The sequence below is a fragment of the Flammeovirga yaeyamensis genome, assembly GCF_018736045.1.
Taxonomy (GTDB): Bacteria; Bacteroidota; Bacteroidia; order Cytophagales; family Flammeovirgaceae; genus Flammeovirga; species Flammeovirga yaeyamensis.
Genome location: NZ_CP076133.1, coordinates 230686 through 288356, shown reverse-complemented (window position 1 = coordinate 288356; position 57671 = coordinate 230686). Strand labels below are relative to the sequence as shown.

33 protein-coding genes (1 of these 33 running past the window's edge) are annotated in these 57671 nt (G+C 37.6%); 26 read left to right on the top strand and 7 right to left on the bottom strand.

All coding sequences use genetic code 11. The features are described 5' to 3' along the window. From KMW28_RS21550 to KMW28_RS21495, 12 genes are all read left to right on the top strand, one after another. Positions 1–1010: the 3' portion of a nucleoside hydrolase-like domain-containing protein gene (locus KMW28_RS21550; RefSeq protein WP_169662301.1), read on the top strand. 31 nt of this gene lie to the left of the window's left edge; the window shows 1010 of its 1041 coding nt (coding positions 32–1041); its start codon lies beyond the left edge, outside the window; it ends in the stop codon at positions 1008–1010. A 20-nt stretch (positions 1011–1030) separates the two neighbouring features. Then, entirely contained in the window at positions 1031–2167 is a 1137-nt protein-coding gene (locus KMW28_RS21545; protein ID WP_169662302.1) for a glycoside hydrolase family 26 protein, read from the top strand. A 14-nt stretch (positions 2168–2181) separates the two neighbouring features. Then, on the top strand, positions 2182–4059 hold the full coding sequence (locus tag KMW28_RS21540) for a sodium:solute symporter family protein (RefSeq protein ID WP_169662303.1): 1878 nt from the start codon (positions 2182–2184) through the stop codon (positions 4057–4059). A gap of 46 nt (positions 4060–4105) precedes the next feature. After that, on the top strand, positions 4106–5305 hold the full coding sequence (locus KMW28_RS21535) for a glycoside hydrolase family 130 protein (RefSeq protein ID WP_317171197.1): 1200 nt from the start codon (positions 4106–4108) through the stop codon (positions 5303–5305). 124 nt (positions 5306–5429) lie between these two features. Then, entirely contained in the window at positions 5430–6638 is a 1209-nt protein-coding gene (locus tag KMW28_RS21530) for an AGE family epimerase/isomerase (protein WP_169662305.1), read from the top strand. 11 nt (positions 6639–6649) lie between these two features. Further along, positions 6650–7975 carry a glycoside hydrolase 5 family protein gene (locus tag KMW28_RS21525; protein WP_169662306.1) on the top strand — a complete coding sequence of 442 codons (1326 nt, stop codon included), beginning with the start codon at positions 6650–6652 and terminating at the stop codon, positions 7973–7975. Further along, positions 7975–9783: an arylsulfatase gene (locus tag KMW28_RS21520; RefSeq protein ID WP_169662307.1), complete on the top strand. Its 1809-nt coding sequence runs from the start codon at positions 7975–7977 to the stop codon at positions 9781–9783. Before KMW28_RS21525 ends, KMW28_RS21520 begins: the two co-directional genes overlap by 1 nt. Before the next feature lie 36 nt (positions 9784–9819). Next, the gene (locus KMW28_RS21515) at positions 9820–11517 is read left to right on the top strand and encodes a DUF4493 domain-containing protein (RefSeq protein WP_215585938.1); all 1698 of its coding nucleotides are present in this window, start codon (positions 9820–9822) and stop codon (positions 11515–11517) included. A gap of 8 nt (positions 11518–11525) precedes the next feature. Beyond that, complete coding sequence (locus tag KMW28_RS21510) at positions 11526–12155, top strand: DUF4493 domain-containing protein (RefSeq protein WP_169662309.1); 630 nt, start codon at positions 11526–11528, stop codon at positions 12153–12155. A gap of 114 nt (positions 12156–12269) precedes the next feature. After that, the gene (locus KMW28_RS21505; protein WP_169662310.1) at positions 12270–12884 is read left to right on the top strand and encodes a helix-turn-helix domain-containing protein; all 615 of its coding nucleotides are present in this window, start codon (positions 12270–12272) and stop codon (positions 12882–12884) included. Positions 12885–13069: 185 nt separating this feature from the next. After that, positions 13070–16156, top strand: coding sequence for a discoidin domain-containing protein (locus KMW28_RS21500; protein WP_215585936.1), 3087 nt, complete (start codon positions 13070–13072; stop codon positions 16154–16156). Between the two features lie 237 nt (positions 16157–16393). Beyond that, positions 16394–20455 (top strand): hybrid sensor histidine kinase/response regulator transcription factor, encoded by a 4062-nt coding sequence (locus KMW28_RS21495; RefSeq protein ID WP_169662312.1) that lies wholly within the window; start codon positions 16394–16396, stop codon positions 20453–20455. A 414-nt stretch (positions 20456–20869) separates the two neighbouring features. On the opposite strand, the gene KMW28_RS21490 is transcribed toward KMW28_RS21495, so the two are convergent. Together KMW28_RS21490 and KMW28_RS21485 are read right to left on the bottom strand one after the other, a co-directional pair. Further along, positions 20870–22423: a Kelch repeat-containing protein gene (locus KMW28_RS21490; protein WP_169662313.1), complete on the bottom strand. Its 1554-nt coding sequence runs from the start codon at positions 22421–22423 to the stop codon at positions 20870–20872. A 487-nt stretch (positions 22424–22910) separates the two neighbouring features. Further along, on the bottom strand, positions 22911–24452 hold the full coding sequence (locus KMW28_RS21485; protein ID WP_169662314.1) for an SDR family NAD(P)-dependent oxidoreductase: 1542 nt from the start codon (positions 24450–24452) through the stop codon (positions 22911–22913). 277 nt (positions 24453–24729) lie between these two features. On the opposite strand from KMW28_RS21485, the gene KMW28_RS21480 reads away from it, so the two are divergent. The 4 genes from KMW28_RS21480 to KMW28_RS21465 all read left to right on the top strand — a co-directional run bounded on the left by KMW28_RS21480 (position 24730) and on the right by KMW28_RS21465 (position 33790). Further along, positions 24730–25497 carry a TrmB family transcriptional regulator gene (locus KMW28_RS21480; RefSeq protein WP_169662315.1) on the top strand — a complete coding sequence of 256 codons (768 nt, stop codon included), beginning with the start codon at positions 24730–24732 and terminating at the stop codon, positions 25495–25497. Between the two features lie 196 nt (positions 25498–25693). Next, complete coding sequence (locus KMW28_RS21475; RefSeq protein WP_169662316.1) at positions 25694–32548, top strand: S8 family serine peptidase; 6855 nt, start codon at positions 25694–25696, stop codon at positions 32546–32548. Positions 32549–32874: 326 nt separating this feature from the next. Continuing rightward, on the top strand, positions 32875–33195 hold the full coding sequence (locus tag KMW28_RS21470) for a hypothetical protein (RefSeq protein WP_169662317.1): 321 nt from the start codon (positions 32875–32877) through the stop codon (positions 33193–33195). A gap of 148 nt (positions 33196–33343) precedes the next feature. Continuing rightward, the gene (locus KMW28_RS21465) at positions 33344–33790 is read left to right on the top strand and encodes a hypothetical protein (protein WP_169662318.1); all 447 of its coding nucleotides are present in this window, start codon (positions 33344–33346) and stop codon (positions 33788–33790) included. On the opposite strand, the gene cobC is transcribed toward KMW28_RS21465, so the two are convergent. Genes cobC through cobT form a run of 3 tightly spaced genes read right to left on the bottom strand, consistent with a single transcriptional unit; the run spans position 33780 to position 36069 of the window. Next, positions 33780–34307, bottom strand: coding sequence for an alpha-ribazole phosphatase (gene cobC, locus KMW28_RS21460; protein ID WP_169662319.1), 528 nt, complete (start codon positions 34305–34307; stop codon positions 33780–33782). The two genes, KMW28_RS21465 and cobC, sit on opposite strands and share 11 nt — an antisense overlap. Continuing rightward, entirely contained in the window at positions 34292–35062 is a 771-nt protein-coding gene (locus tag KMW28_RS21455; protein WP_205958113.1) for an adenosylcobinamide-GDP ribazoletransferase, read from the bottom strand. The genes cobC and KMW28_RS21455 overlap by 16 nt, the downstream gene beginning before the upstream one ends. Beyond that, the gene (gene cobT / locus KMW28_RS21450) at positions 35062–36069 is read right to left on the bottom strand and encodes a nicotinate-nucleotide--dimethylbenzimidazole phosphoribosyltransferase (protein WP_169662320.1); all 1008 of its coding nucleotides are present in this window, start codon (positions 36067–36069) and stop codon (positions 35062–35064) included. The genes KMW28_RS21455 and cobT overlap by 1 nt, the downstream gene beginning before the upstream one ends. Before the next feature lie 417 nt (positions 36070–36486). Between cobT and KMW28_RS21445 the strand changes: the two genes are divergently transcribed. The 10 genes from KMW28_RS21445 (at position 36487) to KMW28_RS21400 (ending at position 55377) form a co-directional block, all read left to right on the top strand. Next, positions 36487–38124, top strand: coding sequence for a sulfatase family protein (locus tag KMW28_RS21445; protein WP_169662321.1), 1638 nt, complete (start codon positions 36487–36489; stop codon positions 38122–38124). A 20-nt stretch (positions 38125–38144) separates the two neighbouring features. After that, positions 38145–39764, top strand: a complete 1620-nt coding sequence (locus KMW28_RS21440) for a glucoamylase family protein (RefSeq protein ID WP_169662322.1) — start codon at positions 38145–38147, stop codon at positions 39762–39764. Between the two features lie 11 nt (positions 39765–39775). Then, on the top strand, positions 39776–42028 hold the full coding sequence (locus tag KMW28_RS21435; RefSeq protein ID WP_169662323.1) for a glycoside hydrolase family 3 N-terminal domain-containing protein: 2253 nt from the start codon (positions 39776–39778) through the stop codon (positions 42026–42028). Between the two features lie 163 nt (positions 42029–42191). Then, a complete protein-coding gene (locus KMW28_RS21430; protein ID WP_169662324.1) occupies positions 42192–43547 on the top strand; it encodes a hypothetical protein in 1356 nt (451 codons plus the stop codon). Positions 43548–43557: 10 nt separating this feature from the next. Then, positions 43558–46665, top strand: coding sequence for a SusC/RagA family TonB-linked outer membrane protein (locus KMW28_RS21425; protein WP_169662325.1), 3108 nt, complete (start codon positions 43558–43560; stop codon positions 46663–46665). An 11-nt stretch (positions 46666–46676) separates the two neighbouring features. Next, positions 46677–48299, top strand: a complete 1623-nt coding sequence (locus KMW28_RS21420) for a RagB/SusD family nutrient uptake outer membrane protein (RefSeq protein WP_169662326.1) — start codon at positions 46677–46679, stop codon at positions 48297–48299. Between the two features lie 11 nt (positions 48300–48310). Then, positions 48311–49660 (top strand): hypothetical protein, encoded by a 1350-nt coding sequence (locus KMW28_RS21415; protein ID WP_169662327.1) that lies wholly within the window; start codon positions 48311–48313, stop codon positions 49658–49660. A 236-nt stretch (positions 49661–49896) separates the two neighbouring features. Next, on the top strand, positions 49897–51804 hold the full coding sequence (locus tag KMW28_RS21410) for a 7TM diverse intracellular signaling domain-containing protein (RefSeq protein ID WP_169662328.1): 1908 nt from the start codon (positions 49897–49899) through the stop codon (positions 51802–51804). After that, positions 51801–53807 carry a sulfatase family protein gene (locus KMW28_RS21405; protein WP_183363895.1) on the top strand — a complete coding sequence of 669 codons (2007 nt, stop codon included), beginning with the start codon at positions 51801–51803 and terminating at the stop codon, positions 53805–53807. The genes KMW28_RS21410 and KMW28_RS21405 overlap by 4 nt, the downstream gene beginning before the upstream one ends. A 7-nt stretch (positions 53808–53814) precedes the next feature. Further along, positions 53815–55377, top strand: a complete 1563-nt coding sequence (locus KMW28_RS21400; protein ID WP_169662330.1) for a sulfatase family protein — start codon at positions 53815–53817, stop codon at positions 55375–55377. 138 nt (positions 55378–55515) lie between these two features. Here KMW28_RS21400 and KMW28_RS21395 read toward each other — a convergent pair whose 3' ends face one another. Both KMW28_RS21395 and KMW28_RS21390 read right to left on the bottom strand, forming a co-directional pair. Next, the gene (locus KMW28_RS21395) at positions 55516–56058 is read right to left on the bottom strand and encodes a DUF1353 domain-containing protein (RefSeq protein WP_169662331.1); all 543 of its coding nucleotides are present in this window, start codon (positions 56056–56058) and stop codon (positions 55516–55518) included. Positions 56059–56295: 237 nt separating this feature from the next. Beyond that, positions 56296–57354 carry an NAD-dependent epimerase/dehydratase family protein gene (locus KMW28_RS21390; protein WP_169662332.1) on the bottom strand — a complete coding sequence of 353 codons (1059 nt, stop codon included), beginning with the start codon at positions 57352–57354 and terminating at the stop codon, positions 56296–56298. Between the last annotated feature and the right edge of the window lie 317 nt (positions 57355–57671).

Genomic DNA, 57671 nt, shown 5'->3' with positions numbered 1-57671 from the left:
TTTTATCCCTTTATGGAATGAGTGCTTGTTCCAAAGAGATTCAACAGCATCATGCTACTGGATTAGAGAGATCCAGACTGATGGTCATTACCGATATCAATACCACTCCATTTTTTGAGGCAGACGAACATGCCCTTATCTATTTGTTATGGCACTCTAATATTGTTAGAGTTGAATCAATAATTGCCAGTCAAAATGATGATGAGAGCAGAAATAGATTGGATGACATTCTAGATCAGTATTCCTCGGATTATGGAAATAACAATTATGGGTTTCAAACCAATGCTTATCCAACACCACAAGAATTATCGGGTAAAGTCATTAATAATCTTGATGAAGCAACGAATACTATTATTCGAACCGCAAGAAAAGAAGACGATCACCCTTTATACATCTTAGTGTTGGGCGACATGAAACTGATTAAAGAAGCTTTATTTCTTGCTCCAGATATCGAGCAGAAAATAAGGTTAATTACCATCGGTTCGGGAATTAAATCTCCAGACGAAGATGTTTGTGGAAACCTTAATTGGAATGGATGGGGCAGAACAGAAGTTTTCGAAAGATTTAAAAATCTATGGTGGATCGAAAACGATTGGGCCTATAAAGGGATCTCGGAAGGGAACCTGCCCAAACAAATGTTTAGCGAAGTGCAGCAGTTTGGTGCTTTAGGAAATTATCTTTCGAAAAGCACTCAACAGAAATTAGTACTCGACGAAGCATTACCCATTATGTACCTCTTAGATCCGAATATTCATCGAAATCATCCTGAGTTTGGTGGGTGGACAGGAAACTACATTAAACCTTTTCCTGTAGAAAGACCTCAATATTGGATCGATAGAGCAGAAACAAAGAAATGGAATTACAAAAAGCCATGTCAATCATGGGAGTTGGCCGACCAAGTATTATTGGAAAGGAAATCGGTGATCGTTTCCAGAAGAGAAGATATGTTCTCCTCTCTTCTGATGAATCTAGATCAGCTTTACAATAACACTTATGTGCCTTCAGAATAAATTTTTTAATAATTAAGACAATGAGAAAGAGATTAGTAGCAGCTTCTTTTCTTATAGGACTTCTCACACTAAACTTTGGAACAGCCGAAGATAAGGCAAAGACACCAAAGCTAAATGATAAGAAAGCAACGAAGGAGACGGTAGCATTATACGAGCAATTACATCAAGTGAGCGAAAGTGGAAAAACAATTTTTGGACATCAAGACGACTTGGCTTATGGGTATCATTGGTGGGGCAATGGATCGGATGTAAAGAATGTGACAGGAGATTACCCTGGCCTTTATGGTTGGGATATGGGACATATTGGAGAGGAAAAAAACTTAGATGGTGTTCCTTTCGAGGACATCAAAAGATATATCAAAGAGTCGTATTCGAGGGGAGGCATTACCACTTTGAGTTGGCACATGATCAACTTAAAAGAAAATAGCAGTTCTTGGGATACCACAAGAGTACTTCACGAAATGATGAAGGGAGGAAAGTACCGCCAAGACTTTATTAATAAGCTAGACTTGTTTGCCGAATTTGTTGATGACCTAGAATTAGAAGGTAAGAAAATTCCAGTATTATTTAGACCATGGCATGAGCACAATGGCTCATGGTTTTGGTGGGGAGGAAAGAATGTGGAGATCAAAGATTACAAGAAACTTTGGCAATTCACAGTGGAATATTTAAGAGATGAAAAAGGAATTCATAACATCATTTATGTGTATTCTACAGATGCCTTCGATTCTGAAGAAAGTTATTTAGAGCGTTATCCTGGCGACAAATATGTTGATGTTTTAGGATTTGATGATTACGGTGCCTACCGTGCTAACGCTACTCCAGAAAGAGAGCAATGGGTCATTAGAGAATTGGAAACGGTAGCCAAATTGGCCCAACAAAAGAATAAAATCTGTGCGTTTACAGAATCTGGTTTAGAAGCGGTTACAGACGATCAGTTTTTTACCACCAAGTTATTGGACAAGCTGAATCACAATGAATGGACGAAGAAAGCCGCTTATGTGATGCTTTGGAGAAACGCCAACTATCAAAAAGAGCAGAGAGATCATTTTTATGTGCCTTACAAAGGCCACTCTTCTGCCAAAGACTTTATCAAATTCAAAGAAGATCCGAGCATTCTCTTTGAGTCTGATTTGATGAATATGAAAGTGAATTAATTAACAAACTCATTATGCAACTAGAATTATTAGATCTGATCATTATTGGGCTTTACTTACTGTCTACAGTAGTGATCGGTATATATCTTAAAAAACAGGCCTCCAAAAACATGGAATCTTATTTCCTCGGAGGAAATTCTTTACCGTGGTACATGCTCGGGTTATCCAATGCTTCCGGAATGTTTGATATCTCCGGCACCATGTGGATGGTATATTTATGCTTTGTTTATGGTTTAAAAAGTGTTTGGATCCCTTGGCTTTGGCCGGTTTTTAACCAGGTGTTTTTAATGATCTATTTGTCGATTTGGCTAAGAAGATCGAATGTATTGACAGGTGCTGAATGGATTAGAACACGTTTCGGTGATGGAACAGGAGGAAAGTTATCGCATATGATTGTGGTCTTCTTCGCAATATTAAGTTGCCTTGGATTCTTATCTTACGGATTTATCGGTATCGGTAAATTCATAGAAATATTTATTCCTTGGTCGTATGTTGGTCAGTTCATGCCATTTGATTTAGCCCCAGAGCAAGTACCTTATGTTTACGGTATTTTATTTACAACAATTGCTACTTTCTACGTGGTAATGGGCGGTATGCTGTCGATAGTTTGGACAGACGTTTTACAATTCGGCATCATGACGGTTTCAGCCATTGTCATTGCCGGAATTGCCATGACACAAGTGGATTCCAATACCTTAATGGCTATGGTTCCAGAAGGATGGGATTCTCCATTGTTTAGTTACGATTTAGACATGGATTGGTCGGCTTACATTCCATCCGTAAACGATAAGATTGGAAACGACGGATTTACTCCATTCTCTATCTTTTTTATGATGATGTTGTTTAAAGGATTCTTCGCATCGATGGCAGGTCCAGCACCTAACTTTGATATGCAAAAAATCTTGTCGACAAAGTCACCTAAAGAAGCCGCAAAGATGAGTGGTTTTGTATCGGCAGTTATGTTCCTCCCAAGATATTTGATGATCGGTGGATTTACCATTCTTGCCGTGGTGTATTTCAGTGGAGATATCAACCAAGCAGGAACAGGATTTGATTTCGAAAATATCCTACCAATGGCAATCAAAGAGTTTGTTCCTTCAGGATTGATGGGATTGTTACTCGCAGGTCTATTAGCTGCTTTTATGTCGACATTCGCATCCACAGTAAATGCCGCTCCAGCCTACTTAGTAAATGATATTTATTTGAGATATATCAACCCTAAGGCAAGTGGAAAACTACAAATGAGAGCGAGTTATATTATTTCAGCAGCTGTTGTGGTCATCAGTACAATCATTGGTTTGTATGTAGAAAATATCAACTCCGTTCTACAGTGGATCGTATCAGCACTTTACGGTGGATACATCGCAGCCAACTTCTTAAAATGGCACTGGTGGAGATTTAATGGTCACGGTTTCTTCTGGGGAATGGCAGCAGGTATAGCAGCTTCTATGATCTTCCCATTAGTATTTAAGCAGACCTTGGAATTGTACTACTTCCCGTTATTGTTCTTGGTATCCTTAGTTGGTTGTGTAGCCGGAACATTATTAACGCCAGCAACAGAAGAGAAAACGTTGGTCAACTTCTATAAAACGGTAAAACCTTGGGGATTCTGGGGGCCTATCAAGAAGAAAGTAATGGCTACCGATCCCACTTTTGAAGGGAACAAGGACTTTAAAAAGGATATGTTTAACGTGGTAACGGGTATCGTATGGCAAGCCACCCTAACATTACTTCCATTATACATCGTGATCAAAGAAGAAATGGGCATACTATCGACAGCCGCTGTTTTGATCATCACCACTTTAATCTTGAAGAAAAACTGGTACGATAAATTACCGGAAGATCCGAAGAAGGTTCCAGAAAAAGTACAAGAGCCTGCATTAGCAGAATAATTAAAAAAACGACAAATCGTGCTTTGGCACAGTAAATAATATGGCAATGAATTTCAAAGAGAAAGTAATCCAACTCATCGAAAAACAAGAGGTTTTATTATCGAAAAAGAATGAAGCTTCATCAAAATATAACGGCATTTTTACCAAGTATCAAAACCCCATTTTAACGGCAGAACATACGCCGATTTATTGGCGATTTGATTTAAATGAAGAGAGCAATCCTCATTTGCAAGAACGCATTGGCATGAATGCAACATTCAATGCAGGGGCCATCAAATTTAATGGGAAATATGTATTGATGGTGAGAGTGGAAGGAGTAGATAGAAAGTCATTCTTCGCTGTGGCAGAAAGTGATAACGGCATCGATAATTTCAGATTCTGGGACAAACCTGTTCTAATGCCAGAGACAGATGAGGCAGATACCAACGTGTACGATATGCGTCTAACACAGCACGAAGATGGTTGGATTTATGGTATTTTCTGTACAGAAAGAAAAGATCCCAATGTACCTGAAGGAGATACCTCTTCGGCAGTAGCAGCGGCAGGTATCGTAAGAACAAAAGACCTTGTGAATTTCCAACGTTTACCCGATTTAATTTCTTACTCGGGACAACAAAGAAACGTAGTACTTCACCCCGAGTTTGTTGATGGTAAATATGCACTATACACAAGACCACAAGACGGCTTTATCGATACTGGTTCTGGTGGCGGTATCGCTTGGGGCTTGACGGATTCAATGGAAAATGCGGAAGTGAAAAAAGAAGTGGTGATTGAGCCTAAAATTTACCATACCATAAAAGAGGTGAAGAACGGTCAGGGGCCAGCTCCAATTAAGACATCGGAGGGTTGGTTGCACTTGGCACATGGCGTAAGAAACACTGCAGCTGGCTTACGCTATGTTCTTTACATGTTCATGACTTCTTTGGAAGATCCAACAAAAGTAACGCATCGTCCGGCAGGTCATTTTATAGCTCCGCTAGGTGATGAAAGAGTAGGTGATGTTTCTAATGTAGCATTTGCTAATGGCTGGATTGCAGACGACAATGGTGAGGTGAAAATTTACTATGCATCATCAGATACTAGAATGCATGTAGCGACCTCAACGATTGATCAGTTGGTAGATTATTGCAAGAACACTCCAGAAGATGGATATCGTTCAGTAACATCAGTTCAGACTATTCATGACATGGTAGAAAAGAATGAGAAGATGATGGAAGAGTTGGGGATGATTGTACCGAACAGGTAGACGGTGTAGAAGAGCTGAAACCAAAATCTAAGCAGACTTCAATCTGCTTAGATTTCTACTCCAACAACCCATGATTTCAATCATGGGATCACCAAAGTAAGGACAACTAAAAATACTACTCTATATGAACACAAAATCATTCGAAATATCACTAAAAAAAGAACTCCAAGAAGGCATCCTAGCGTATTGGATGGAGCATACTATCGATACCAAAAATGGAGGATTCTTCGGTCAAATCACCTACGATAATCAAGTGATTGAAAACGCCGATAAAGGAGCGATTATGCATGCAAGAATCTTATGGACGTTTGCTGCCGCTTACAATCAATTGAAAGACAAAAAGTACTTAGAGATATGTGACTACGCTTACGATTACATCGTCAATCATTTCTTGGATAAGGAGAAAGGGGGCGTATTTTGGATGGTGAATTATAGAGGAGAAGTGGTCGATAGCAAGAAGCAAGTCTACGCCAATGCTTTCGTTATCTATGCTTTTGCTGAATATGCAATGGCCAAAAGAACAGATGCTCCACTTCAATTGGCTATGGATATTTTTGATAAAATCGAAGAACATGCTTTTGATCAAAAACTGAATGGTTACTTCGAGGCGTATTCTAAAGATTGGGTGTTATTGGAGGATCTAAGATTAAGTGATAAAGACAAGAATGAAAAGAAAACGAATAATACTCACCTTCATATTTTAGAAGCCTATACAACACTTTACAAAGCGACGAAGAATGCAAGAGTTGGACATCAATTACATAATTTGATTACCCTTTTCTTGGATCAAATATTAGACACGGAGACCTATCATTTCAAACTGTTTTTTGATGAAAACTGGCAGTTGAAATCAGACGAAATAAGTTATGGTCATGATATCGAAGGAGCGTGGTTAATACAAGAAGCGGCAGAGGCTTTAGGTGATATCACTTTATTGGAAAGAGTAAAATTAGCGGCCAACAAAATTGCCGATGTGACAATAGCCGAAGGGATAGCAGAAGATGGAGCCATTGTGAACGAAGGAAATCCCGAAGGCATTACGGATACCGATAGACATTGGTGGCCACAGGTCGAAGCCATGGTTGGTTTCATCAATTCCTACGAAAATACGGGCGACGAAAAGTATTATGAAGTAGCTTTAAAGCTTTGGGAATATACTATGGAAAATATCGTCAATATTGCCCATGGAGAATGGTGGTGGAGAGTAGACGAAAACAATGTTCCTAATTTAGAAGAGGATAAAGTAGGTCCTTGGAAAGCCCCTTATCATAACGGTAGAGCCTGTTTAGAGGGGATCAGAAGATTTGAAAGATTAGCAAAAACAACAATATAGAAATGAATAGAATGAAATTACTTATAGGACTAGCGATACTCTTATTTTCTACTTCCTGTGTGAAATCGACTCAGGAACAAGTATCAAAAACGAACTTCGTTACTGTCGAATCCGACCGCTTGATGTTGGACGGATCACCCTATTACTTTATGGGAGCAAACTATTGGTACGGAATGAACATCGGTATGGAAAATGGCGACCGAAATCGTTTACTCAGAGAGTTGGATCAGATGAAAGCCATGGGAATTACCAACCTCAGAATTTTGGCTTCTTCTGAAGGAGACGAAAATCAGGAATTCCAAGTACATCCTACAATGCAAACAGCACCCGGCAAATACAACGAAGAGGTGTTTGTAGGTCTCGATTTCTTGTTGGATGAAATGAAGAAAAGAGACATGAAAGCCGTAATGGTTTTGAACAATTTCTGGACATGGTCGGGAGGTATGCCTCAGTATTTACAATGGGCAGGAAAAGGTGCCATTCCATATCCTCAGATTTCTAAAGAGTGGAATAAATTTACCGATTACTCCAAGCAATTTTACGCCAACGAAAAGGCTTCTAAAATGTTTGAAGATCATTTAAAAGTAGTCGTTGGAAGAACAAACAGTATTTCGGGATTAAAATATACAGAGGATCCAACCATCATGTCTTGGCAATTGACTAACGAACCAAGGGGATATTCAGAAGTATCGGAGTATCATCAATGGATTAAAAAGACGGCAGGGTTGATTAAATCGATGGATCCAAATCACTTGGTTTCTTTGGGATCGGAAGGTGATTCTCCCGGGCCGGATGCGGGCATCAATTTATTAAAAGACAATGCTTTTGATGATATCGATTATGTAACGATTCACATCTGGGCACAAAACTGGGGATGGTACAATCCTGCAAACGCAGCAGAAGAATTTGATAACACCGAGAAGAAAGTAGTAGAATACTTGACGAAACATGTAAACGATGCCAAAACGTTGGGTAAGCCGGCGGTATTGGAAGAGTTTGGTATTGCCAGAGATAACGACGATTACTCTCCAACAGCAACGACCCAATGGCGCGATAAATATTACGGCTTTGTCTTCGATCAAGTATACCAATTGGCCAAAGAAGGAGCACCAATTTATGGAATGAATTTCTGGGCTTATTCTGGTGAGGGAAGACCAAGAGCACCAAAAGAATTTTGGCAAAAAGGAGACGATTTCTTGGGAGATCCTCCTCACGAACCTCAGGGTTGGTATGGTGTCTACGATAAGGATAAAAGTACACAGCAAGTGATCCTTCAATATGCTCAAAAAATGCAAGGAATTTCTACAGAAGTGATGGCAGAAAATGTGGAAGAATAATGGAGAAATTCAATAAAATATACTCACTAAAAGGAAACGCACTTATTTGTGTTGTGTGTAGTCTTCTGTTTGCTTCTTGTACCGCTAAAGTGGTGCAAGAGCAAACACAAAGACCTCCGAACGTGATCGTTATTCTTACAGACGACCAGGGTTGGGGAGACTTTTCGCACACCGGAAATGAGTACCTTAAAACACCTCATTTCGATAAGATGACAGAGGAAGGTGCGGTATTGGATAAATTTTATGTGAGTCCTGTTTGCGCACCTACTCGTGCAAGTGTATTAACGGGTCGATATCACCTGAGAACAGGCGTTTCTTTTGTGACAAGAGGTAGAGAAAATATGAGATCGGAAGAGGTGACTATCGCAGAGGTTTTCAAGGAAGCCGGCTATGCCACGGGATGCTTTGGGAAATGGCACAATGGAGCACATTACCCCGAAAATCCTCAAGGACAAGGCTTCGATACTTTCCTCGGTTTTACATCAGGGCATTGGAGCAATTACTTTGATACGGAATTGGAATACAATGGAGAAATGAAACCAACAAAAGGCTTCATCACCGATGTATTGATGGACGAAACCATCCAATTTATTGATGCTCACAAAGACGAACCTTTCCTGGCATTTGTTCCTTTAAACGCTCCTCATACTCCTTATCAAGTGCCTGATAAATATTTTGATAAGTACAAGGATATTGATTTTGGGTACGATAAAAAACAAAATAAAAAAATTGCGACCATCTATGGTATGTGCGAGAACATCGACGACAACCTTGGTAAGTTGATGCAACACCTAAAAGATCAGGAGTTGGAAAAAAATACCATCGTGGTTTTCCTTTCGGATAATGGTCCACAAGGTGCTCGTTACAATGGTCCTTGGAGAGGTGGAAAAACATCGGTGCACGAAGGGGGAACTTTGGTGCCTTGTGCGATTCAGTGGAAGGGGCACATTCCTAACTCATCGAAAAGTAGTCTGACGGCTCATATCGATTTGATGCCGACATTAATGGGATTGGCAGGTATTGAAAAACCAGAAAACATACAGTTCGACGGTATGGATTTAAGTAACTACTTGATGGGTACATCAGATGATTTGGGCGAAAGGAATTTATACACCCACATGACTAACTTCGAGATTACTGCCGATCGAGGGGCAGTGCGACAAGGGGATTATCGATTCACTACAGAATATGGCGATGTTGGATTGTATAATTTGAAAGAGGATCCATCAGAAAAAAATAATCTCAAAGATCAGTTACCAGAAAAGACGCAAGAACTCAAAACAGCTTTTGAGAATTGGTACAAAGACGTAACGTCTGCTGGGTTTTCTGATTTGAAGATTCCGATGGGGTATACAGAAAGTCCGAGAGTAGTTTTGGCGGCTCACGAAAGTAATGGAAAAGGTGATTTGGCTTTTAAGGCGAACGTGAATGGTTGGGCACACGATTGGTATCAAGTAAAAGGGGAGGCAGAAGTGCAATGGCCCGTGCAAGTGATACAACCTTCGACATTTAATGTGAAGTTGAAATATGCAGGAATTGACATTATAGGCTCTGAAATGGAGTTTATAATAGGGGATAAAGTATTGTCTGCTACCATTCATCAAGATTTTATTCCGAAGGCATTGCCCACTCCAGACAGGGTAATGAGGGAGCAAGAAGCCAAGGAACAGACTTGGGGAATATTGGATTTAGGAAGCATCACTTTGCCATCGATCGATCAAACCACAGCCAGCTTGATCATCAAAAAGAAAGGAAAAGGGATTTTAGAAATAAAAGAAATAGAAACAAGAAAGGTGACAGCACAATAGTCACCTTCTAGTATAGGATTCACTACAATTATGACTATGAAATTAAACATGATTACTAACTTACTACTGTTACTTTTTTGTATAACAGGATGTTCTTCGAACGATTCTCCATTAGTGGAAGAAGAGGGAGGAAAGGGAAAATTGTCTTTGACTGTCAACATCAATCAGTCGGTGGATGAAGTGGCCAATGCCAGAAAATTATCGACAAATGATGTGAAAATTTCCATTGTAGATAGCGATGGTCAAACCGTAGAAGAATACGCTTCATCATCGAGTATTCCAGAGGAAATTGAATTGACATCTGGAGTGTATAAAGCAGTGGGTTCGAGTAATTCGACCAATCAATTTGGATTCGAAGACCCTCAATATGGAGGTACATCAGATGATTTTGCCATTGAGACTGCTCAACTTACTTCGACCACTTTGGAGTGTAAACTTCAGAATACGAAGGTGACGGTGGAGTATAGCGATTTAGTAAAAAATCAGTTTAGCGATTACTCATCTATTGTAAAATCTTCTTTTGGAGAATTGAGTTTTGAGAAAGAAGAAACGAGAGCAGCCTACTTTAGAGCGAGTGGGAATCTGACGGTAAAGTCGACCGTTGGAACAGGTGCTGCATTGCAGAATGTGGAGTTTGTGATTGAAAATATCCAACCTCAAACCCACTACAAAGTCACTGTAGATGTAGAAAGCGGTTCTGGAAAAATTGTCGTAACTGTCGATACTTCTTTAGTGGATGGTGGGGAGCATTCGATTATCGTGACTCCAATTCAAGGAGAGGCTCGACCGGATTACAATACGTCTATTGGTTTCTTTATCAAGGAAGGAAAATTATATGATTCTAATGGTATGGAATTCATTCCAAGAGGAGTCAACAATGCCCATTTCTGGTTTGATAGCGGCAATAGACATTATGCTTTCGATGCGCTTTCTCCAATCGCGGCTTATTATTCAAACTCTGTGAGAATGGTATGGCAAACCAACTATCAGTCGAATAGCTGGAGTGACATTGAGGAGGCGACGACCTTAAAACGTATGTTCGATGAAGCTTTACGTTTAGGTTTGGTGCCAATGATCGAATTGCATGATGTAACTGGTGATGAAAGCAAAGAAAACCTTCTAAAAATGGCCGAATTCTATGTTCGTCCAGATATCCTTTCAGTCATGAAAGAATACGAAAGTGTGCTTCTGATAAACATCGCCAACGAATGGAGTGGAAAGGATACGATTTATAGAGATGCTTACATAGAGGCCATCACTATGATGCGAAATGCAGGTTTAAAACATACGATCGTTATCGACGGAAGCGGATGGGGACAAGACATGACACCTATCTTCGATTATGGTCAGGAAATCTTAAATCACGACCCTCAGAAAAATATCTTATTCTCGGTGCACATGTACGAGAATTATAGAAACGAATCGACAATTACGACCAACTTAGAAAAGGCAGTCGATATGAAGTTACCTCTTATTGTGGGAGAATTTGGTTTCCAACATGGTGGAACGGCAGATAACCCGATTCAGATTCCATATACACATATTTTATCGGAATGCGAACGTTTAGGATTAGGTTGGTACGCTTGGTCTTGGAAAGGAAATTCGGGAGGTGTAGAATACCTCGATCTATCGACCGATTGGGAAGGAACCACTTTATCCGATTGGGGAAGTGGCATCGTGAACGATGTGAATGGTCTAAAAAATACAGCGAAAAAAGTATCAGTAATTAACTAATCAAGAGAATGAAACATTGGAATAGAAATATCATTGCAGCGTTGATCGGGTTATTGATTATTAGCTGTACGACATCAGAAGATGAGGCCGAAAAGGTAGCCACAGGACAGTTGGTTTTACATACTTCTTCTAACCAACGAACATCAGAAAGTGCGGACGATTATGGAGTTATAATAAAAAATACAGAAGGAGAAACAGTGCTTTCTTTTGAGAAATTATCTGATGCTCCAGAAAGTATATCATTAGCCGTAGGCGAGTATCAAGTACAGATTTTCAACCAAGAGGAAATGCCGTTCATCACTTTTGATGCTCCTTATTATTATGGAGAAAATGATTTTATCATTGAAAGTGGGAAGACCACAGACGTTAGCGTAACCTGCACTTTAAAACATATGCTACTCACCATAGTATTTGATGATAAAGTGAAAAATGATGCAAAGTCTTACGCTACAGAAATCCATACCGCCCACGATAAAGTAACGATCGATGCTTCTACAAGTAACAAAGTGTACGTAGAGCGATCTGCTATAGTCTTGGAAACGACCATCGAAGAAATGTATGGTACTATTTTAAGTAGTAAACAAGTACTTTCTGGCTTGGAAGAAAAGACAGAATATACCATAAATATCTCCTATTAGTTTGGAGAAACCCTGCTTGCCCTTCCTCCTTCACTCAGGAAGGGCATTACTAACATTTAAATAAAATGGATGTCTGTTTCAGATATCAAATTAGGTAAACTAAAAATCAAGAGTATGAAACGAAATCTACTAGCTATATCAAATCTACTATTTCGACCTACGAACTTATTTCTATTTTCCATGTTAGTACTATCGGTGCTTTTTGGAATGATGGAACTAAAAGTAATGGAAACCAGCGAAATAAATATCTATCAGTTAATCATTCTCCTGCTGATATTATGCTTAGGGGTAGCATCAAGGTATAAGTTTGAAATACCTGATAGACATAACGAAAATGTAACTGCTTTTGTCAAAAAGGAAAAAGTGGAAAAGGAAGTCATCATCCTTAAAAAAGTAGAAGAATTAATACAAGGGAGGCTATTTGATGCCCACCTAAGTGTAAGTGATATCGAAAAAGAGATTGGGGTAAGTCGACCCGTTTTACTGAACATTTTCAAAAACACAAAGGGAACAACGGTAGTCGATTACATTAAAAAGGAAAGAATACGAAAGGCCAAAGAATTATTGGAAACCACCACTTTAAACATCTCAGAAATTGCCTACAAAATAGGCTATTCTGATCCAAAATATTTTAGTAAATCCTTTCGAAAATCAAATAAAATGACCCCAACTCAATATCGAAAATTTCATAATAAACTAAACACAATTGGACAAGTATTGAACAGTTAGAGAATAACATTTCATTTCAGTTGATGATAGAGTCGCATAAATTATGTGGCTCTATTTTTTTAGGTGTACTTTTTTAAAAGTCTCCCATTTCATTAAAAAAATACACCTTTTGGGCGGTTGATCTGCAGAGTTTTGTTTCGAATTATTACTAATATTTTTTTACTATGATGTATGAGTCGAACAGGATGTATAGCATCCTAAAGGTGTTAACGCTAACACTTTTTCTTTGCGGGTCAAGTATCTCTTTGATACAAGCTCAAAACACTAATTCTGAAATTAGTTGCTCTTCTAATGATCACTGTCCTCCAGGATATGTATGCGAAGGATGGCCCACCTATAAATGTGTTCCAGATGGATCGGGTGGTGGAGAAAATCCTACTCCGGGTAATCCTATTGCCAATGCAGGTGCAAACCAAACAGTCATTGATACAGATGGAGACGGTGTAGAATCGATTACTTTGGATGGGAGTGGTAGTACAGCAGACGGTACAATTGTATCGTTTGTGTGGTCTGAGGACGGTATCGAATTAGGTACAGGAGAAACAATTACAGAAGATTTTGCAGTGGGAACACACAACATTGAACTTACTGTTACCGATGATCAAGGAGCAAAAGGAAGCACAACTGTACTTGTGATTGTTCAACCTTTTAATACCACCCAAATGAATAGAATTGGGGTGGGTGATCAGTCGGTTTTCTTATCGGGAGGAAATTTAGCATGGTACAATTTTGCCAATGACTTCGGTGAAAAAACCACTAATCTGGATTACTTCGAGCAAGCCATTTCTGATTTTGCCACTAGAGGCGGAAACTCGATGAGACTTTGGGTGCATATCAATGGAGCCAACAACCCTGAGTTAGATGCCAACGGCTACACTTCAGGACTTGAACCATCGATGATTCAAGATTTGAGAGATGTTTTGGATATTGCCTATGATCACAATGTGGTATTGAATCTATGTTTATGGTCGTTTGATATGTTGAACACAAGAGATTATCCCATCGAGGTATCTCAAAGAGCTAGAAAACTATTGGAAGAAGAAGAAAATATTGATGCTTACATCAACAATGCTTTGATACCGATGGTGAATGGTTTGAAAGACCACGAAGCATTATTATCGTGGGAGGTTTTCAATGAGCCCGAAGGAATGAGTAACGAATTTGGTTGGGACTTTACGGATCATGTTCCGATGTCTGTGATTCAGAGATTTGTCAATAGACTTTCGGGTGCTATCCATAGAGCAGATCCTGCTGCGTTGGTTACCAACGGTTCTTGGTCGTTTAAAGCAAATTCCGATATTTTCTCAGGAGTAGAAAAAAACTATTATTCAGATGCAGAACTGATCGCGGCAGGTGGAGATGCAGATGGTATTTTGGATTACTATCAGGTGCATTATTACAGTTGGGCTGGCACTACTTATTCTCCTTTTGTACATCCTGCTTCCCATTGGGAACTTGATAAACCTTTGGTGATCGGTGAGTTTTATGTGGAAAACCAACCCGGATCAATTGCCAAAGAAGATTTGTTTCCCATTTTATATAACAATGGATATGCAGGTGCTTGGGGATGGCAGTACAGAACGTACGACGACGGAGATAACACAGATGAAATGCATAGAGATGATATGCTTGATGGCATCAAAACGATTGATGGTTATCCTGAAATTGCTATTGATCCAGATAGAAACCATAGACCAACGCTAATTGGTGAAATCAATAATTTCAGAATCGATAAAAACTCAAACCCGTTAGTTAATTATGTTGATTTAAACACTGTATTTTCAGATCCAGAAGGCACCGCATTACAATTTTCTGTGGAAACTTCTCCTCAAAACGTAGTGATTCCATCAGTGATTAACGGCTTTTTATCTTTGGCATTTGCCGAGGAAGCCACGGGAGATGTGACGGTCAGCATTACAGCAACAGATTCGGGAACACCTGCGACTTCTAGATCGTATGATTTCATCGTCAGCGTCAAAGAACCGGGGACAGGAAATCTTGCTTTATATCAGTCAACTTCAGCATCTTCTGTAGAAGAAGGTCCAAATACTGCTGCTAGTGTAAATGATGGAGATCAATTAACAAGATGGTCGAGTTTGTACGTAGATCCAAGTTGGATTGCCATTGCCTTCGATCAGGAATATTCAGTGAATGAAGTGAGGCTATATTGGGAAGGATCTTACAGTTCTCAGTACGAAATTCAGGTATCGCAAGATGCTGTGTCTTGGAACACTGTATATACCAATAACGATGGCAGAGGTGGTGAAGATATTATCACTTTCCCTGCTGTCAACGCGAAACATATCAGAATGTATGGTAAACAAAGAGCCATTGAGTGGGGACATTCTATTTATGAGTTTGAGGTATACGGAGATGTACCAAAATCGATATCAGCCAATGCGGGAGAAGATCAATTTGTAAGCGATAGCGATGGAGACGGAGTGGAAACGATCACATTAGATGGTACCGCTTCCACAGATTCTGAACAAACTATTACTTCTTACGAGTGGAGTGAAAATGGAGTGTCTCTTGCTTCTGGAGCAACTGCAAATGTTCCTTTAGGTGTGGGAATTCATACGATTACATTAACGGTCACCAATAACCTTGGGGTGAGCAGTACAGATAATGTAAGGGTTATTGTTGATGATGGTAGTTTTGGACCTCAAATTTTTGAAGCCGAAAATGCTGCTTTAACTTCTGTTACAGTTGCTTCAGATGCTACAGCAAGTGAGGGTGCTTACGTGAATATGGAAGGAAATGGTACTATTTCTTGGACATTTAATGCGGTATCTGCTGGAACACAAACCATAAAAATTGGCTATTTATTACCTTATGGAAGTAAGGATCAGTATGTAAGTCTGAACGGAAATTCTCTTGGCAGTATTCCTTTTGATGGCCCAATAAATACATGGTTAGAAAAATCGCTGACCGTTGATCTTGTGGAGGGGAATAACACGCTAACGATCACAAAGCATTGGGGATATATGTACTTTGATTACTTAAGCACGGGTGGTGTATCAAATACTAGAGTGGTATCCATTGAACCGAGTGAAACTCTAGCCGAAGTTGTCCTTTATCCCAACCCGGCAACCACAGCATTTACTGTGAAATCGGATCACTTCCAATCGCTAACAATCTATGATATGAAGGGTGTTGCTTTAATCAGTTCAAACCAAAAAAATATAGATATATCAGAATTAGGTTCAGGTATTTATTTAGTGAAAGTTTACACTCTTAATGGCGTGAAAAATTTACGACTAAGAGTGAGATAAATTCCAACTTTACTTTTGAATGCGGGGCGAAGGTCTCGCATTCTTTTTCTAATAATTGATGCCCCCTAAAAAGAAGTGGACTATAGTGTAGATTTTCTTGATTAGAAAATGAAGAAAATCATTGAAAACCTTTCATTTGCCCTAAATAAGTGATTTTTCGTCTTCTTATTGATAGGATAATTTTGTATTTTGCAAGTATTATTTTGTATGAAATAAATAAGACGAACACTACGATTTATGGCTAAATTTTTCAAGTATATACTAACTTATCTGTTCTTGTTATGTTCAATTTTAGCCTATTGTACTCCAAATAAATTACCTAATTTTTCGGGTTCTGTGACCAATATACTTCAAGACAAAGAAGGATACATGTGGTTTGCAACTTGGGATGGTTTATACAAGTACGATGGGTATGAATTAACGGTATTTGGTGAAAGAAATTATCAACCATTATTGGACAAAAAGATCTCTGCTATTATGGAACATTCCAATGGCAAGATATGGATTGGTACTGATAATAATGGCATTTTTATTTACGATAAGAAGACAGATTCCTTTCAACATTTAACTCAAGATTCTGAGTCTGCAAGAACGTTAAACATCAAGCGTATTACTTCTTTTGATGAAGATAATTTAGGTAATATTTGGATTGGTACACAAGGGAATGGTTTAGCCTACTACAACATCAACGAGAAATTATTCAAAGCTTATACCCAAAGAGATTTTGGTGACTTATTCGATATTCAGGTTTTCCAAGACTTGGTTGTTTCTGTGCATTACGATAAAAATGGATTCGTTTGGTTTGGTACGATGCAAGGGTTGGCTTGTATGGATATTAAAACCGAAGAAATTTCATTGCTGGAAGGAACGGATTATAAAGGAGTGTATTCCATTTTTCAGACGGAAGAAAATGAAATTTGGTGTTCAAATAAACAAGGAATTTTCACCACTCGTTTTGAAAATACAGAATTGAAAGGAGAGTTTGTCACTCATCTGATCAACAATAAAAAGTCATCTTTAACTCCATCCCCTTCTAAGAAAAATACGCTGTGGTTTATGACATCAAATGATGTATTTACCATAGATTTGAAAGAGAAGAAATTAAAGAAGTCCAAAGAATTTGATGCTAAAAGTGGCTTCTCTACGATCTTTGAAGATAGAAGTGGAGTACTTTGGGTAGGGACTCACTTTGGAGTATATACCTTAGATTTGTACAAAAAACCAATTCGACCTTTACTCAATAAAGAGATTGATCCAGTTGTCACCATTGAAGAACATAATGGTGTTGTTTGGGCAGGGACCATCAACGGAAAACTGTTTTATGAGGCATCAGAAAACGAAGATGGTACAGGTGTTTATGTTCAACACCCACACCGTTTCGAGCAAATCTCACAAATCAGATATTTCGATAATAACGTTTGGGTAAGTACTGTCGGAAAAGGCATTTATATTTTAGATGAAAAAACAGCACGCATAAAGAAGGAATACCAATTGTCAGATAAGATTATCAACCCTTATGTGATGTCGATGGTGAAGAGTAATTACGACGATACTTTTTGGATTGGCTGCTGGGATGCTGGTTTAGCCTATTTTGATGCTTCTAAAGATAAGTTTGTTTCTTTAAATTCTGGAAAAGTAAGGGAGTTGTTTAATGTACCTATTGTCAAGATTTTTCCAGTGGCCAAAGGGGAAATTTGGTTAGGAACAAGAGGAGAAGGCTTGTGGAAAATAAATTATACTGAGGATTATAAAGTAACCAATGTATCACAATTTAATGTAAAAACACCTACTATGAACACTTCTCTTATAGCTGATATAGTAGAGAAGGATCATCAGACATTATTGGTGGCTACAGAAAATGGTTTATTTGAATTTCTGAGAGATCGAGATCATTTTTCTCAAAAGAATATACCGAATAGATTACTAAAAGCAACCATCAGTAGTTTAGAGAAATCTGCTGATAATACAATTTGGGGGACCACCTTAACCTATGCTTTTCAGTGGAATGATAAAGGCTTCTTCAGTTTCAGTACAGAAGATGGTTTAGCCAATGAACGCTTTTACAATAACTCCAAGAAAATCACCTCAAAAGGAAATATTCTCTTTGGAGGAGAAAAAGGGATCGATATTTTAAACATTGAGAATTTCAGTTTATCACCTTATGATGTTTTTCCAATAATCTCTATGTTCTATTTAAATGGAGAACACATTCATCCAGGAGAAAAAGTGGATACGAACATCTTATTAGATGATGTGATTCAAAATAAAGCAAAACTACAATTGAATCACGATCAAAACTCTTTCTCTTTTTATTTGGCTACTTTGAATTACACAAAGGGAGATAAGAAGAATTTTAAGTATAAACTTCAAGGAGTTGATCAGGATTGGAAGGAAACAACGGGTGAAAATCATGTAGTAAGGTATAATGGTTTGATGCCCGGAAAATATACCTTCCAAGTGAAAGCTTCGAATGTAGATGGGAAATGGAGTGATCAAGTAAAATCTATCGATATCACGATTACTCCAATTTGGTATAAATCGATTTATGCCTATGTGGTTTATGCTATTCTTTTATTGGCTATTATACTCTTTGTAATGGTGTGGTGGAGACGTAGGGTACACAAAGCCAACGAAGAAAAATATGAACACCTTAAAATGAGAGATGAAAGGATTGAGTATGAACGTAAAGTCAATTTCTTCACTAATTTATCTCACGAATTAAGAACTCCGCTTACCCTAGTTTTAGGACCAATCGAGCAAATTGCCAAAAACAATAAAGTGCAAACCGAATTGCAAGAACCTTTAGGAATTGCCTTTAGAAATGCTCAACGTTTACTCCGTTTAACCGATCAGCTGATGTTTTTAACCAAGAGTCAGCACGGACAAATGCGTTTAAATATCAAGCAAGAAGAATCAAATTTACTGATTAAGGACGCTACTGATGCTTTTAAACATGTAGCGAAAAAGCGTAATGTAAATTATTCTATCAATTATTCAGAACAACTTCAACCTTCTGTATTTATTGATAAAGTGATGTTTGAAGCGGTCTTGTATAACATTCTATCCAATGCCTTTAAATACAATGTAGAGAATGGAGGTGTTTGGGTAACGACATCTACAGTTTCTTTTGAGGAAATTCAAGCCAAGTTTGTGGGGTACAAGGGCAATCAACCTGATAAATATGCGAGACAATATTTAAGAATCGAAGTGAAAGATTCTGGTATTGGTATCAAGAAGGAAGATTTGGAAAGTATTTTTGATCGTTTTTATCAGGTGAAAACGAAAAACGATGCTGGTTCTGGTATTGGTTTGGCTTTCGCTAAATCAATTATTGAGGTGATGAAAGGAATTATTTATGTAGAAAGTGAAGTATCACTTGGTTCTAAATTTACACTTTTGATTCCATCGGATGAAGACTTCTACTCATTAGAGGAAAAAGAGAACGAATCGGCTGAATTGGTATCAAAGTTATTGTATTCGAATACTGAAAAACTACAGTTTGATTCACCTGATGAGAAAAAGGTAGAGGCCGAAAAAGTCGAAAAAGAAGAATTGATTTTGATCGTTGAAAAATCAAAAGAAATACAAGAATATATAGGTAGTATTCTAGAGAAAGAGTACAAAATCATGTTTGCTGAAAACGGATTGGAGGCGTATGAGAAGGTCTTAAAATACTATCCGTCTTTGGTTATTTCTGAAATCTATTTAGAGGGAATGGATGGGCTTCAACTTACAGAAAAAATTAAGTTGGGAGAGAAGACCAAACATACACCTGTGATCTTACTTTCTTCAAATCCGGATACGCAAGAGCGAATAAAAGCCTTAGAATCGGGATCAGATTCTTTTATTGCCAAACCGTTCTCGCCGAAACATATGGATGTAAGGGTGCATCAGTTGCTGAAGGCTAGATCAAATATTATGGTGCTGGATACGAAGGAAACTAAGAAGAAGAAAGCGGCTCCTAAGAAAGTAGAAATTTCTTTTGAAGATCAGGTGAGAATCATCATTGAGAAAAACCTATCAGAGGTAGAATTTTCGATACCAGAATTGGCGAAGGAGTTGGACATGAGTAATATTCAACTTTATCGAAAAATGAAAACCGAGACCGGAATGCCTCCGGTGGAATTTGTGAGAAATATTCGTCTGCAGAAAGCATTGGACCTTTTGAAAACTTCTGATCTGAACATCTCTGAAATTGCTTATGAGGTGGGATTTAATGATCCTCAGTATTTTAGGAAGTCGTTTAAGAAGCAGTTTGGGCAGACGCCGACGCAGTATAGGAAGCCGATTAAAAACTAATAATCCTATTTATATGCCCAGGACTCAAGTCCTAGGCTGGTGATAATTATATTAGTCAACACTAAAGTGTTAACTAATTGGGTGCAAGACGGAATGAACGTATGGATTCCACGTCTAAATTCGTAAAGACTTTAGTCATTGCGGATAAAATTATCACCAGCCCAGGGTTTCAACCCTGCTGGGTCTTAGTTCAATACAATACGGAATGAATGTATGATTCCACAACTAAACCTGCAATGTCTTTAGTTTTTTAGATCTGATTTGAGAACACTTTTCTAAACTCACAGATTATAATGTGGAATCTTGAATGAATTAATCTCTATATACAAAGAAAGGATTAAGTTTTAACCTAATCCTTTCTTTATATATCTAATAGTATAAATCACGTAAGTAATTGATAATCTAGTAACTTTCTTATTTAAAATTTGATACTTCTACCCAATTCTTTCCACCATCCGAGGACTTCCAAACATCATTTAATTTACCATAACCATTATCCCCGCCAATAACATAAATTTCGTTATCCAACACTAAACTGCTGTGGTCAGTTCTTTTAGTAAATGTAGCTGATGACGTCACCTCTACCCAACTCTTTCCACCATCCGAGGACTTCCAAACATCATTTAAGCGATTGTAATTTTCATCAGACCCTCCAATTACATAAATATCATCACCTAACACTACACAGCTGTGACCAGATCTTTTAGTAAATGGAGCCGAGGACGTTGCCTCTACCCAACTCTTTCCGCCATCTGAAGACTTCCAAACATCATTTAAACGATTGTAATTTTCATAATACCCACCGATCACATAGATATCATCACCTAACACCACGCTGTTGTGACTAGACCTTTCAGTAAATGGAGCTGATGAAGTTACCTCTACCCAACTCTTTCCGTCATCTGAAGACTTCCAAACATCATTTAAACGTGTTCCATCATACCCACCGATTACATAAATTTCGTTATTCAATACTAAGCTGCTTTGGTCAGCTCTTTTAGTAAATGGAGCTGATGACGTCACCTCTACCCAACTCTTTCCACCATCCGAGGACTTCCAAACATCATTTAAACGTCCTTCACTAGCCCCACCAATAACATAGATATCATTACCTAACACCACGTTGCTGTGAGTATACCTTTCAGTAAATGGAGCTGATGAAGTTACCTCTACCCAACTCTTTCCACCATCCGAGGACTTCCAAACATCATTTAAACGATTTCCATCAGTCCCTCCAATCACATAAATTTCATTATCAAACACTACACTGCTGTGATATGCTCTTTTAGAAAATAATTTTTCCACTTTGTATTTCAATGAATATTGAGTGTTATTATATTCTATAATTATTTCACTGTTTTGAAGAGAGTCATAATCTGTGGAGGATGTTAATTCCGTAACAACTTTAGTCCCTTCCAATAATTCTATTTCAGCTTCTAACCCAATGGTTTCATACTCCTTAAAATATAAAGTAACTATATCATCTTCAGTATTTATTTCAGAAAAAACGGTATCGGTACCATTTACCAAATAAAAATCTTTTACAAGGCTCACTACAGGAATTCTCGTAAAGTTAGTACTTATCGTATAAGGATATTCATCTCCATTATACCCAACTTTGAACTCTAATTCAGGTTGAGAAAAGTCTGTGGTTTCATCCAATGTACTGATAACAGATACGCTACTATCAGCTAATTCAACAACCACTTTATATCCTATAGAATCTAATGATTTAATTTCTAAGTCGATATTTTTTGTGTCATTGTCAACAGCACCTGTAAATATTTCATTCTTTGTTGTGTCATCAACGAATTCATTTACTACATAAAAAGCAGTGATAAAGTCCTCAATTTCTGTATCTTCAGTTTCTGTGTCTTCAGTTTGAGGAGGATCTACCTCGCTTTCTGAACAGCCAAAATAAATGAAGGCAAATGATACAAAGAGGAGTAAAAAATTGATTTTTTTCATTTTATTGAAAATTTGTTTTAATAATTAGTTTTTAATACCAGCTAAAAAAGTCCTTTTATTGAAAGCTTTTGGAAAGCGTGCAAGTTACTTTTTTTTACAGAAAACCAAAAGATGTGAATTTAGAATTACGAAAAAAATAGCTCTTGACAGAATTTCCGATTATAAAGTTTACCTTATTTTGAGAAATATAATCTCTGTTTGATATTATCAAGTGTAAAATTGATTAGCAAAATAAGCCTTTACTTGTCCAAAATTTTTATTAGCTAACATTTCACTAATTGGGTGCAAAACGAAATGAACGTATGGATTCCACGTCTAAATTCGTAAAGACTTTAGTCTTTGCGGATATAATTATCACTAGCCCAGGGTTTCAACCCTGGGTATTAGATCAATTCAAGGTACGCACATAAAAAAATCCCCAACCCAAAACACAAGTTTCAGATTGGGGACCATCCAACAATCAATCGGCATTACCAATCAATCGGCATTACCAATCAATCGGCATATAATCTTTCAAGAATTTACCCGACCAATGTTTTCCTGTATTAATACCATCGATCAGCGGATCAAGCACTCTTGCCGCACCATCGACGATATCCAAAGGAGGTTGGAAATCGTGTAATTCTTCTTTTTTCTGTGATAAGTGTACCGGGTCTTCATCAGTTACCCAACCCGTATCCACAGCATTCATGAAAATACCTTTTTTAGCCAAAGAACCTGCAGATGTGTGCGTCATCATGTTCAAGGCCGCTTTCGCCATATTGGTGTGAGGGTGACGGTCTTCTTTATGGAAACGGTGGAATTTACCCTCCATCGCCGACACGTTGATGATGTGTTTCTTACCAGTGTAATCCTTTTCCATCAATTTAGAAAGACGGTTACACAAGACGAAAGGAGCGATAGAGTTGACCAATTGTACTTCGACCATTTCTGGTGTTTCGATCTCCCCTAAACGAAGTCTCCATGAGTTGGTTTTTCTTAGATCGACTTGTTGTAAATCGGCATCTAGTTTACCTACAGGGAATACCTCTTTCGTAGCGATACTGTTATCGAAGCTATAAGGAATTTGCGAAAGTTGAGCCGATGCTCTTAAGCCGATACCCGCTTCAGAAGTACTCCATTTTACAGGAAGACGACCATTTTTAGCACTTTCACTTGTTTGTGATAATTCCGAAAGTTCCGTTAGACAGTAGATATGATCTTTCAATACGCTTTGAGCTGAAGCTGATAATGCTTCGAACGGTTGCTCTTCTCCGGCCATCAAATGCTCGTAGAAACCAGCAGGTCTCCTTACCGTTTGAGCGGCATTGTTGATCAGAATATCCAAGCGATCGTATTGTTGCTCGATAAAGTTACAGAAGATTTCAACTGATGGGATATGACGTAAATCCAATCCATGAATCTTTAAGCGATGACCCCATTCTTTGAAATCAGGCTCCTTAGAGAAACGTTCTGCCGAATCCACAGGGAAACGAGTCGTAGCCACTACTGTAGCACCTGCTCTCAAAAGAATTAAAGTGATATGGTATCCGATTTTTAATCGAGAGCCCGTCACTACTGCTACCTGACCTGTAAGGTCGGCACTTTGGAAACGTTTTGCATAGTTGTAATCACCACACTTTGGACACATTTGATCGTAGAAATGATGTAGTTTTGTGTACTCAGTTTTACAAACGTAGCAGTTTCTAGGAGAAGTTAATTCAGGAGTATCTGGAATTTCCATGTTCTCCAAAATTCGAGGAGCCACAAAAACACTTGCTTCACGAGCACTACGAATACCAGTAGATTTTCTAGCGTGTTTGTTTCTCTCTTGCTCCTTTCTTTTGGCAGCTTTCTTTATATCTTTTTTACGCTTACCAAACTCTTCACGGTTAGGTCTACTTAATTGACCTGCCGCTTTAATTAGGGCAACACGTTTTTCTTCACTCAAGTCATACAGTTGTACTGCATCAGCGGATAGTGTCTGCAATATTTTGATGCATTCATCAATCTGTTGCTCACTTAACGGCTGTTTGTCCTCTTCTGTCATATCGTTCTACTAAAATTGAAGCCGAAAGATACTGCCTTATTTTTTAATATGAGTGGAAATTTTAGTTAATGTTTAAAAGTAGTCTTTTAAAAAAATGAATCATTCATAATTTTCAAAAATGATGTGTCAATTCAATAAATTATTATTAAAGCGCAGTAAAACAGTGTTTTATGTGTTGGTTGATTGAATTTGCAATGATAAAAATTGTGTGCATTGTTAAATTAATCAAAAGAAAATTTGCATACTTTTCTACTTAGTACTACTTTTGGTAGTAGTTATGGACGAATTACTAATCAACATAGGTTTCTCTCAACAAGAATTAAAGATCTATAAGCTCTTATTAGAGAAAGGAGAATTATCGGTAACCGATATTTCAAGGCTTACATCAATACCAACTTCTAAGTTGTATGCATTTATGGATACGCTTACTGATAAAGGCTTTTGTAGATTAGTAAAAGATCGTCCTAAAATTTACGCGCTCAACTCTCCGAATTCAGCGTTCAATAGAGTAAGAGACGAATACATTCAAAAAGAAAAAGCATTACAAAAATTAAGTAACGAACTAGAAGAAAAATTTTTACAAACTAAGTCAAATACTACTTCAGTCTTTCGAACTATTACCAATCCAAAAGAAATTCTGGAAGAGTATTACCGCTTATTCCGAATGGCGAAAAAAATAGGTGTAGGCTTTTCAAAAGCCCCTTATACTGTCAACATCGAAGAGCTTGAAAATGTAAATCCATCCGAGGAGGAATCCATTAATAATGGCGTAGAATTTAAAGGGATTTATGAACTTCCGAAAGGAGAAAATGAAACCAATATTAAGCGATTGGCTAATTATTTTAAATCAAAAGGAGAAGATGTGAAAATGATCGAATCCTTGCCTTTTAAAATGCTTATGGTAGATTTTCAATATGTTCTAATTCTTTTACATGGAGGTAACGGATTATCATTAAACATGGCACTTACAGTAGACGATAAGGATTTTGCAACATCTATGTACGATTTGTTTCAGCTATATTGGGAGAAGGCAGACTACATTTAAACTATTCTCTAATGCTAATTGTGTGCTAGTATTACAGACATCATTTCTTCATCTCAACTAAGACTAATCTCTTAAACTACTTGACTCTATAATGCTTACTATTATATAAGGACTAGCTTATAATGGCGACTTATTGTCAAAATTATAACACGTTTTATTTGACTTTTTTGCAACCAATTCATCTTGATTATTAAAAATGAAACATCTTTTTACGCGAACTACACGCTGGTGGAGTTTGACGGCACTTTTGTGTTTTCTAACTTTCCAAACTTCACTTTATGCGCAAGACAAACAAGAATTTACCAAAGGGGTAATTCGTATTAAAATCAAACCAAGTGATGTTCAATTCTTAGAACAACAAGTCGCTAAGATCACCGAAAATGAACTTCCGTTAAATTCAACAGGTTTCAGAAACTTCGATCAGTTAAATGATAAGTTTCAGGCAAAAAGAATTAATAGAGTTTTCCGTGATGCGGGTAAATTCGAAGCAAGACACCGTGCCTATGGTTTCCATCAGTGGTACGAAATCGAGACTGATTCTTTAAACGAAGTACAAGAATTAGTCGCAGCATATTCAGCATTGGATATGGTGGAATTTGCTGAACCAAGAAGTACACATAACATCTTGGCTGAAGCGTTGAACCCACCAAACGATCCTTTTTTCAGAAACCAATGGCACTATGATAACTTCGGTCAAGATTACGGTACTCCAGGAGCAGATATTAATTTATTGAAAGCTTGGGAGATCGAAACAGGTAAGCCGGATGTTGTTGTTGGTGTAATTGACGGTGGTATCGATGTGAACCACCCCGATCTAAAAAATAGATTATGGATCAATACAGGAGAGATCCCCGGTAACGGTATAGACGACGATGGTAACGGTTATGTAGACGATTACTATGGTTGGAATTATGCGGATAATATGCCGACAATCATTCCTCACGAACACGGTACACACGTAGCAGGTACAATTGCAGCAGAAAATAATAACGGTATCGGAGTATCTGGTGTAGCTGGTGGATCCAAGCCAGAAGATGGTGTTAGAATGATGTCACTTCAAGTATTCTCTGATTATTTAGGAGCACCTACTTATGGAGGTTTCGAAGAAGCATTTATCTATGCAGCCGATATGGGTGCGGTAATTACCAACAACTCTTGGGGTTCTGGCGGAGAATCGGAATTACAAAAAGCAACCATTCGTTACTTCGTAGAAAACGGTGGTAAAGACAAAGAAGGTAATTACACAGGTCCTGTACAAGGTGGTGTAGTCATTTTTGCAGCAGGTAACTATGGTGCAATTACGAATGTATATACTCGTCCTGCTACATCTTATCCATCGAATATGGAAGAAGTAGTTAGTGTTGCTAACACTGATAACAACGATAAAAAAGCGATCTCATCTTATTGGAATGAGACCATTGATATTGCAGCTCCAGGTTCGAACATTTACTCTACTTTTCCTGATGGTAGATACGAGGCGATTTCAGGTACTTCAATGGCGGCACCTCACGTAGCAGGTGTAGCAGCATTGATTGCCTCTAACAATGCTTACAATATTACAGCAGATCAAGTAAAAGATCGTTTGATTAACCATTCGAAGAATATAGATCACCTTAACCCTACTTTTGTAGGTAAAATTGGTAAGGGTCGTTTAGATGCCTATGCTTCGTTAGTGAAGGATGAGGGAGCATTACCTCCTGTAGTTTCAGATTGGGGTTTCCAATATGTTTATTCAACATCTACAAGAATAGGATGGAGTTTTGTAAAAGATGATTTTGGCTTAACTATTAAAAAGTATGAGATTTTATTAGCTCAAGGTACTTTTGAGGATAATGAAGCTTTTGAAAATGCAGCTGAAAAGATTTCTTACCATGCGATTACAGGCAACTCATTTGCTAATTATGAAATCGATCATCTTTCTCCGGTTAGCACTTATTCTATAGCCATAAAAGCAGTAGATAATTTTGGAAATAAATCGCCTTTATCTGAAGTATTTGAAATTTCAACTCAAGCTACTCCATTACTATCTTGGGTTTCTGATGAAGAACCACATTTGACTTACGATGTGACATCAGCTGAACTTCCAAAAACTAATATAGCTATTGTAAATAATGGTTCCGTACCTAGTAGAATTGTCTTTACTATTAATGACTTTGAGCATAATACAGTAGAATCAAATCCAGTAGGTAGAACAGCAGCAGCAAGTGTAGATACTAATCTTCCGTTCTCTACTTCAGAAGAATATGCTAAAATTCCTTTTTCTGAAATTCCTGATGAAGGAACTACTCCAGATCTAGAAGAAGTAATTACAATTTTATCGGATTCAAAAAAAATAGATTCTGTCTATCACGATGAACAAGAAGTTCCTACGTTTATGGTAGGTCACTCTGGTGCAGCAATGGAATATGCTAATAAGTTCGTAGCAGAAAGAGATATGGAAATTGGAATGGTAAGTGCCGTTCTTTCCAACGAGATGTACTTGAGTGTTCCATTTACAGTGGCAATGTATATTGGAGGAGAAGACCAACCATTTGGTCAACCTGTTGCAACAAGTAGCTTATATGTATCAGATCAACAAAGAGGTGGCTGGGTAAGTACTTCTTTCTGGCCAAAGACAGTAAAGGCAGGTGAGACTTTTTGGATTGCAATTGGTGCACCTCAAGGTATTTTCTATCCATTAGGGGCAGATGAAGCATCATATAGTGATAGAGGAATATCATATGCAAGAAAAGGGACACATGGTTATTATACAGATTATGCTGCTGCACATGGCTCTTTGTTTAAGATTAGAGCTTATGAGATCCAAAAGAAAAATGACTTAGTCTCATTCAGTGATAGATATGCTGATATCGAAAATGGTGAAATAGCTTCAACAGATGTTACTCTTAAGAAAGGAGATTGGAAAAACGGTACATATAAGCTTCAAATTTTGGGGCAACATGAGAACCCAATGCAATATCCTTTAGCAAAAAATATTTATGTAACTGTAACAGGTAATACTGCTGAACTTACTTGTGATGTTGAAGAATTAGCATTCGGAACGTTATTCGAAAATCAATCGGAGAACACTAAATTCATAATTAAAAATGAAGGTAAAGCAGAATTAGAAAATATTCAGCTTTCAGTAACAGAAGATGACTTTTTCGAAGTTTCTCCTTCGGAAATTGCTGAATTAAAACCGGGTGCCCAAGTAGAAATAACCGTTAGTGCGAAGGGTTCTGATCAAGTTATTGATGTTCAATCAGAATTATCAATTACAGGTTTAGCAGAAACAATTCCTTTATCAGTAAATCATATAATTGGACCAAAAGTGGAATCTGATCAGCCAACTGTTAGCTGGATAGATGATGATGCAGTTACAATTGGAGAAACGGCTACAGCAGAATTCACACTAACAAATAACGGTGATCAAGCAACAGAATTTGTTTTTGATGCTATTGAAAATGATGGTTACACAAGTTTTGTAAGCGACATTACTCCATCGAGAGCAACACTTGATATTGGAGAATCAGTAACATTACAAGTATCAGTTGATACTGAAGGTGAGATTGCTTATTCAGATAAGAAATCGGTTACTCTATATGCTACTCACGATGGTGGTAAAACAGCTGTAAAATTCGAAGTAGAACTACATGGTGATGTAATCGCTGAGTATGATGCGGATGTAGATTTTGGTAGTGTTATATATAAGGAAGGTATTACTTTATCAAAAACAGTTACAATTTCTAATAAAGGTAATGTTAAAGGAACATTTGCTTTAGGAGAACTTCCTGCAGGTTTTACAGTGAGTGGATATATTCCTTCATCAGTAAGCCCGAATGGGAAAGTAAATCTTAACATCAAAGCTGAATTTGCTGCAATTGGTGAATTAATGGGAGTATTGCCATTTACGATGAATGATGAAACATTCGAAATCAATTTATCTGCATCGGCACTTCCATCTCCAACAGTGGATGTAAATACAACAGAATTTATTACATCGAATACAATTGCTTACGGAGAGGATGGAGAATCAACATCATTCACGATCAATAACGAATCGGAAGATCTTGATTTACATTATAGCTTAAGTACTCCGAAATGGATGACACAGGCAGGTGATGAGTTTTTTGATTACGATGGTACGGACAATGGCTTTGGCTATGAGTACAAAATGTATGACGAACTTATTTGGGAAGATATTTCTGAAGTAGGTAAAGACGTTTCTTACGAAATGTTCTATCCTGAGTTTGTGTATGCTTACGAATTCGAAAATTTCGAATTCCCATTCTATGGTCAGTATTACGATCGTTTCCAAATGTCGATTGCAGCCTTAATTAGCTTCAACCCTGAAACTGAGGCATACGATTTTACTTATACTCCATATCCAGCTTATAACATTGCTACAGGTAGCATTTATAATGGTCTTGACTTAGGAATTATCTCGGCATTCTGGATGAAAATGGTTCCTTCAAGTTTAGAAGGTAGTGGTATTTTTATGTACGAAAAAGAGGATAGATTAATCATTCAGTTTGAGAAAAACGTAGCTGCAGGTGCAGGTTCGCTTGGTAATGAAACAATAACATCTATTCAAATTGTATTGCATAAAAATGGCGATATCGATATGGCTTACAAGACGTTACCAAATGTATTTGTTTACCAAAATATCGGTATGAAGAATATCGAAGGAGATTATGCTTTCCAATACATGGAAACAAATGCAGATTTCAGAAAGGAACTTTTAGGAAAAACTTTAAGAATTAAAGCACCTAAAATCATTACTGTTCCAGCAAAATCTTCTGAAGTTGTCAATTTACAGTATGTAGGAAATAACACTCCTGTAGGTGAACATAACGGTGAAGTGATTGTACACAATAACGATGCTTCTAACCCAAGAATCACGACGGATGTTACTTTAACCATTACTGGTGAAGCTGATTTATCTATCGAAGAAAGCGATTTAGAATTCACTCAATTGGTTTATTTGGAAGATACAGCTTTTGAAGAAACAAAAACATTTGTAGTGAAAAACGAAGGTAGTTTACCTGTAAATGTGACTGCTTCTCTAATGAATGATGAATCCTTCCATTTTGATATTGATACGTTACTAGGAGCATTCGATGCCTTAACTTTAGAAGTATCTTATGCAGCTCTAACAAACGAAGAAGTAAGCGATGTCTTAATTCTAGATTTTGATAATGGAGATCAATTGGAACTTCCATTAAAAGGCAATGCTGTACTACCTGCTGTACTTGATTACGATTTAGGTACTTCAATGAGAGTAGATACATTGGACCTTTTAGTAAATGAAGGACAAGAAACGGTTCACGAATTTGTAGTTTCTAATAACGGTGATGAGCAAGTATTGGATTATGCATTAACTCTTGGTATTGCGAAATACGGTTGGGGTGTAGAAAAATCAATGCGAACAAAAGCAACATCAGAAACTCAATTCCCAGAAGAAGCAACATTGATTGATCACAATACTGTTGAATCATTCAAAATGTTGAATACTTATGAGTTTGCTCCTTCTGTAGCATCGAACAATATGCGTACAACACATGTTGAAAAGCATGCATTTACAGATTCAATTTCATACGATTTCCCAACAGAATCGCCAATGAGTTATTTAGGATCTACAGATTTTGATGTTCACTATGCCGCTAAATTTGAAGTAAATAATACACAAGGATTTACTTTAACTCATATCAGTAATTACTTTGTGAAACAGTCGGAATCGGCATGGACTTTTGAGATCTTAAAAGGAGATACACCGACTTCTCAAGAAGTTATCGCAACTCAAATGTACTATCCTAGTTCTTTAACTGGAGAGATGGAAAACATCACTTTAGATGAACCAATTTTCTTCGAAGATGGAGAAACATTTGTTATTCGAGTAATGGCTCCAGAAGATGTAGAATTCCGTATTCCAGTTGACTACAATGTACCTTCAACTATCGGTAAATACTTTGTTACGCTAGATGGTGGTAAGAATTGGGAAGTGATGTCATCGAGCACATTCTTCTATTACACTTACGCAATTAAGCTAAGAGCAATGGATGCTTACGGACAAGAGTGGGTAGATATTTCACCAAGAAACGGTGCCTTAGAAAGTGGTGCTTCTGCAGATGTAGAAATCACTACAGCAATGAACAGATTCGAGACTGGATCTTACGAAGGTTACTTATACATTGGTCATAATCAACCACTAGTAGAGACAGTGAAAGTACCAACATTTATTAAGTACAATGCTGCTCCAATGTTCGTTGGAAATACAGCTTTGGAAGTGAATGAAGGAGATAGCATCACTTGGAGCCTACCAATGTTTGATAAAGAAGCAGACTCATTATTCTTAGCATCATCAGAAAATGCAGATGATTTCGATTTCGAAATGAGTAATGATACTTTATATGTAACTATGGTACCTTCTTACACTATGAGTGGTGAGTACTTCCCATCATTCGAGATTGAAGATACTTTAGGAGCCAAAAGAGTAATTGATTTTGCTGTGGAAGTAAAAGACGTAAAAGTCGCTCCAATTGTTGTAAAAGATTTTGAAGAACTACAGTTAAATCCTCAAGCTGAGACAACCATTTCTCTTGAAGAATATTTCGAAACACTAGATGGTGAAGAAATGGTTTACTACGTGAAGAATAGCGATCAGTATGCTGCAGCTTGGGTAAATAGCACAGATCTTACTGTTCTAGCTTCTAGTGTAGGGGATACAGAATTAATAATTGTTGCTGAGAACGAATCAGGATTAACAGTAGAAAGTAATCTAAAAGTATCTGTTGTAGGTGCTCCACTTTCTATTGATATGAATGAGCTAGTTGGAAACATTTATCCTAACCCTACAAAAGGTAAAGTATTCGTACAGCTTCCAGCAACATTCAGTACAGAAGCTACAGTAGTAGAAGTTCATAACTTGATCGGACAATTAATGTTCTCTAAAGTGATTAGAGATGCAGGAAATGTAGTTGAGGTAGATCTTTCTGATATGCCTAAAGGATTCTACATGATCAAGCTAAATAACGGAAATGCTCAAGTTTCTGGAAAAGTTTTAAAAGACTAATATAACTCTCCTCTAACTATTTGATATTCATCTTTAATGCATGGTTTAATGGAATATTTTCCATTAGGCCATGCCAATTGAAATAAGACCGACAAATTGAGTATCAAATAATTAGGTTGGAATGATGAATTGTAAAAAGTACTTCTGTCATGGAAGTGCTTTTTTTATTTGAATCCAATTCATGAACTATTTATTTAATAACCTAATGAATATTTTATGAACTACACTGTTTAATTTTAATCATTTCTTAATTGGTAGAATAGAGTTTTCAACTACTTTTTACGCTTTTTTGTATCGAACGAGTACATTATCAATGATCAGTATTTATGAAACCAACAACTTTATCAGAAAGAGGGTATTTAACAAATAATAGAGTAAGACAAAAAACAGAGATAAATTATAAGTTTGTATTAGTATTGGCTAAAATAGTACAGTTATTACTCATCATTGGGTTTATTATTGGTACTTTAGGGATACTAGTTGCTTGCACTTATTTTACAGTTAATCTATTTGGTTTTCAAGAATTTTATTATTTGAAAGGTATCTATATTTCATTATTAAAATACTATGCAATTACTGGAGTCATATTACCAACTTTACTCATTGTTATTGCATTTTTAACCATCCGAATAATTGATACTCAATAGAAAGATAAGCAATACATATCATAGGTCTAGTCGTTGAAAAGTAAGATTTTTAAGGAAATATGTAGGGAATTTATCACTGATTTTCCCTTATAAAAATGAATAAACAAGGTGTTTATTTATAAACTCATTCTCTTTAAAAATCAAACTGATGAAAAATCTATTGTTCTTCACTCTAATTTTGTTCGGCATTTTATCATCATGTAACAAAAAAGAATCATGCAAAGACCCCAATGCTTTAAACTCCGAAATAACAGGTGGAGATAACAGTATCTGCCGTTATACGAATGTGATCTTTTATGCCGGAAGTAATAGAGTAGGTGGAAATGGGGATATCCTAGATAAAATAGAAGTATATAGAATCTTTATTGATCAAGAGGAGTTGGTCGGGACGATCTCCGATTTAAAAGAATTTACTGATGCACCAATTGGTTGTGCGAATTCTTTAAACTCTATTCGTTACGAGTTGAATACTTCAACAGATATTCGATTTACCACAAAATATTATTATAAAAATGCGACTGCAGAAAATGGTGGTACACATATTTTCAAGGCAGCTTCCGATCAAGAATGTATCGTTCAGAATCTTACTTTGTAGAAGCAAAACTGAATACTTGTCCATAGTCGACCTTTACATCAAAGATGTTTTCTAGTGGTATATTTTGATAAATATGATGAAAAATTCTTACCACAGAAGCGTGGGCGATAATGACTACATTAGCATGAGGTAGCTTGATAAGTTCTTTGTGAACATCAAATACTCTTTGATATACCTGATGTAGGGATTCTCCGTTGGGAGGAGCCTGATAGACAAAATCGTTCCCCCATGTATCCATAGCATCACGAGGAATATCATCCCATGCCATCATTTCCCAATCTCCAAAATTACATTCCATTAAACGGGGATCTGTGGTAAAATTATCCGTTAGAAATGTAGAAAGTTGGGTACATCTTGATAGAGGAGAGGAGATCAAGAAATCGATAGTAGTAGGAAGTTGTGCTTTGATACGTTCAAAGGCAACTTCCTTTTCTTCTTTTAAAGCTACATCGGTCTGACCATAACAAATACCTTTTTCAACATCGACAGCGGTATGTCGAACTAAATAAACTTCCATAGGACAATTAAGCTAGCATAAATCACAATCTCCGTCATTTGCTGAGTTGCACCCAAGCAATCGCCAGTGTAACCACCAATTTTTCTTCTGAAATACCAACCTAAATATAAAGCAAAAGCAATACTGGGGAAGAGAATTAGAAATACCAACTGATCTCTAAAGAAGACCAATGGCCATAAACCGAAGATTAAACCAGGAATAAACTGTCCAATCGCAAATTTTGTATTGGCAATCGGTTTGGATTTACTGATATCCAAATCTTGTACATAAGGAAGTAAGTCTACCATTGTAGAAGCTAAAAATCGACTTAAACTGTGACCTAATATCAAGGAACAATAGAATTGATAATCGCCTTCTAGGTAAATGGATTTCAGGAAAAAGAACTTTAGAGCAAGCGAAAGTATGACTGCTACGGTGCCATAAGTACCAATTCTGCTATCCTTCATAATCGTCAGAATCTTTTCTGGCGTATAGCCTCCGCCAAAGGCATCGAAGGTATCGGCTAAACCATCCTCATGAAAAGCACCCGTAATAAATATGCTAGACAGCATAGAGATGAGAATAGCAATCTCTACAGAAAACACCTGTTTGCTTATATAGAAAAACAAACAAGTAATCGCTCCTAATAGAATACCGATAAACGGAAAATACTTCCTCGAATCCTGAAGGTATTCGGCTTTATAAGGTACCCATTTTGGAATAGGTACCCTAGTGAAAAACTGAAGTGCGGTGAAGAATAAATATATCTCTCTCATTATTCCTTATCACTTACGTTTGCCGATTCGAAACTTGCCATTTCATTCATAAAGTTGACTGCACTTTGGATAATAGGGAAAGCCATTGCTGCTCCCGTTCCTTCGCCCAAACGCATTCCTAATTGTAAAAGAGGATGTGCTTCTAATTTTTGAAGCAATAATCTATGCCCTTTTTCATCAGATACATGACTGAAAATAGCATTCTTCTGAATTTCAGGATTCATGGCTTTGGCAATAGCATAGGCAGCTGTTACAATAAAGCCATCCACAAGAATCATCTTACCTTTTGATGCTGCTTCTAGCATTGTAGTCGCAATCATGGCAATTTCAAACCCACCAAAAGCACTTAATATTTGCTCAGGGCTAGTTGCTCCCTGATGTTTTTCCAATACTTTTTCCAACACATCGTACTTCCTTTTGAAGCCCTCAGGATCTACACCTGTCCCTTTACCAATACATTCGTCTAAGCGAAGCTGATACAGTGCACTCATAATTAATGTAGCTGATGAAGTATTACCGATACCCATCTCACCAAAACCAACAATGTCAACATCCTTAAGGTCGTCTCTTTCCAACAAAGCTTTTGCCTTATCAAAACAATCGGATATTTGATCAGCGTTTAAAGCATTTCCTCTCAAACTACTTTCCGTTCCTTTACCAATTTTCATATCGATAAGATCTGGGTGAGGTTCGAAATCAAAATTCACTCCTGCATCGACCACCTTTAAGTTGAGATCATGTTGTCTAGAGAAAACGTTAATTGCCGCTCCTCCATTTAAGAAATTATACACCATTTGAAACGTTACTTCCTGCGGATAGGCACTCACACCTTCCTTCGCTAATCCGTGGTCGCCAGCGAAGACGATAATCGTAGGGTTCTTTAAACTCGGGGAAGTGGTTTCTTGTACCATACAGATTTGCTTGGCTAAATTCTCAAGTTCACCCAGGGCACCAATTGGTTTTGTCTTTTGATCGATTTTTTGTTGAATTTCTTGAAGTAAGTTCATTTTTAGTCGGATTATGATATAAAAAATGATGTATAAATAAGGAGAAGCAAATTAAGGTTTATTTTGAGGATATACATTATCAAGCATCAATTCTTCGAAAAGATTTTTGATGACAAGAATAGATTATTCTATGCTTTTTGAGATATTTTCCTTGTTTTTCTATTCTTGTTATTATTGTGATCATGATGTTTGCATTGATTTACTAAATAACTGATAAAGAGTTGTTATTAATGTGATCATTGTGTGCGCTAATGTTGTTAAAATTGCCTTAAGGTTGCGTTTATTTGCAATTATTCTTCATTTTTTTTGTTGTTTTCTTTTTTTTAAAAATACTTTTGAAGTGTAGCAAAGACGCTACGGGATTAATGAACAAAAACTCTATAAATATTTTCGCATTTTTCTAACGATTAAATTGAAATGAGATTTTTTTTACAAATACTACTTATCAGCATAGCAGCAAACGTATTTGCTCAGAAATCAGATAGACCTAATATTATATATATCATGTCTGATGATCATGCATTGCAAGCCATTAGTGCTTACGGTCATCCAGTATCTGATATTGCACCTACACCTAACATTGATCGTATCGCCAAAGAAGGAATCAAGTTCGATCAAAGTTTTGTGACCAACTCTTTATGTGGTCCATCTAGAGCGACAATGTTAACTGGTAAATATTCGCATAAGAATGGATTCAAAACCAATTCAGATCAATTTGATGCTGGACAGCAAACTTGGATCAGTATTCTTCAAAAGCAAGGGTATACAACAGGTGTAATTGGTAAGTGGCACTTAAAAAGTACTCCTCAAGGATTTGATCATTGGAATATCTTAAATGATCAAGGAGAGTATTTCAACCCTGACTTCATTTCTGGAGAAGATACTACTTATGTAGAAGGTTATACTACAGACCTTATTACAGATTACTCTTTAGAGTGGATGGAAGAACAAAAAAATGCAGACAAACCATTTGCATTATTGATTCACCACAAAGCACCTCATAGAAACTGGATGCCACCAATTCGTTACGCTAACGAATTTGATAATGTCGAGTTCCCAGTTCCCGACAACTACTTTGATGACTACGAAGGTCGTCAGGCAGCAGCGGAACAAGAAATGAACATCTATAAAGATGCACAAGAAGGTCACGATTTGAAAATGTCGGTAGCTGTAGGATCAGACGAATGGAGAAAAGATATATGGCCTCATCTATTTAATAGGTTAACTGATGTTCAGAAAGAGGCTTGGTACAAGGCTTACCGTGAGAAAAACGATAAAATGAACGCAGCAAACATGAACGACAAGGAAATGGCGCTGTGGAAATACCAAAGATATTTACAAGATTACTGTGCGACTGTAAAGGCGGTAGACGAAAACGTTGGCCGTGTGTTAGATTATTTAGAAGAGAACGGCTTAGCTGAAAACACCATTATTGTTTATACTTCAGACCAAGGTTTCTACTTAGGAGAACACGGTTGGTTCGACAAAAGATTCATGTACGAAGAGTCTTTCAAAACACCACTTGTGATGCGTTATCCTAAAGAAATTAAAGCAGGAAAGACGACTCAAGCCATGGTGCAAAACATCGACTATGGTCCAACATTCTTGGATTATGCAGGTGTAGAAGTTCCAAAAGATATGCAAGGTACGTCGTTAAGAGAAATAGCAAAGAAAGGAAAAACACCAAAAGACTGGAGAAAATCAGTGTACTACCATTATTATGAATACCCTGGTTTCCATAAAGTAAAAAGACAATATGGAGTAAGAACAGACGATTATAAATTAATCCACTTCTACAACAACATCGATACATATGAATTCTACGACTTGAAAAAAGATCCATCAGAAATGAACAACTTGATTGACGATCCGAAGTATCAAGACAAAATCGAAGAATTAAGAGTTGAATTGGCTCGTTTAATGAAAGAAGCAGATGAGCCTCCGTACGAAGAATGGAAAGATACAGATTACAGAAAACAAGCTCGCAAGCGTAAAATGAGGGAAAAGAAGCTTCGCGAACAACAATTGAAAAAACAACAGTTACAAAATAAATAAAACACATAAGCGCATTACTAATGAGTTTACTAACTAACATATTTTTATTATCATCCTTAATTACTTCTCTCTTTGTCCCTCCAACGGACAAGGAGAAGAAGTTAAAGGAGGAAGAGGCACGTTTTCAGGAAGACGTGAGAATCTTCGACGAAACACATGAAGCATCGTTTAGATATTTCTGGGAATGGGCACACCCTGTATCGGGGTTAACGCCTCGTAGATCTCTAGAAAACAAACGATTTGATATTGGTATTGGAGCATCAGGTTTTGGTATTCAAGCGATTATTGTGGGTGCTCACAGAGGTTGGGTATCTAGAGAAGAAGTAGTCGATCATTTATTGAAAGTGACCTACTTCTTGGATCAAAAAGCCGTGAAATACCATGGTGTATTTCCTCACTTGATTCACGGTAAAACAGGTCAATTAATTAAGTTTGGCGGTCAGGATGGAGCAGACATCCAAGAAACGTCCAACTTAATGATGGGACTGCTTGTGGCTAGAGCTTATTTTGATGGTGATAACCACAAAGAAGTACAGCTAAGAAAAAGCATCACCGAACTTTGGGAGGCAGTTGATTATACTGTTCACGAATACCAAAACGGTTTGTGGTGGAATCATTCTGAAACTCAAAAAGAAAATAATGGCTTAAAGCTATTAATGAAAGGGTACACAGAATCGATGACGAGTTATGCTTTGGCATTGGGGCACCCAAAACATCCCATCAAAAAGAAATCTTACCAAGCTTATGTGAACGGTAAAAACTTTGTGAACGGTAGGAAATATTATGGTTATACTTTAGATGTAGGTAAACCAAAAGGTGGTCCGTTATACTTAGCACAAACGCCATTTGTAACAATGGACCCTCGCGATATGGAAGATCAGTACACTTTTTACTGGAAAAGAAGTATTGCACATTCTTTAATTAACTGGACGTACTGTTTCAAACATGCACCAAAAGAGTATCAATATTCTAAAGGCGATTGGGGTTTAACGGCTTCTCAGATTCCAACAGGCTATAACAACATGGCTGGACCGAACAAAGATAAAGGGGTAATTGCTCCATCAGGTGCATTGGGTGTATTCCCTTACGTTCCTTACCAATCGTTCATGGCTTTAAGAAACTTCTACGAAAACCATAAAGAAGGACTTTGGGATAAGTATGGATTTAAAGACGCTTACTCTATCAAAGATAATTGGTATTCGGATCGTTACTTGGGTCTTGATCAAGGTCGTACGGTCATTATGATGGAAAACTACAGAAGTGGATTATTCTGGGAATTATCAAAGAAAATCCCAGAGCTTCAGGTAGCCAAAAAGAAAATGGGAATTTCTTCACCTAAGTTCAAAACAGGCTTCCCATTAGCAGTAAAAGAGAATATCTCTCAGAGAGTTCAACTTATCAGACATCCCGAATTAAAAGCTTATCATGTAGATTATTACTTAGCTAAAGACGCAGATGTAAGCTTTGAATTTAGACATATAAATGGTGATGTGACTACTTTAAATTCACCTAAATTTAAATCAGAGGGGATGCATCAATTGGTGTTCGAAAAGAAGGATTTTCTTTCTGGAACCAAAGGTAAATTAATCATGACAATCAACGGTAAAACTTCAGAGGAACTACCGGTACAACTATTCTAAAACTTAACGCGATGAAAAAGATACTATTAACTATACTTTCACTTTGTTTGAGTCAGGTGATGTGGGCTCAAGACTACACGAAAGATGTTGAAAAACTTCTAAAGAAAATGACTCTTGAGGAGAAAGTGGGGCAAATGACTCAGTTTACTTCTTCGAGTGATGTCACAGGACCTACACTAAGAGGGAATGTGGAGAAAGACGTAAAGGCAGGTCACGTTGGATCATTATTCAATGCTGTATCTGCAGATTACACTCGTAAACTTCAGAAAATGGCTGTGGAAGAAACTCGTTTGGGTATTCCATTATTATTTGGCTACGATGTAATCCACGGTTTCAAAACTATCTTCCCAATTCCATTAGGAGAAGCAAGTTCTTTCGACTTGGAATTGATGCAAGATGCAGCTAGAGTAGCCGCAGAAGAAGCATCAGCAGCAGGTATTCACTGGACATTCGCTCCAATGGTCGATGTATCTAGAGACCCGCGTTGGGGTAGAGTAATGGAAGGTGCCGGAGAAGATACCTACTACAACAGTGAGGTAGCAAAAGCAAGAGTGAAAGGTTTCCAAGGAGACGATTTAGCTGCAACAAACACAGTATTGGCTTGTGCAAAGCACTTCTTAGCTTACGGTGCACCTCAAGGTGGTCGTGATTATCACACAGTAGACATGTCTTTACAAACGTTACACGATGTATATCTTCCTCCTTTTAAAGCATGTGTGGATGCAGGTGTAGAAACATTCATGACTTCTTTCAACGAAATTAACGGTACGCCAAGTACAGCTAATCCTTACCTTTTCAAAGATATCTTAAGAGATCAGTGGGATTTTGAAGGAGTAGTTGTAACGGATTACACGGCGATTAACGAATTGATTCCTCACGGTATCGCAGGCGATCTGCCAACAGCTGGTCAGTTAGCTTTAAATGCTGGTATCGATATGGATATGGAAGGTGATGTTTTCTTGAGCACATTAGTACAGTCGGTAAAAGACGGTAAAGTATCTGAAAAAGACATTGATCATGCGGTTAGAAGAATCTTGTTAGTAAAATTCAAACTAGGACTATTTGATGATCCTTATAGATACTGTGATGCCGAAAGAGAAAAATCGGTGACTCTTTCTCAAGACTTCAAAAACAGAGCAAGAAAAGCAGCACAACGTTCGATTGTTTTATTGAAAAATGAGAATCAAATACTACCTCTAACATTAAACAATACAAAGAAAATTGCTTTGATTGGTCCATTGGCTAAGAGCAAGAAAGATGTATTGGGTGGTTGGAAGGCAAAAGGATCACCAAAACAAGCGAAGTCGTTATTCGAAGGAATGAAGGCTGCTACAAAAGATAAAGCGGAATTACTTTATGCTAAAGGCTGTAAAATGAGTGGTGCGGATACAACAGGTTTTGCAGAAGCATTAGAAGTAGCACAGCAATCGGATGTAGTTGTTCTAGCGATCGGCGAACCAAGAACGATTTCTGGTGAAGCGAAAAGTAGATCGGATATCAATATCCCTGGTGTTCAAACAGAATTGTTGGCACACTTAAAGCAAGCAGGGAAGCCTATCGTAGTTGTTTTGATGAACGGTAGACCGTTAACTCTAGAAAGAGAAGACGAATTAGCAGATGCATTATTAGAGACTTGGCACTTAGGAACTATGGCCGGTCCAGCTATTGCAGACGTAATTTTTGGTAAATACAATCCATCGGGTAAACTACCAATGTCGTTCCCAAGAAATGTTGGTCAAATTCCAATTTTCTATAACGCAAAGAACACAGGTAGACCATTCGATCCAGAAAAACCATCAGGTTATAAATCAAATTATTTGGACGTGCCGAATACACCTCTTTACGCATTTGGTTACGGATTAAGCTACACTGAGTTTGCCTATGGCGACATCAAATTATCTGCGGAAACAATGGAAGATCAACCAATAACGGCTTCTATTGAAGTAACCAATACAGGTGATTATGATGGTGAAGAAGTCGTTCAATTGTACATCCAAGATTTGATCGGAAAATCAACAAGACCTTTAAAAGAAATGAAAGGTTTTGAGAAGATCTTCTTGAAAAAAGGAGAAACAAAAACAGTTACTTTCACTATCGCAAAAGAAGCCTTGACGTACCATAGATGGGACATGAGTGAAGGTGTTGAAGCAGGGGACTTCAACGTGTATATCGGAACAAGTTCTGATAACGTAAAACAAGCATCATTTAAACTGACAAAAGACTTTGAGGCGAGTAAGCAGTACAACCCGATTAAGTCGAAGTAATTATAAAAACATTAGTGTAAGGCTTTTGCCTGATCAGCAAAGGCCTTACTACTACCTATCTAAACTTTGTAAATCAATTAAAAAGAGATTTGATAAATGAACTTATCCGGAAAGAGATCTTATCAATCTAACTCGAATTTTCTCACAACTATTAAGAATTGAAATGATGAAGAATTACTTTATTCAACTTTTATCAATCTGCCTTTTGTTTTCTTGCACGCAAGAAGATAGCGGCTTGTATGTCGGTCCTCCAAAGGATTTGAGATATGCAGGTGTTGCAGATTATGAGAGTGGAGATTATTATACTACATATCAACCTTCGGTATTTACTGGAGGAGAAGAGGCTACATTTGGCCTTACATCGGTGACCTCTCAATCGGGTGAAAATATAGCATTAGAGAACAACTTTTCTATCAGTTCTCAAACAGGGATAATTACGTTTTTGGAATACAATAACTTACTGCCAGGAGATTATACATTTGATGTAAACGTCAAGAACTCTATGGGTGAAGTTAACTTCCCAAATATCTTGACATTTACTGCACATCAAGCAGCACCAAAGAACATGATTTATGTTCCTCATATTTATTCAGTTTTTGGTAATGAATTAGATTTTAACTCTGAAATTCCAAGAACAAAAGGTGGCGGACCTTATACTTTTACTTTACACAACCACCAGGATATTTTTAGTATTGATGAAACGTTAGGTACTGTACAACTTTCTCAAGAATACCCTATCGGTGATGAGGAAACAGAGGTATTTAGCTTAGATATTTCAATCCAAAATGCTAAAGGTGATTTACTGAAGGAAGAGGCAATGTTCGTTGAGCTTCTAGGTAAAAATGTAGGGAAACTACTTTTCCATGGCATCTCTTTCCAAGGAACTGAAGACAGCTATGGCTTAGAAAATATGGTGACTGAACCTCATTATGGAACGGTAACTAAAGAATTACTAGGTCAGGAATATACCACTGAAATTACTGAAGAAGTGAGTGGACCAGTGTTCGCAAGTAATATGTGGAGACGTGCATGGGCAGGGATTCCTTTCCAAGTGAGAAACGAAAACGGTGTAATTAACGACGATATCTTTATTGGCTATTGGTCGTGGGAAGAAGAATCTAGAAACTTCTTGATTACAGATACGATCGATTTAACAGATTTCGAAAAGTCGGCTTATGTAAGTACTACAGGGATGTGGAGATACAACGGTGGAGCCATGAACGATAACCAACATTTGATGGTGGCCGTGATTGATGCAGATGAACTAGATCTTGCTTCTCCAACTACATCGAATTGGGAAATTCTAGACAACGATATTTCTGATAGATTCTACCAATATCCATCGGGAATTATCGAAGAAGCAGAATTGAAAGCTAACGGAACAGTTCAAGTTGAAATTCCAGCAGCTTACTTAGGTAAAAAGATTAAAGTGGCGCTTGTGGCTGATTTCTTAAATCCAGAAATCGGAGCATTGGCAAGAAGATTTTATGTACACCAACTTCAAGTAAGAGCGCAATAAGATAAACGACATGAAAAGAATTATAAAATTAACTTTCTCTATCTTACTATCTGTTTTATTGAGTGTACCACAATTGGGTATGGCTCAAGATAAGTTCGTTAAAGTAAGCGGTAAGGTAGTCGATGAAGATGGCTTGCCTGTTCCAGGTGCGAGTATTCGCGTAGAAGGAACTAAGCACGGTACAGCCTCTGATTTTGATGGTAACTATTCGATTAGAGCCAAAGTAAATGCGGTTTTGATGGTGACATATATTGGTTTTCAAAACCAAAGAATTCAGGTTTTAGGAAGAAAACAAATTGATATCGCCTTAGAACCTGATGTGCAAACATTGGACGAAATGGTCGTGATTGGTTATGGTAAACAAGATGCAAAAGAAGTATCGGGTTCCATACAATCGGTGGTGATGAGTGAGGAGATCAACTCCATGCCTGCGGCAAGTTTCGACCAAATGATGCAAGGTAGAATGGCCGGTGTGCAAGTATCTTCAGGAGAAGGTGGACCGGGTCAGTCGATGAACTTCGAGATTCGTGGTGCCAATACCATTACAGGTTCTTCTGCTCCTTTATATGTAGTCGACGGATTCCCTTTGGAAGATCCCACTTTGTTTAGTTTGGACCCTTCGGATATCGAGCGTGTAGACGTTTTAAAAGACGCTTCTGCAACAGCAATCTATGGTTCGAGAGCATCAAATGGTGTAATTCTAATTACAACAAAACAAGGTACTTCGGGTAAGCCAGTAATTACTTTCAATACCAAAATGGGTATGTCACAAGTTCCTGAAAACAGAATCTTAAAGACATTGAGCCCACAAGAATATGTAAACGTACAGCACGAAATTGGTGGTGGCGATGCATGGGGAGATGCAAGTAATTATACAGATGCCGATTACACTAATTGGCAGGACGAAATCTTCCGTCAAGCTCCTTTCCAAAATTATACAGTTTCTATGAAAGGTGGTTCAGATCAGACGAAAGTATTTACTTCGATTGGTTATGTTAATCAAGAAGGTACACTATTACGTTCGAGCTTCGAAAGAATCAATGGTCGTTTGAAGTTGGATCAGTCCATTGGTAAGCATGTGGATATGAACTTGAATTTGAACTATGCAAATAGTAAGACGTACGGTATGAAAACGTCGACAGCGCAAGTATCAGCTATCAAGTCGGCCATTATGTTTAGACCAATGACACCTAAGAACGGAGACCTTGATGATGAAGATGAGTTAAGTGCTGGTTTCTATCCTCCAACTTCTACGTTGAACAATACAGACCGTATGGAAGAGGTGAACATGTTGCAGTCGAACGTAAACTTTACGGTAAGATTAGCAGAAGGTTTAAGCTTTAGAACGCAGTTGGGTTATCAGATGAGTTTGAACGATACAAAAACGTTCTTCAACTTAGGGACGAACCAAGCAGATAGAGGATCGGACGGTATCAATGGTTCTTTAGCTCAAGTGAAGTCTCAGAACTACTTGAACGAAAATGTATTGATGTACAACTTCAATAAGAACGGTCATAAGTTTGAAACATTGGCAGGTATGTCTTTCCAAATCACTGAAAGATTTAGACAAACAGCTGCTGCTATTCAGTTCCCATTAGACGATCTAGGTTGGAATAATATGGGAATGGCGAACATGGCGGTAATGCCAGGTTCATCGGCTACTCAGCAGAATTTAATGTCTGGTTTTGGTCGTGTTTCTTACTCATATAACAACAAGTATATCGTAACGGCATCGCTTAGAGCTGATGGATCTTCGAGATTTAAAGAAGGTAACCGTTTCGGTATTTTCCCATCAGCTTCAGCGGCTTGGAGAGCAGGAGAAGAAGACTTCGTAAAAAATTGGGGAGTATTTGATGAGTTAAAGTTCAAAGCTGGTTTTGGTACAACAGGTAACAACAGAGTAGGTGATTTCGATTTCTTACCAACGATGAGTGTTGCTCCAGGATATTACTTCAATGGATATTATCAAGCAGCTTTTTATCAAACGCAATTGGCGAATACCAACTTGAAATGGGAGACAACTCAACAATTCAACGTGGGTACAGATATGGGCTTCTTCAACAATAGATTACAAGTGGATGTAGAATATTACTACAACCTAACGGATAACTTATTGTTCGACGCTAAAGTGGCTCCATCAACAGGGTATCAGCAAGTGAAACAAAATATTGGTGCTGTGTTGAACCACGGTTTGGAACTTTCGGTGAATACTGTGAACGTTCAAACGAAGAACTTCCAATGGTCGACCAACTTCAACATCTCTTTTAACGATAACGAAATCAAGAAACTATCTTACGGTGAGGATTACAGATTATACGATCCAAATGTAGGTGGTATGTTTGCCGGAGAATTGTACTATGGTCTGTTTGTGGGCATGCCGATGACACAAATGTACGGTTACCGTTACGACGGAATTTATCAAGTAGATGACTTTGTGAAAGGTGCTGATGGACAGTTAAGATTGAAAGAAGGTGTTCCAGGTTTTAATTCTCAAACAGGTGAAGTAAGACCGGGTCTTCCAAAATATAAAGATGTCAACGGAGATGGAGTAATTGATGAAAACGATAAGGAAATCATCGGTAATCCAAACCCAAGATACTTCGGTGGTTTATCGAATACATTTACTTATAAAAACTGGGATTTGAGCGTGTTACTTACTTGGACAGTAGGACAAGATGTATTTAACGGTAACATGGCCGATTTCGGAGTAGTGGGTAACCAAAGAGGTAGAAACTACTTGGCTGATGTTGGAAACAGATGGCAAATGAACAACCCAATTAACGAAGGTGTTTGGGCAGCCCCTGGACCTACTCAGGAATATACGTATCAGCAAGTATATGGTGGACATCAAATGAGTGATTACTTTATTGAGGATGCGTCTTTCCTAAGAATTAAGAACATCACTTTAGGGTACACTTTCAATAAAGATTTATTGAAGAAACTAAAAATCAAAAACTTCAGAATCTACGGATCAGTCGATAACCTTTGGGTATTCACGAACTACACGGGATACGATCCAGAAGTATCGGTGAGAAATCAGGCAATGTATAAAGGTATTGACTACTCGTCTTATCCTGCCGCTCAATCAGCAATTATTGGTTTACAAGTTGGATTCTAAAATTAAGAACAATGAAAAAATTCAATCAAATAGTATTTGTCATTATCGGATTGCTTAGTTCATGTCAGTTCTTGGACTTGCAACCAAAAGATGAGCTAGCAAGAGATAATTTTTATAAAAACGATAGAGAAGTTCGTTTGGCCCTATCGGGTGCCTATTCTAACATTAGAGAAATGTATGATCAAGATTTCTCTACTTGGATGAACACTGGAACGGACGAGATGTTGTACAAGCGTCAGAACTTCGGTAGAGAGTTAAGCCGTATGTCGTACAACGATTCTGATGTTGATTTGGCAAGAATGTGGAAAACAGGCTATGCAGGAATCAATATTGTGAATGATTTTATTGATAATCTTAACCAATTGGATACGATTCCGAACCTAAGAAGAGCTGATCACGATGTAATGTTGGGAGAAGCCTATGCACTTAGAGGTTTGATGTATTTCAACATGGTAAGAGTTTGGGAGCACATTCCTTTACGTTTGGAGCATTTTACAGATATCGAAGGCAACTTGGATATGCTGAATTTACCAAACACAGCAGCTCCAAAAATCTACAATCAGATTGTAGAAGACTTTGAGAATTCTATAGAGTTAATGGACGAACGTCCTAAAGAATACGGAAGGTTATCCAAGCAAATTGCACACGGTCTTTTAGCAAGAGTGTATCTTACAATGGCGGGTGCGAGAATTCAAGGTGGAGATATCGGAATCGATTCATGTCTGACTCAAGTAGTGAAAAATACCAACGCCATCACGGAGTATGGTTACCATCATTTACTACCGAGTTATGAGGAAGTGTTCATCAATCAAATCAAAGGTTTGAGAGTAGATACAGAGGTGATGTTCGAAGCGGACTTCACGGTATCGGAAGGTAGAAACTTGGGTGGTCGTATTGGTAACTTCAATGGGGTGCAGATTAACTTAACTACAGGTAATATGCCTTTCGCTACAGCACATGCTTGGATTACACCTTCGATGCATAAATCGTTGTACTACTCTAGCGATGAGCGTAAAGCATGGAACTGTGCAAACTTCAGTTTTGGTTATAGAGATGGTGCATTTTATCCAATGAACATTTCTAATGAATTGAGATGGTTCCCTGGAAAATGGAGACGTATGACTCCTGGTTTAGATATGGACGGCAACTTCGATGGTACAGCTGAGAGCCTAGAAATGGGTGTTATAAATAAGGATAGAACATCAATTAACTTCCCAATTTTAAGATACAGTGATGTACTGTTGATGAGAGCAGAAGCATTGTACTTATTGAATGGTGATAACGAACAATCACGTTTAGATATTGAAGCAGTTAGAAACCGTGCGAATGCAGGAACGGTGAACTCTGGTTTGGCGCAAGTAAACGATAACTTTTTGAAATTGATTCAAGAAGAACGTCGTAGAGAGTTATGTTTCGAAGGTCACAGACGATTTGATTTAGTACGTTGGGGTATTCTTATCGAGACAATGAAGCAAGTGAGTGAGAACGTGAGATCGAACCCAAGCTTTAGAGAAAATAACGAATCTCAGTTGGCTTTCCCAGGCGAAAGAGCAGAAGAGAAACATGTGGTGTTCCCTATTCCAACAGAAGAGATGCAACTGAACGTGAATATCAAACAACATAACCTTTGGTAAACGGAATTGAAATGAAAAAAATTATCACAAACATACTAGCTGCGCTTTGTTTGACTTCCTGTTTAACAGAGCATGATGTTGATTTTTCACTCCCTCAAAATCAACCTGAGTCATTGCTTTATCATAAAAATGATGAAGTCAGACCAGTAACCATCGCTTTCGAAGGAGAAGCGCCAGAAACGATGGCTGAAGGAGATTTAACTTTCGAGCTATCGAAAGTGAGCGTGCAACAAGATACTATTCTAGCTGTGGTTGAAGACAGCTTGAATCCATTTGAGATTGATCCAATTACGGGTGTTATCAAATATGTACCTCACGACAGTACGCAATTGGGACAATATCTATTGGATGTGTCTTTAAGTAATGAGGCAGGGGAAACGGCTTTCAACAATGCATATAGAACAGTATTGGAAGATTGGAGACCACTTATCCGTATCAACTCAAAAGGAGGGGATACAGATGTAGTGTTCTTAATTGATGAAGATGGAAATCCTATATCTAGCACAATTACAGAACTATTTGTGGAGACGGTAAGAAGTCCATTAGATTCTATTCAAATTTCTGTGACTCCAGAATTGCCAGAAGGAACAAAGTTATTACTAAATTCGTTTGGTCAGTTCTACTTTACAGGAAAGCTAGAAAATCAGATGTATGAAGTGTCTTTGTTTACATCAAATGAGTATGGTGATATTGATGCTCCTGTAACATTTGCATTAACGACACAGGTGGTGTTCACAGAAGAACGTCAGCTATTCGATATGGAATTGACAATCAACTACAAGCCCGATGGTTTAGCTGAATTTGAGTTTGACGGAATGTTTTATAAACAGATTTCCGGACCAACTATCGGAGCAACAGCGACTTGGTGGAACATCAATAGAGAAAGAAATAATCATCCGGATCAGGATAGAAGAGAGAATTATATTACGAGATGTTATGCACGAACGATTTCTGGATCTTCGAAAGCAGAACACATGATGGTGCCCCTTCAAGCATTTGATGCGGAGAATTTGAAATCGATTACTGTAGAAACTGGCGTTTTATTTAACGCAGGAGTGAGTACTACAGGATTACAAAGAATTGAAATTCGTGCAGTAGGCGAGGCGGAATATCAGTTGGCATTGGAGCGAGATGACTTCGAATCGAGAGTGAATCAATGGCCTTTGATATATTCAACAAACGAACAACCTCGTGATGAAAAAGGATGGTATTTCAATCACAACATTAAAGAACAAGGGGTATCTATCGATGATACTCAGGTGAGAGTAGTAGCTTTAATTCGTCATTTAGATGATAGTAACAGTGGCTACATGGGACTCGATCAATTGACGATATCGGGTAAATACTTAATTTTAGAATAAAGTTTTTGACCTATCATATAAAACCCACGACTCAAGTCGTGGGCTTGTGATAATCTATTTTGACAACACTAAAGTATTGTCAAAAGCTGTCAAGACTTAAGTCCTGACAGGTATAATTATTCCCAGCCCAGGGTTTCAACCCTGGGAATATTCGGGGTTTCAACCTTGGGTGTATTCGGGGTTTACATAGATAAATTGAGCATTAACATTCGAAAGAAGAACACAACATTTTTTACATGAGGAAACTCTTCCAACATATTGTACATTCACTCAGCATTGTTCTGTTGTCGGCATTGCCACTTTTTGCAGTGGTTGATGGTGATGAGAAAACGATTCAGCTGGATGATTCCGTTCAAGAAAGTTTACTGAACCTAGAAAGTATACCCTACTGGAAGGACAGTACACGCTTAATTTCTTATGCGGAATTGCTTCAGTTACAACCCGACTTTGAGGTGGCCCAGCATTATTCGAAACATAATTATGATGCAAAATCAAATTATTGGTTGCGATTTAATGTCGACATCGATAAGAGCAGTTCAAAGCATTGGATCATCGAGTTTTACGATCAGAAAATTCAGGAGATTATCGTCTTCTTACCCTTATTGGAAGGCGGTTTGAAGAAGGAGATTATGGGAGCCTCTCATCCTTATTCAAAGAGAAATTATGATCATAAAAACTTCATTATTCCCTTAACGAGTGATATTGATTTTTCTAAGCCATTTTATGTGAAGATCAACAGTAATAAAAAGGTCGATTTGCACATGAACTTTAGAAGTATCAATAAGTTTGTGCCTTATGCAACGAAAGAGTATTTATGGTTTGGTTTACAATACGGTGCCTTTTTGATTATGGCCGTGTATTCCTTCCTCTTATGGTTGAGTATCAAAGACTTTAAATACATCGCCTATATTTTACATATCGCTGTGGTTTGCTTATTTAGTATGGCCAACGATGGGGTAGGCTTCCAGTTTTTATGGCCGGATGCACCGATGATCAACGAGTTTGTCAATGCCCTTCTTGGGTTTGGGGTCTCGGCTTCCGTCACTTATTTTATCAAAGTAGTGGTCGATCCAAAATACTTGAACAGGTATCATTTATTTACGATCAATACGCTATTTGTTGTTCAGTTTATTCTTTTTGTTTTCACCCTTTTCGGAACAATTCCATCGGGAGAGAAGCTTTCACTAATCATCACACTTTCGGTACTTTTAGTAGGCTTATCAAATGTCTATTTACAATCGAAAATGTCGCCTTACTATATCTTGGGCATCAGTTTTATGTGGGTCGGCTGTGTGATTTGGTACTTAAAATGGTATGGCATCATCCCGCATAATTTCTTTACATTCTATGGTTATAGAATGTCGGTGTTATCGGAAATGTTGGCCTTCTCTTTTGCCTTATACGATACGTTGAGGTTGTTGAAAGAAAGCGAACACTTGGCACAGGCAGAGTTGCTTACTCAGCAGAAGAAAACAGAGGTGATGCAACAGCAAGTCATCGACGAGCAGAAGAAGAATCTTGCTCTAGGTAACAAGGTAAATGAGGAGTTGGAGCAAAAGGTAAAAGAAAGAACGATTCAGCTTTTGGCAAGAGAAAAGGAATTGAAGGAATTGAACCAACAATTATCTCAGAGAGCACAGAAGTTGGGTAGTGATAATTATAAGCTGGATGTGACGAACTTTAATCTAAAGGATGAAATCAAGAAAGTGATCGAAAAACGATTTGTCAACCAAGTCATTACAATCAAAGAATTTCATGATTTATTCCCGGATGCCGATGCTTGTAAACGCTATTTATCCAATCAGAAATGGAGCGATGGCTTTACTTGTAAGCAATGTAGCGGGCATTCAGGTTCGAAAACTGGACAAGTATTTACAAGAAGATGTACGAAATGTGGGTATGTGGATTCGGTGACAAGTAATACCGTTTTCCATGGTGTGAAGTTCGATTTAACGAAAGCCTTTTATTTATCCTACATCACATTGTACCAACCCGATGCATATACTAATATTGAGTTGAGCGAAATGTTGGAGATGTCTAGGAACACCATTTCAAAATTTAAAACGAAAGTGAAAGAAGCGAAACAGAACAATTTGATGTTGCCGAATTTCACTATTGATAAAGTTAAAGACGACACAAAATGAGAAAGATACATCAAATAGTGTGCGTTTTGATGATAATGACCGCTTCAATTTTTGCACAAGATCGCCCCAACTTTTTGATTATCGTTGCCGATGATTTGGGTTATGCAGATGTGGGTTATCATCATTTAAGTAAAGATATTCCTACGCCTAACATCGATCAGTTGGCGAAAAAAGGAGTGGCATTTAAGAACGGATACGTGACGGCACCGGTATGTGGTCCGTCGAGAGCAGCCTTATTAACGGGTAGCTATCAACAGCGATTTGGGTTTAAGGATAATCCAGGTCCTTTCCGTCCTTCTCCAGAAGTAGTTCCGGGAATTTCGTCTGAGTTTCCTACAATTGCAGAGATTTTGCAGTCTAACGACTATCAAACAGTGGCTATTGGAAAATGGCATTTAGGAGGTCAGGAAGGAGAGGAGTTTTTACCGATCAATAAAGGATTTGATCATTATTATGGTTTCCTTGGAGGTGCATCATCTTATTATTTCGAAGACGAATGTTCCCAATTTTTTATGGAGGATGATCAACCTATCCAAACACCGAATGTGTATTTAACGGATTTATTTGGTCAGAAAGCCATCAATTATTTTGATCAATACGAAAGTGAAAAACCTTTCTTTATGTATTGGGCACCCAATGCGGTACATACGCCTTTGCAAGCACCTAAAGAGGTGATCAAGAAATTCGATCATATTAAGGATCCTGCACGTCGAAAGCTAGTAGCGATGCAATATGTGATGGATCAGAATATCGGAAAGATGGTCGACAAGCTGAAGGAGAGAGGCTTGTACGATAATACTTTCATTGTGTTTATCTCAGATAATGGCGGTAAACCTGACGATAATGCTTCTTTGAATTTGCCGTTGAATGGACAAAAAGGAACGTTGTACGAAGGTGGAATCAAGATTCCTTATTTCATGCATTATCCTAAGGAAATACCTCAAGGAAAAACGTTCGAACCAATGGTGACGAGCATGGATATTTATCCAACTATTTTAAACCTTGCCGGTGTTGAAGCACCAAAACATTTGAATGGAGAGAACCTATTGCCCTACATCAAATGGGAAAAAGACGAAGATCCTCATCAGCAGTTATTTTGGAAAAATGCCAATAAATGGTGTGTAAGAGATGGCGATTGGAAGTTGTTCTTCGATCAGAAAAATAAGAAAGTGAGGTTGTATAACATCGCTAAAGATCCTTACGAAAAGAACGATCTATTTGATGTTCACCCAGAGGAGGTGAGCCGATTGAAAGAAATTTATGCGAAGTGGAATGAAAGGAATTCTTCTTTGGCCTGGGGATGGAATCCTGCAGCAGTGGGTAAATACAAAGTGCATACTCAGTTTACTTTCGAAGATATTATTCCAGAGAAATTTCATTCCGATCAGTTCAATCAAGTATTGGTGATCGAGAACCCTCACCGAAAAGGACTGAATAAGAGTGCCTATGTGTTGGGTTTATCTAAAGATGATGAAGCTTCGACAGCATCTGTTGTTGTAAAACATACTCCATTGACTGGAAAAGAATTGGGACATTGCCACCTTAAACTTCTATCCGACCAATCGTTTGATGTTGAATTGAAGATTGTCTTGGGTGAAGAGAAAATTTCTAAGAAGATCATCAAAAAGTATGAGGGAACTGGAGAGTGGCAAGATCTTGTTTTTGATTATGCCGATGTGAAAGGAAGAGTGAAAGGGATGGAAGTGGTTTTTCATGGTTTGACATCTTCATCAAAAATATATTTAGATGATATTTGGTGGAATAAACAAGCCCAACCGATTATCAAAAATGAAGATTTTAAAGTGGAACAGAAACAGTTCTTTCCGAGTGTGCATCAGAAGAATAAAAAAGTGCTGACTTGGAAACCTGTACCGAATATCAATCGCTATGATATTTACCATAAAGGTGAGTTAATTCAATCTACATCAGAGAAGTATGTACTTATTCCAAAGGCATACAAACCAAAAGACATTACAATTAAACTACAAAACGATATACAATAATATAGGTATGAAAAGATTAATCAATTTGTTTACTACGCTGTGCTTACTTTTTAGCCCAATGCTTTTTGCACAGTCGACAACTCCAAATATTCTATTAATTACAGCCGATGATATGGACTATCATTCGGTGGGAGTGAATGGAAGTAATGTAGAAGATATCACACCGAACATTGATCGTTTGGCGAATGAAGGAATGCGTTTTACAAATGCTCACGTTACTGTGGCGGTTTGTATGCCATCGAGAGGTGTGATTGGTACTGGATGTTACCCGAACAATAGTGGTATGACTGGCTTTTTTCCTTCAAAACCGTCGGTTCCTACATTGGCTGAGGAATTAAAATTACACAAGAATTATAAACCTGGTGTGTTGGGTAAAGTAAAACACTCTACACCAAAAAAAGTAGAAAACTATGTTTGGGAATACAATCAGGATGCTAAAGATTTAGGGTCGGGTAGATCGCCTAAATTATACAAAGAGCATTTCAAGAAATTTATTACTCAAGCGAAAGAAGAGAACAGACCATTCTTCATGATGGCCAACTCACATGATCCTCACCGTCCATTTTTTGTGGACAATCCAAATTATGAAAAAGGAGGAAAGCAACGTCCATCTAGAATTTATACACCTGATGAAATCGAAGTGCCAGGCTTCTTAGAAGACCTTCCTGAAGTGAGAAGAGAGTTAGCCAATTATTTCTCTTCGGTGAAAAGATGTGATGATACGATTGGTGCATTGTTAGATGCTTTAGAAGAAGAAGGATTATCTGATAATACCATCGTCATCTTCCTTTCGGATAATGGTATGGCATTCCCTTTTGCCAAATCGAACGTGTATTTACAATCGACGAGAACTCCATTTATGGTGAAATGGCCTAAGCATATTAAAGCGGGTCAGGTGAACGAGAAAGACATGGTTTCTATGGTCGATTTAATGCCGACTTTATTGGAAGCTTGTGGTGTAGATGTTCCAAAGACATTAGATGGTAGAAGTTTCTTGCCTATCCTAGAAGGTAAAAAACAAAAGGATAGAGACATGATCTATACGCATTACAACGAGACATCAGGTAGTAAGGCCTTCCCAATGCGTGCCGTTCAGACACAAGATTATTTGTACATTTTCTCTCCATGGGCTGTTGGTGGAAGACAGTACAAAACATCTTCAATTAATGGTAAATCGTTTACTGCTATGAAAGAAAAAGCAGTAGAAGACGAAGCCCTAAAATTAAGAGTAGATTTCTGCTTGTTCAGAACTGTGACTGAATTTTATGATCTAAAAAATGATCCAAATGGTTTGAACAACCTTGCGGAAGATCCAAAATCGACAAAGAAAATTGCAGAGTTTGAGAAACATATGCTTGCCTACATGGAAAAAACGAACGATCCAATGCTAGACATGTACAAGCATAAAGACGATGAAGATTATTTGATTAAAGCCACTGAGAAGCATCAAGAAGTGGTTAATGATGCGAACAGAATTCGTAGAGCAGAAAAGAGAAAAGCAAAAAATGCGGCGAATGGAAAATCAAATAAGCATTATCAGAAAAATAAAAAGAATAGAAATAGTCATTAATAATATGGATTATTTGTGACTCAATATTAAGAGTATGAAGTTGTTCAATCAGTGTATTTGACAACTTCATACTCAGAAAAAAATAATTAGAGTAATAGTAATGGAGTAAGTCCTTGGTGTTTCATCAAGGCCTTTTTTTTAATCAATTTCTTGATCCACCAACTTCACTAGCTTCTCAAAATTTTCTTCGTGTTCAATAATGTAACTCACCTTTTCAAGTAATTCATCATACTTATTTTTGATCAGTGCATCTTGATCCGTCTGAAAAGAGGAGAAACATTCTGTTTCATGTGTGGTCGAAATTCCTTTCCTCGACCACCAAGATCCAATAGAAACACCTAGATACAACAAAGCTGCACACTTCCATGAACAGCCATCTGTTCTGCATGCCTCATAAAACATTTTATCTGCTTCTCTTCTCTCTTGATAAGATACGTTAGGATTGTGACCTTCGCCAGCAAAGTAATCGTGCACCACAGAGGCTCTTCTATACTTTCCTACAAAAGGAGATCCTACAATATTCCATAAAGATGAAGGGATGCTTGCTCCATTAATTTCTGCTCCCAAAGGAACATTCCATACTTTTTGGTCGTGATCGGTAAACGATAAATCATCTAATAAAACCATCTGACAATCGTCGTCCTTCCATTTAGTAATTGGGTATCCGCTAAACTTCTCCATGTTATTTTAGTTTTAAATTGGTTAAGTATTGTTGCTGTATTACTATAAACAGTTGTTAGTGCTATGGTAATAATTCTATATCAGTTACGCTTAATATACGAAATTTGGAGCGGAAAATAAAGGAATTAACTGATTCATTGGGAGGGGTGTAGGAACGTTGCAGTGCAACGTCCGTACAAAAATATTAGATATTTAATATTATGATTTCAATAAAACCGGTGATGTAAATTTGATTTCTTACACTATCTTATTATCCACCAACACCTGGAAAGAATCTTCCATAGTTTCTTGTAGAGGACGGAAAGTCATTCCTAAATCATTTACTATTTTAGAATTGTCTGCTTTCCATTCGATATTGACATTGTTTTTAATAAACCTTCTAGTTAATAATTTATTAGTAAAAGGACCAACAATCATCAACAACCATTTTGGTAATGCTTTCTTAGGTAGAGGATAATTGGCTCCAAATTTATCTTGAAGGGTTAAGCCCATTTCTAAGAAGTTTGTATTATGAGCTGAGGTAATGTATCGACCTTTGGCTTCTGGAGTAAAACCGGCTTTATAATGAGCTACAGCTAGGTCACGAACATCAATCACTCCAACTCCCATTTTTGGAGCTCCCATTTTAAATGTACCGTCACCCATTTGTTTTAGTACCGCCATACTTTCTGATGTAGTAGCCACCGCATTTTGAGCAGGGCCCATGACAAATGCAGGGTTGATAGTCACTAAATCCCATTGCGATTGAGCATCTGCAATTTCCCACGCCTTTTTTTCTGCCAATGTTTTTGATAAAGAGTAAGGTTGATAATCCAAAGAAGCAGTGGTGTTCCAAACCTCTTCATCGATCATTCCTTTTGGTGTATTGGCTAAATCTGATGCGTCAGTATAAGTAGCCACTACACTACTGGTTACCACCACTCTTTTTACAGAGGGAGTATTATTAGCGGTTAATAGCACATTGGATGTACCTTTTACGGCAGGGTCTACTAAGTCTCTTTGTGGATCTTTTACGTCTGTAATAAAAGGAGAAGCAGTATGATAAACCAATTCACAACCTTGCATGGCCTCTGCGTAAGAATTTTCTGTTAGTAAATCGGTTTTGAAAAACTTTATTTCTCCTGGGTGTTTATCACCTAAGTCAATAAGGTGTCCCACTTTCTTTTTATTATCTGGATTTCTAACAGCAGCGTGAACTGTGATGCCATTTTTTAATAATTCTTCTACTAGCCAGCTTGCAACGTATCCGTTGGCTCCAGTAACTAAAACGGGTTTTGAAGAGTCAATTTGTGTCATATTGAAAGTGTTTAATGTTTCGTATTATAATTTATTCAAAATTCTAAAAACTTATGCTATCCAATAAGCACAGATTACTGTTAGGCTAACACAAATCATTAATCGTAGAATGAAATCCCCTTTAAAACAGGTTTAAATGGTAAATGTTTCTCTTGGTTTAAAATCAAAAAGAAACATTTATAAAAATGAAGAACGCATAAAAACATTCTTTTTATCCTGAACAACAGTGGGATAGAAGAAGGATTATACCTTTCGAACAATTACTTATTTGATCACTAAAAAGTGTTTAAAAAATTAATTAAAGCTAGCTGACTATA

What these genes read in the sequence shown, in the direction of transcription:
- KMW28_RS21525 (WP_169662306.1), top strand. Translation starts at nt 6,650, where the DNA reads ATGAAATTACTTATAGGACTAGCGATACTCTTATTTTCTACTTCCTGT.
- KMW28_RS21540 (WP_169662303.1), top strand. Translation starts at nt 2,182, where the DNA reads ATGCAACTAGAATTATTAGATCTGATCATTATTGGGCTTTACTTACTG.
- KMW28_RS21455 (WP_205958113.1), bottom strand. Translation starts at nt 35,062, where the DNA reads ATGAGAGAGATATATTTATTCTTCACCGCACTTCAGTTTTTCACTAGG.
- KMW28_RS21510 (WP_169662309.1), top strand. Translation starts at nt 11,526, where the DNA reads ATGAAACATTGGAATAGAAATATCATTGCAGCGTTGATCGGGTTATTG.
- KMW28_RS21490 (WP_169662313.1), bottom strand. Translation starts at nt 22,423, where the DNA reads ATGAAAAAAATCAATTTTTTACTCCTCTTTGTATCATTTGCCTTCATT.
- KMW28_RS21530 (WP_169662305.1), top strand. Translation starts at nt 5,430, where the DNA reads ATGAACACAAAATCATTCGAAATATCACTAAAAAAAGAACTCCAAGAA.
- KMW28_RS21435 (WP_169662323.1), top strand. Translation starts at nt 39,776, where the DNA reads ATGAAAAAGATACTATTAACTATACTTTCACTTTGTTTGAGTCAGGTG.
- KMW28_RS21485 (WP_169662314.1), bottom strand. Translation starts at nt 24,452, where the DNA reads ATGACAGAAGAGGACAAACAGCCGTTAAGTGAGCAACAGATTGATGAA.
- KMW28_RS21445 (WP_169662321.1), top strand. Translation starts at nt 36,487, where the DNA reads ATGAGATTTTTTTTACAAATACTACTTATCAGCATAGCAGCAAACGTA.
- cobT (WP_169662320.1), bottom strand. Translation starts at nt 36,069, where the DNA reads ATGAACTTACTTCAAGAAATTCAACAAAAAATCGATCAAAAGACAAAA.
- KMW28_RS21480 (WP_169662315.1), top strand. Translation starts at nt 24,730, where the DNA reads ATGGACGAATTACTAATCAACATAGGTTTCTCTCAACAAGAATTAAAG.
- KMW28_RS21425 (WP_169662325.1), top strand. Translation starts at nt 43,558, where the DNA reads ATGAAAAGAATTATAAAATTAACTTTCTCTATCTTACTATCTGTTTTA.
- KMW28_RS21495 (WP_169662312.1), top strand. Translation starts at nt 16,394, where the DNA reads ATGGCTAAATTTTTCAAGTATATACTAACTTATCTGTTCTTGTTATGT.
- KMW28_RS21545 (WP_169662302.1), top strand. Translation starts at nt 1,031, where the DNA reads ATGAGAAAGAGATTAGTAGCAGCTTCTTTTCTTATAGGACTTCTCACA.
- KMW28_RS21415 (WP_169662327.1), top strand. Translation starts at nt 48,311, where the DNA reads ATGAAAAAAATTATCACAAACATACTAGCTGCGCTTTGTTTGACTTCC.
- KMW28_RS21475 (WP_169662316.1), top strand. Translation starts at nt 25,694, where the DNA reads ATGAAACATCTTTTTACGCGAACTACACGCTGGTGGAGTTTGACGGCA.
- KMW28_RS21470 (WP_169662317.1), top strand. Translation starts at nt 32,875, where the DNA reads ATGAAACCAACAACTTTATCAGAAAGAGGGTATTTAACAAATAATAGA.
- KMW28_RS21405 (WP_183363895.1), top strand. Translation starts at nt 51,801, where the DNA reads ATGAGAAAGATACATCAAATAGTGTGCGTTTTGATGATAATGACCGCT.
- KMW28_RS21400 (WP_169662330.1), top strand. Translation starts at nt 53,815, where the DNA reads ATGAAAAGATTAATCAATTTGTTTACTACGCTGTGCTTACTTTTTAGC.
- KMW28_RS21505 (WP_169662310.1), top strand. Translation starts at nt 12,270, where the DNA reads ATGAAACGAAATCTACTAGCTATATCAAATCTACTATTTCGACCTACG.
- KMW28_RS21395 (WP_169662331.1), bottom strand. Translation starts at nt 56,058, where the DNA reads ATGGAGAAGTTTAGCGGATACCCAATTACTAAATGGAAGGACGACGAT.
- KMW28_RS21420 (WP_169662326.1), top strand. Translation starts at nt 46,677, where the DNA reads ATGAAAAAATTCAATCAAATAGTATTTGTCATTATCGGATTGCTTAGT.
- KMW28_RS21515 (WP_215585938.1), top strand. Translation starts at nt 9,820, where the DNA reads ATGAAATTAAACATGATTACTAACTTACTACTGTTACTTTTTTGTATA.
- KMW28_RS21500 (WP_215585936.1), top strand. Translation starts at nt 13,070, where the DNA reads ATGTATAGCATCCTAAAGGTGTTAACGCTAACACTTTTTCTTTGCGGG.
- KMW28_RS21410 (WP_169662328.1), top strand. Translation starts at nt 49,897, where the DNA reads ATGAGGAAACTCTTCCAACATATTGTACATTCACTCAGCATTGTTCTG.
- KMW28_RS21430 (WP_169662324.1), top strand. Translation starts at nt 42,192, where the DNA reads ATGATGAAGAATTACTTTATTCAACTTTTATCAATCTGCCTTTTGTTT.
- KMW28_RS21465 (WP_169662318.1), top strand. Translation starts at nt 33,344, where the DNA reads ATGAAAAATCTATTGTTCTTCACTCTAATTTTGTTCGGCATTTTATCA.
- cobC (WP_169662319.1), bottom strand. Translation starts at nt 34,307, where the DNA reads ATGGAAGTTTATTTAGTTCGACATACCGCTGTCGATGTTGAAAAAGGT.
- KMW28_RS21535 (WP_317171197.1), top strand. Translation starts at nt 4,106, where the DNA reads ATGAATTTCAAAGAGAAAGTAATCCAACTCATCGAAAAACAAGAGGTT.
- KMW28_RS21390 (WP_169662332.1), bottom strand. Translation starts at nt 57,354, where the DNA reads ATGACACAAATTGACTCTTCAAAACCCGTTTTAGTTACTGGAGCCAAC.
- KMW28_RS21520 (WP_169662307.1), top strand. Translation starts at nt 7,975, where the DNA reads ATGGAGAAATTCAATAAAATATACTCACTAAAAGGAAACGCACTTATT.
- KMW28_RS21440 (WP_169662322.1), top strand. Translation starts at nt 38,145, where the DNA reads ATGAGTTTACTAACTAACATATTTTTATTATCATCCTTAATTACTTCT.